A 57671-nucleotide genomic window follows, 5' to 3' on the forward strand; every position below is an offset into this window, starting at 1 on the left:
TGACGTCGATGCCGAGGCGCGGCAGGGATGCAGAGATGGCGGGTGAACTCATGAGAGAAGAAGGAGTGAGGATGAAGTCTTGATGAAACCAGGACAGCAGGTGGGAGTCCCCGGCATGAGTTCGAGCTTGTCTGCGGGCTGCCATTCGGTGAGAATGGGCCCTGGATATGGTTCGGCTTCACGGCCGGGCATGGGACAGACACCCGCGCCAATCTAAACTGCAGGATCGTGACTCCTGAGCCGGTGGGCGGTCTGCGGGTGTCTGCTCCCACTTCCGAGTCCATGGGCCATCGCTATCGCGATGGCTTGATCTCTTCAAGGAGGACTCAATGTAGAGACAAGCCGGTGGTGGAAACGGTGAAGCCGTTGAGAACCACCGGATGCGGGAAACGTCGCCCCCGCGGGGCATCGCGTCCCGGAGGGACGCTGGAATGTGGTGTGAAGGAGGCACGTCGGGGGTCAGGGCATACCTCCAGCGTCCCTCCGGGACGCCCTGGGGATTTGCACATCGGGGGCGTCTCTCAGGTGGTTCTCGGCCGCTGCGCGACCTCCACCACTGGCTATGTTCCATGCTCCCTCCGGGAGAGGGGGAAACGCTCCTGTCAAAGCAGCGTTTTGGCCACCTTCTGCTCATCCAACCTATCCCGTGTGCTCCGACAACTTTTCAATTCCCGTTTGTTGGGTAAGCTGGCACTGGCCTCGTCATTCGGACGCCATTAATCTGCCGTATTCAAATAAAAGCGGCGATGCGCTCTGCGCTTTCACCGCACTCCGGGACGCTTCGCGGCTGCATGCAATCTATTGTCTGCGATAGTTTACCGCCAATTGCCGATGTTGTCTCCCCACGTGTCGGGATTGCGGTCCGCTCCGGAGGAATAGATCATGATCGAGTAGTTGACTTCATCCCCCGCATCGTTTGGCAAGGGCTCGGGGTTGGAGATGATCCTATCCAAATCCACATCAAGAACCACGTAGTATTTCTCGCCCCAGAGATCGGTCACCACCCATTCGTCCTTGTCTTGATAAACGCCGCTTTTCCCATTTTCGGCAGCGGGCATCTCCAGAAATTTAAATCCTTTCGGATTCAATGTTATGTCGGTCCCCACCAATGCAGCCATCCAGGCCCCCTCTGTGCGCAGGCTAACGTCTTTTTTGGGGTAAGGATCAGGAAGAGGGAACTTTTTGTATTCAGATTGATAAGAGCCAATCGCATTCCCAATTTTCATCAATGCGGATCTGGTTTTCGAATACCCCTCCGTCCCATAATCTGACGCTATATAAGCCTCCATCAAGCGGCTGAATACAAGCAAGAAGAAGCCGACAAGCATTAGCATCATCATCGCCTTGCCCAAACAAGCACAACCGCTCAGGATAGGGTTTTGTGACTTCTGGTGATCATCGGGATTTATGCCAGCAACAGACACCGCAGCTTTTTTCTCAGGGATGTCATCCGCAGCCATTCTTGTGTTCTATCAAAATGGGTGGAGGCAGCAAGTTTATTGCTGAAACATTCAAAGGACCTCTGCGACTGAATCATACTACCGCCAGGAGCAGATGTTGTCTTCCCACGTGTTTGGATCGCGGTCGGGGCCGGAGGAGTAGATGATGACGGAAGCGGCAATCGTCGGTGGAATTTTGGTACTCACATTGCCGGGCTTTGCCTCGGGGTTGGCGATGTGGTTGTCCAGGTCTGCATCCAGCAGGATGTGGTACCTTTCACCCCAGGCGTCGGTGAGCTGTCTTTCAGTGCCAACGGTTAGAAGCCCTTTTTTACCGTTTTTGGCCACGGGCACAGCGAGGAACTTGATGAGACGGGGATTGGTTTTCTCATCTTCACCCAGGAGGGCGACAATGAGGTCCCCGCTGGAGCGGGTCTGCACATCTTTGCTGGAGCCGGGGACGAGCGTGGGGAAGGCCCCGTATTCGGTACGATAGTGGCCCAGAGCCACCTGGACATCCTTCATGGTGGCTTTGGTTTTCAGGTTGATGGGAGGCGTCCCGAGTATTCCTGGTGAACCTGTCGCACAGCGATATAAAGAGACGGAGAGGAAAATGGCGAGCGTCGCCATCACCATCCATTTGCCCATGCGGGCACAACCGGCCATGCGGTTGATCTGACTGTCTTGAGCATCGTCCAGATTGGTTTCCTGGACTGGTGGTTCATCAATGTCGTCCTCGGCCATGTGCGGTTTTTATCAAAAGGGATCAGGAGTGTCGAGACAATCCTTTTGTGCATCCTGTGCGAGAACTGGGCGGCTGGATACGATACTTTCAATGCCGCGTTAACCATCCTGCTGCGGTATCCAACCATGCGCACCTGCATCCTTTTATCTCTCATGCTCCTCATTGGTGAAGACTGGGCCGAAGCCCAGAAAAAGACGGCCAATTACGATGAATCCAAGATCCCGGCCTACACGCTGCCAGCTCTGCTGACCACTCGCGATGGAGCCAAGATCACCACGGCGGCGGACTGGACGGCGGAACGCAGGCCGGAGGTGCTGGCGCTATTTCAAGAGCATGTCTATGGCCGCACGCCGGGGAACTGGGGAAAGGTGAGCTTTGAAACGCGCGAGGTGAAAAAGGATGCGCTGGGTGGCAAGGCCACACGCAAGCTCATCCACATCTCCCTGCCGGAGCATCCGGCCTGGGCGGGGATGGAAGTGATGCTTTACCTGCCCAATGGGCTGAAGGCTCCCGCGCCGTGCTTTGTGGGGCCGAGCTTTGGCGGCAACCATGCGGTGAGCACGGAGCCTGATGTGCCGCTTTCCACCCGCTGGATGCGGCCTAACAAAGAGAAGTCCATCGTGGACAACCACGCCACGGAGGCCAGCCGGGGAAATGAAAGCAGCCGCTGGCCGCTGGAGATGATCATCGGCCAGGGCTTTGCGGTGGCGACGTATTATTATGGTGACATCGAGCCGGATCATGTGGATGGCTGGAAGGACGGGCTGCGGGCGGTGCTGAGCAAGGATGGCGCAGCCACAGAGTGGAAAAATGGCGACTGGGGTGCGATCGGTGCCTGGTCATGGGGCCTGAGCCGCATCGCTGATTATTTGGAAACGGATGCTGACATTGATGCGAAAAAGTTGGCGGTGATCGGCCATTCGCGGCTGGGCAAAACGTCTCTATGGACGGGTGCGCAAGATCAGAGATTTGGCATCGTGATCTCCAACAATTCAGGCGAAGGCGGTGCTGCGACGATGCGCCGGAATTACGGTGAAACGACAGCCATCATCACGAAGGCTTTTCCGCACTGGTTCACAAAAACGTATGCGGGCTATGGCGACAACGAAGCGGCCTGTCCGGTGGACCAGCACATGCTCATCGCCCTGGCAGCGCCACGGCCCATTTACATCGCCAGTGCGGTGGATGATCAGTGGGCGGACCCGAAAGGGGAGTTCCTTTCCGGCCTGAATGCGGAGCCTGTGTATGTGCTCTTCGGCAAAAAAGGTTATGGCGTCACGGAGCCTCCGGCGGTGGATACGCCGGTGGGCGATGCCATCGGCTACCACATGCGCACGGGCAAGCATGACGTGACGGATTACGACTGGACGCAGTATCTGCGCTTTGCCAAAAAGCACTTTGGCCAGTGAGGCGGGCGGAGTGGTGCCGGGGGGCGGCTCAGTGCCGTTTCCCCAGCATTCCCATCACCACCATGCCCAGCAGGAGGCCGCTGGCGCAGACTAACCAAAAGTTGGCCGGGGTGTCTGCCATGCCGCTGTGGAAATCCATCCCGAAGATGCTGGCCAGTGCGGTCAGGGGCAGGAACATGGCGGCCAGCAAATTCAGCCGGTGGGCTGTGGAGGCCATCTGCCGGGCGCTGGCGGCCTGAGCCTCCGCCTGACGGGCGACGGTGAAATTCAACCCGAACTGGGCATCCTGCAAAAGCAGGTCCGCGTTGCGCTCGATGCCGGCGGCTTGGTCACGCATGTTGATGAGTTCGCGCTCGCTTTTCACCAGTTCACGTGCCTGCTGGAGGGCGCGGTGAAGTCCACGGGAGGTTCTCAGGACGGGGGCTAGTTTTTCCAGCACCTCATGGTACTCGGTGGCCATGCGCGCGCGGTTTTCTTCCTCCTCCAGCTCGGTGAGTTTGGTGTCAAAGCTGCGCAGGTGATCATTCAGCCCGGCCAGTCCGCTGCCGGGCAGGTTGGTTTTCCATTCCCCATCGGGATTGCGCCAGAACAGGGCGGGCTTCCGCTTATGCTCATCCGCGCCGGGGATCTGGTGGAGGATGATGAGCAGGTGCCCATCCTCAAACATGGCGCGCTGTGGCCCCGGTTCGCGGCCCAGGCGGTTGCGGATGGAATCGGGCAGGAGCCACAGCTTCGGGAGAATGCTGGTATCGGGTTTCATAAACGTGGCGAGACTAGCCGGGAGGCCGGGGGCAGGGGAATACAATTTTGTGCAGAGATTCGCCTCGGGTTGCGGTGGCAGGCGTAGATGAAAGCCATGCGCCATCTTGTGATCATCCTTGGAGACCAGCTCGACCGAAATTCGGCCGCGCTGGATGGTTTTGACTCAAAGCAGGACTGTGTATGGATGGCTGAGGTGGCGCGGGAATCCACCAAAGTGTGGGTGCATAAGGCCCGCATCGTCACCTTCCTGGCGGGCATGCGGCACTTCGCGGAGGAATTGAAAAAGGAAGGGCTGCCAGTGGAATATCGCAGACTGGACGACGCCCAAAACCAGGGGGATTTCATCGTGGAACTGGAGGCGACGGTGAAGCGGCTGAAACCGCAAAAACTCATCCTGGTGGAGCCGGGGGAGTGGCAGGTGAGGGAGGATTTCCGCCAGGCGGCGAAGCGGCTGAAGGTGGAGCTGGATGAGCGTGAGGACCGCCACTTCATGGCCTCCCATGCGGATTTTGAAAAACATGCGAAGGGCCGCAAGGGACTGCGCATGGAGTTCTTTTATCGCGAGATGCGTACACGCCATGGCATTCTCATGGAGGGTGGGAAACCGGTGGGTGGTGAGTGGAACTTCGACAGCGAAAACCGGAAGAGTTTTGCCAAAGCCGGGCCGCCTCTGCATGCGGCACCACGGACGTTTCCGCCGGATGAGATCACGCAGGAGGTGATGCGCATCGTGGAGGAGACTTTTCCTGAACATCCTGGCAGCCTTGCGGAGTTTGACTGGCCCGTTACAGCAGCGGAGGCTGAGCTGGCGCTGGAGGATTTCATTGCGCACCGTTTGGCAGAGTTTGGCGAATATCAGGATGCGATGTGGACGCGGGAGCCGTGGCTATTTCATAGCCGACTGAGTGCGGTGATGAATCTGAAACTGCTGGATCCGCGCCGGGTGATTGCAGCGGCGGAAAAGGCGTATCACACTGGCCGCGCACCCTTGCCAGCAGTGGAAGGTTTCATCCGGCAGATCCTCGGCTGGAGGGAGTATGTGCGGGCCATTTACTGGCGCTTCATGCCGAGCTATGGTGAGATGAATGAACTGCAGGCGCAGCAGCCGTTACCCAAGTTTTATTGGACGGGTGAGACGGACATGAACTGCCTGCATGACGCCATTGGCCAGACTCTGCGATACGGTTACGCGCACCACATTCAGCGGCTGATGGTCACGGGTTTATTCTCCTTGTTGTTAGGCGTGAGGCCGCAGGAGGTGCATGAATGGTACCTGGCGGTGTATGTGGATGCGGTGGAGTGGGTGGAACTGCCAAACACCCTGGGCATGTCCCAGCACGGGGATGGCGGGATCATGGCCAGCAAGCCGTACATCGCGTCTGGCAAATACATCCAGCGCATGTCCAATTACTGTGCAGGCTGCCGGTATGATCCTGCTCAGTCCACCGGTCCCAAAGCCTGCCCTTTCACCACTCTTTATTGGGAATTCCTGATGCGGCATGAGGAGCGGCTGAGGAAGAATCAGCGCATGTCCATGCAGGTGCGCAATTTGGCCCGGCTCACGGAAACGGAGAAAGAGGCGATCTTTAATCAGGCGGAGTCCATCCGCGCGGGTCTGGCGTAATTCACCGCACTTATGTCCACCTCTCCCCGCGTCTGGTTCATCACTGGTTGTTCCTCTGGATTTGGTCATGCCCTTGCAGAGGCGGCCTTGCTGGCAGGGGATCACGTCATCGCCACTGCCCGACGGGTGGCGGACCTGGAAATGCTGGAGCACATCGGCGCGGGGCGCTGCCACATCTTGCCGCTGGATGTCACCGATGCTGGTCAAGTCGCCCAGCAGGTGGCGGCTGCCCAGGCGGTGTGGGGGCGGCTGGATGTGGTGGTGAACAATGCAGGATACGGCCTGCTGGGCGCGGTGGAGGAATGTAGCGAGGAGGACATCCGGCGGAATTTTGAGACCAATTTTTTCGGTGCCCTGAACGTGATCCGGGCCGCACTGCCCATCTTGCGTCACCAAAAGCAGGGGCACATCATCAACATCAGTGCAGCGGCAGCCATTTCTAACTATGCGGGCTTTGGCATTTATGGTGCGGCGAAGGCAGCGCTGGAATCTCTGAGCGAGAGCCTGCGGCTGGAGGTGGCGGCGTATGGGATCAAGGTCACGCTGGTGCAGCCGGGACCTTTTCGGACGCGTTTCATTGGCAAAGGCATGACCCATGCGACTGCAACGGAAACCTATGCAGGCAGCAGCGGTAAATTCGCCGCCTATTTAGAGAAGGTGGATGGCAAGCAGCCCGGTGACCCTGAACGCGCCGCTGCTCTCATCGTCAAAATGGTGCAGGAAGGACAAGCCCCACTGCGGCTTCCGCTGGGCAAGTATGCCGTGAAGAAAGTCCGCGATGTCACCGCCTCCCGCTTGCGCGAGCTGGAGGCCTGGGAACAGGCGGCGGGGGAGACGGATGGCTGACATAAGGGTGTAAGCATTCTCGACAAATAAGTGTCTTCATGACACAGGTAGAGGAATGAGTGCTTCTAAGTTGAATCCCCGAATGGCCAGAGGCCTGCGGATTTTTGGCTGGATGGTATTCACTCTTACTGTAGTGGGTTTGCTGATGTATAGTTTGTTAGGTTGGCAGGCAGCCCGGCGTTGGGAGGGAGTGCAAAAGATGCTGGATCGGGAAGGAGAACCTCGGAAGTTTACGGATCTATTACCTTCTCGCCTGCCGGAGTCGCAGAATTATGCTGCCATTCGTCCCTTGCGGATGATTGCAGCCATAGAGGACAGAGATGAGACCCTGGGCGAGCCTGGAGCAAAACGGAAGGCGCTGGTGGAATTGACCCAGGGTATTGAAAGGGTGGGGATTTATCGCAGCAGTGCTGTTCTGGGCCAACCAAGCCAGTGGCCCGGCCTGGCGAAAGAACTCGTGTCATCAGGCCTGCTCCAGGAGCTGCCCCTTCCTGGCAGAGAGCCCAGAGCGATCCTAAATCTGCTGGATGAGACTCGCACCTTGCTGAAGGAACTGGCCGCACCTGCGATGTCTTACGCTGACGCTCAGTTTGTTCCGTCTCTGCGGGATCGTCCTTTGCCTCCGAGTTTGCTCCTCATCCCCATGCCTTATCACAGGCCGGTGATGCAGGCCTGCTTTGCTCTTTCTCTTCATGGCCTAGCTGCCGCAGACGCTGGGGAATATCATGCTGCTGTGGCCGATGCCTGTGCCGTTTCGTTACTGGCCAAGGCTTGTCACCAGGAGCCTAATATGCTTTGCCATCTTCTGGCTATCACATGGGACACTTTGGCAATTGAACTGACATGGAATATTTTTCGAGCTTCCCCGATGCCTCTCACGGAGACGGATTTGCATCATTTGCAGAAGGTGCTCAGTGGTGTGAATGCTGCGGAGTCTTATCTTCAAGTTGTCCGGGGGGAAATGATCATTAGTTTAAATAGTTTTGATATTATGGCGGGCGATCCTGCGACGCGTCGCGATTTTGTGGATAAGGTGGGTACTTCAGGAGTGACGTGGGTGAAATCCATTGAGATGGTCCCGGATAGTTATTTCATCCTGAACAAAGCCACCCTGGTGGAGGCCGAAATGGAATTTTTGATCCGGCCTTACAAAGCTGGTGGCCTGGCATCCGTATTGGAGAATGATCACAGAATACAAAACTATCTGGATCTTTCTGGCACGAGTGCTTTGAATTTGGACCGCTATTTTGCCAATGCGATCATACCTTCATTTCATCGTCTGGCGGGGCAGACAATGAAAACCGAAATCACTCTTAGACAGGCGGTTATTGCGTGTGCCTTGGAGCGCTTTTTTCTCGCTCACCAATCTTATCCCGCCTCTTTGGAAGAGTTGAAACCTGTTTATTTGCAAGACATTCCGACAGATTTGATGGATGGGCAGCCCATGCGATACAGCCGGCGTCCAGAGGGGCGCTACATCCTCTGGAGCGTGGGACTGGACAAGCAAGACGACGGCGGGGAAATCATTTTGGAACCGGGTAAAAGACTTGCCGCGAAGAATTTTCTGCTTCCCGATTATCAAGGCGACTGGACTTGGCAGTATTCTCCGGTCACTGCCACCCCGATGCCTGTTGGTGACGTCCCCCAAACTCTGGTTCCGGTGGGTCCCTGAAGTACTGAATTCACATTTGGTGTCCGGCCCGACTATAATACTTTGTCCCATCGTCACTGCCCGCCGTGCACATAGCCCGCATCTGGGACATTGTTTTTTCCGCTCCGGGACACTTTTTGGGCCATTTTTGGCCTGAGGGAGTGGGAATAACTGGCCAAATCCTCCAAAAAGGGCCTTGCAAAGCCCTGGTGCCAGCCCATAATCCACGCCCCTTGCGAGCTGCCTTGTCACATCGCCGTCGGTCTCCAGGTCCGTCTTCTCTCTGAGAAGTCGCGGACGCTCGCTCTGGAGGTAACCCGGTTCATCTCATATCCATCCATGTCCGTCCGTCTTGCCCGATTCGAAATGCCGAATCGCCTCGTCCGCAACGAGGCCACCGCCACCGATACTTATGCCCAGTTCAGCGCCGAGCCTTTTGATAAGGGCTACGGTCATACGATTGGCAACTCCCTCCGTCGCGTACTGCTCTCGTCCCTGGAAGGCGCGGCCATCACCTCGGTAAAAATCCGTGGTGCCGAGCACGAATTCAGCACCCTCCCTGGCGTGCTCGAAGACGTGGTCCAGATCGTCCTGAATCTGAAGAAGGTCCGTTTCAAGCACCACAGCGAAAGCAAGGAAGCCCGCCTGCTTTCCATCACCGTTGAAAAAGACGGCGTGGTCACCGCTGGTGACATCAAGGAAGACAACCATTACGAAGTCATCAACAAGGACCTCGTCATCTGCAACCTGGACCGCAAGACCAAGTTCGAGTGCGAATTCGAAGTCCGCGTGGGCCGTGGTTTCTCTACCTGGGAAGAAAACAAGCGCGCTGACACCCCGATCGGTGTTATCCCAATCGACTCCATTTATAGCCCGGTGACCCGCGTTAAATACGGTGTGGAAAACACCCGCGTCGGCCAGAACACCGACTATGACAAGCTGGTGCTGGACGTGTGGACCGACGGACGCATCGCCCCGAGCGACGCCCTGCTCCAGGCTGCCTCCATCCTGCGTCATCACCTGGACGTGTTCGTCAACTATGACGACAAGGCCATCGAATTCGAAGCGGCTCCAGAAGCCCAGACCGAAGAAAACAGCGAGCTGCGCAAGCTGCTGAACATGAGCGTCAACGAGATCGAACTCTCCGTCCGCGCTGCCAACTGCCTGAACAACGCCAACATCACCTCCGTGGGCCAGCTGGCCATGAAGACCGAGGCCGAAATGCTGCGTTACCGCAACTTTGGCAAAAAATCCCTCACCGAAATCAAAGAGAAGCTGGCCGAGCTGGGTCTCTCTCTCGGCATGAAGTTCGATTCATCGCTGCTTGAGCCTACCTCCGGCGGCAGTTCTCTGCTTGCCCGCAGCAGCATGATCGCCGATGACGACGATGAAGCGGATGCCGCAGGCTTCGCCAGCCTCATCGACAGCCACCTGCCAGACGGTGACGACGACGAATAATCTCCAGACCTTAGACTAGAACGAAGACATGAAACACGGAAGAAAAGTCCCTAAACTCCAGCGCGATGCCTCTCACCGGAAGGCTCTCCTGGCCAACCTCGTGTGCGCCCTTGTGGAGCACCGCCGCATCCGCACCACCCTGGCCAAGGCCAAGGCCGTGCGCCCGCTGGCTGAAAAGATGGTCACCCTCGGCAAGCGTGGCGACCTGCATGCCCGCCGCACCGCCATCTCTGAACTGCGCCAGCCTGGCACGGTGAAGAAGCTGTTCGAAGAAATCGCCCCTGCCTCCAAGGAGCGCCAGGGCGGCTACACCCGCATCACCAAGCTGGGCCAGCGCCGCAGCGATTCCGCCCCGATGGCTTTCATCGAGTGGGTGGACTCCTTCGTGCTGCCAAGCGCCAAGGTGGAAGAAGCGGAAGCCGAAGTGGTCTCCGCTGAAGCCCCGGCTGCTGAAGATGCAGAGCCGAAGGCCAAGCGCGCCTCCAAGAAGAAGGCCGAAGCTGCTGCTGAGTAATCCTCAGCAAGTTCACCAACCCTCCCCAAACGCGGGCATCGAAAGATGCCCGCGTTTTTTTGTGGAGTGCCCGTGCCTCGTATGTCCGTTTTATCCTCGCGGAAATTCGTTATAGGTAGAGGCCGCTACCGCGTGTAGCTCCCTCTTGCATCTGCCGGGTCTGGTATAATCATCATGCCATGCTGAAGCCCGCGCCATCCCAGTATCTGCATACCGTCAGGTTGGAGCGCGGGGAGGTACCTGGCTTCAGCGAATACCCTTTTAATATTCCGGCGGTCCGTCACCTGGACTCACTGCCGTTGCATCCGAAGGTGACTTTCTTTGTGGGAGAGAACGGATCCGGCAAATCCACGCTGCTGGAGGCCATCGCCGAAAAGCTGGGCTTTAGCATGGAGGGTGGCACGAAGAATACCAATATGGCGATGCATGAATACCGCTGTGCATTGACCTCCAAGATCACCCTTTCACGCACCCATCTGCGCCCGATGGACGGCTTCTTTTTGCGGGCGGAGAGTTACTACAATTTCGCCACGCTGATCGATGAACTGGGCACCTGGTCCTATGGCGGCAAAAGCCTGCATGAGCAGTCCCATGGTGAGTCATTTTTTGCGACGATGATCCACCGGATGGGTGGTCATGGAATCTATCTTTTTGATGAGCCTGAGGCGGCGCTGTCGCCGCAGCGGCAGATGTCTCTGCTGGTGCGGATGCATGATCTCATTGATGATTTTTCACAGTTCATCATCGCTACGCATTCTCCCATCTTGATGGCCTATCCGGACGCGTGGATCTATCAGTTTAGTGAGGATGGCATCCAGCGCATCGCTTATGAGGACACGGATCATTTTCAGATCACCAGCCGTTTTATGCGAGATCCCAAAGGCATGATCCATCGCTTGTTAGGCACGCAGGAGGATAGGCACGCAGGAGGAGCTGAAACTGGGGGATTGAGATAATCTTGACCCTGACTTTTGGTTAGGCTAAAACCGGGGTTATGAAGCTTGCTATGCACCTGATGGTTTTCTTAGTCGCCAGCTGGGGAATGTTGGTTCAGGCGCAGCCATCCGAAAAGCCGGATCCGCTGGAAGGGCTGCTTTCCGACAAGGCAGCGCCGACCAATGAGGTGAGGTTGCACATCTCCCTGCTGAAGGTGCCCGCGGCTCTGGCCGCCCAGGCTCTACTGGCGGATGTGGGAAAGTCCCCGTCCTTCTGGCGGGAGACTTTGGCCGTCTGGCAGGGTCAGGGGGTCATCGAGGCAGTGACTGAAATGGCGCACGAGGGCCCTGCGGGGCATGCTGAGTTCCTGAACCGGCGCGGCCGGACCTTCCGCTACATTTACCAGGACATGTCGTCTCATTACTGGGACGAGGAACATGAGTGGGAAGCCTGGAAGGACAGGCCAGACGCGGAGAAGCCGGAGGGTAACCGGGTCCTGCAAGACCTGGCGGAAGTGGAGGTGGGAAATGCCATCGTGGCCCGGGTGGCGCTGAAGCTGGGCGGGCTGCAGGCCGGTGTGGAGGTGGACATGACCTTTACGCCCCCGGCACCTGACAGCCGTCCGGTCACGGCCTGGCCGCTGCCGGTGCTGTCGGCCCCGCGTTATTTCTTCCGCCCCTGGCACCTGGTGACGAAGGCGGATGTGCCGGTGAATGAGATCTTTTTGTTAGGCTGCCAGATGGAGCCCCCGCAGGACGGGCAGGTGCAGACAGGGCATGTGATGCTGGCCTTTGGCCGGGTGACCGCGCCTGACGTTTCGGATGCTGCGCCCTCCCAAGTGCTGCCTGACGTGGGCCCGGTTTATCGGGCTCAAAGCTGGACGGTGGCGATGCCAGTGGGCGATTACCTGACTTGGCTGAAAACCCGCCGGGATGCTCAGGGAGATGCGCAGCAGATGACCCGGTGGCTGGATGCGGCGGGTGGCAAAACCGGCATTGAACTCCTGGCCACCTCGGCGGTGGCCTGTCGGCCGGGTGAGGAATCACGGATGGAGGCCGACCTTCTTTGGCATGATGCGACCGGGTGGGAACCCAGTGGCAATCCCCGGGTCTTTTCTCCGCTCAGTTGTGATGGTGAGAGTGATTTTAAACTGGGCCACCGCCTGGACATAAGCTTTTACCATGCGGAAAGGCCGGGCGAGGAGGCGGATCCGTTCGCGCCTGTAGCAATTACAAAAGCTGACTTCGACAGAGAGCTGGCGGTGCAGGTGGCCATCAGCCGTCCTTCCGCCCCGGCCCGCTGGCTGCGCTGCAAAACGGCGTTTGAAGGCGGTGACGCCGATGATCCCCGGGCTATCGAAACGGCGGAGGCGGACATGCAGCCGAATGAATCCACGGTGACGGAGATCCTTGCCAGGCCGGGGCAGGTCTCGCTTGTCGGGGCCTGCCTGAAGGATGGCCGGGTCCATGCCAGCTTCCTGCGGGTGGTGGAGGAAGGCGATGAACGCCGGGTCTCCGCGGCTCGTCGCCAGAAGGCCGGTTCATCTGCCCTCACCACCTGGATCATCGAGACGCCGCTGTCCTGGCGGGAGCGGCTGCTGGGCGATGCCACCCCGGATTTCCACGCCCTGGGGGATGAGCTCCTGGCCAGTCTTGGACAGGGGCAGGTGGACTGCACCGGCCTGATAACAAGGGTGAGCCAGGGTGGCCGGAGCGCAGTCCGGGGGATGCGTCCGCACCTTTACTTTGGCGGTGAGTTTCTCAACGCAGCTCCGCATGCCCAGGGCATCTACTTCAATCCGCGAAGCATCCTGATGCTGACGGCAGGGAATGAGGTGAAAACCGAGCTCCTGAGAGAGGCGGTGCTGTCCTGGCGGGCCCAGTCCGCCGGGCGGCCGCAGGTGCGCCAGTGGGGCATCTGGCAGCCGGATATCGCCACGGCCAGCGCGGCCACTTCCTACATGGTACAGCCCACCCAGCCTTTGTCAGAGGTCAGCAGCAGCCTGGAGCTCACGGCCCATCAGGCGGAGGTGGTCGCCATGGTGCAGACCTCCGCCATCGGTGCGGTGCAGCGGGAGGCCCCGCGGCTGCGCTGGCACGTCGTGCGCCTGGATGCCATGCCCGTGACCCAGGCGGCGCCGGAATCACCGGTAAAAAGCGCCCCACGTCCCGCTGCTCTTCAGACGGTGCAGGCGCTGGTGGTGAAACTGCCTGCCGGGCTGGAACTGCCCCAGGATGCCCAGGCGGCTGCGGCGCTTCTTTTGAAGGCCAGCCGGGACGGGGCGGTGGAAACGGTGGACTGTGTGAGCCTCCGCGGCCGTCACGATGGCAGCGCCCTGATCAAATCAGGCTGGGACTTTTACTTCACCCATGGCCGGGACCGGCTGCGTGGGGAGACGGAGGAAGATGTCTTCCATGCGTCGACGCCCATGCCGGCGGGGACAACGTTCAATGATCAGATTGATGTGAATCATCGCCTCGTGGGCTGCCAGTTGGAGATCCAGGGGGAACGCTGGACTCTCATCCGCGATGGCCGCCCGCCTGAGATCGTCACGGAGACCTTTGCCGGTGTGGTGCAGGAATGGCCCGGCCCCCAGCCCGATGGGCCGGAGTGGGAACAGTTACCCAAAGTGCGCGTCTGTGTGCAGCGGCCCATCTTTGATATCCAGGGGGGCGAGGGGCCGTTGCCTGCTGCCGGGCAGGCCAGCCTCACAAACCTGGCCGAGGATACGGTGCTGCTGCTGCGTGTCCTGCGGTGATGCGGTTTACGTACCGCGCGTATTGCCGAAAAGTTCGATGTGCAGGCGCGGGCTCAGGCGGTAGCCGTGGGTGAGGCAGGCATGGACGAGCAAATCGTAGCGGCTGCGCATGGCCTCCATGCTCACGCCTTCAGGCATCAGCAGCACTTTATCCGGGGGCACTGGCAGGCCGATGTTGGCTACGACTGCTTGCGCTTCGGCCAGATCGGCTTCGGTGGAGATGACAAATTTCAACTGGTAGTCCACGGCCTGCTCCAGCCATTCCCGCAGCACGGCGGGCTGCAAGCGGGTCTGTTCATGGCGGGCGGCCCACGGACCCGCCTTTTCGACCGTGGGGGTCGAATTCGCGAGTTTGGGGCTGATGGAGGCGAGGTCCACATGCAGGTCCGCAGGGGAAACGGTGCCTGCGGTTTCCACGGTGATGTGTTTCCCGGCCTGGTGCAGACGGGTCAAAAATTCGCGGATGTCCTTGGCCACCATCGGCTCTCCACCCGTCACCACCACATGGCGTGCCGGGTGCTTCATGACCTCAGCCAAGATGGCATCCAGCGTCATTTCGGGGCCCTCCGGTTGCCAGGAGGCATACGGGGTATCACACCAGGTGCAGCGCAGATTGCAGCCGGATGTGCGCACGAATACGGATGGCACACCTGTGAGCGAGCCTTCTCCCTGAACCGAATAAAAAATCTCCGAAATGCGCATCTTTCGGTCATCATAGCTCACCCGCAGGGGGGGCACAAGGGCAGGGGGTGTCCGTCCAAGTCCTTTGGGCTTTGGGGGAATTCATCCGTACCGGCACCCGATCCAGGACGGAACCCCGTTGGGGTTCGCAGGCCGGCGGGGCGCGTTGCTCCCGTGACCCAGGGTTGTGCCAACCCTGGGCTGAATTACGCAAGCCCGTTGGGCTTGGGGGGGCGGTTTCAAATTACGCAAGCCCGTTGGGCTTTGGGGGCGTGGTTTCCAATTACGCAAACCCGTTGGGCTTGGGGGGCGTGGTTTCCAATTACGCAAGCCCGTTGGGCTTGGGGGCGTGGTTTCCAATTACGCAAGCCCGTTAGGCTTTGGGGGCGTGGTTTCCAATTACGCAAACCCGTTGGGCTTGGGGGTGTGGTTTTCAATTACGCAAGCCCGCTGGGCTTTGGGGGCGTGGTTCCAATTACGCATGCCGGTTGGGCTTTCGGGCGTGGTTTCCTTCTCCATCTTCACCAGCCTTGCCTTCTTTTGGCACATCACCTATTCTCACCTGATGCCTCCCCGCTGTCTTTTTGTCATCTTTGCGCTCACCGCTGTTCTCAGCAGTTGTTCACCTAGCCCAAAGACCTGGGATTACGAGTATAGCCGGGGCAAGACGGCGGTCATTGTGGGGGGAAAGGCGGTGCCTCCGGCTGGACTCCCTCCTGCTGTTATGCGGGCCATCAGCGCGGGGAATGAGATTGCTGGGAAGCCTTATAAATACGGGGGCGGACACCGGTCCTTTGAGGACACTGGCTATGACTGCTCCGGCACCGTCTCATACGTTCTCCACGGGGCGGGTTTGCTGAAGAGCCCCGGCACATCCAGCAGCTTGCGCAGCTATGGGAAAGCGGGTGAGGGCAAACACATCACGGTCTATTCCCGTGATGGCCATACCTTCATCATTGTGGCGGGGCTGCGCCTGGATACCGGGTATAACGGTGAACGCAAAGGCCCCCGCTGGTCTGTGAAATCCCGACCTATTAAAGGTTATCTGGCACGTCATCCGCCGGGGTTGTAAACTGTCGGGTGGGGGCTTGTATCGTGATGGATGTTTAGATCCGTCCGGAGGCTTTTAAATCCAGATACTGATTGGCCAGGGCAATAGGCAGATTTTGCGCGGTTTCATCCACGGTGACGATGCGGTTGGCACGCAGGGATTGCAGCAGGTGCGCGCGTTGCTGCTCGTAGTGGCACAGGGCACCGTAGCCGAGGGCATCATCCAGGCTGGAGATGGGCCGCTGACTGCGGGCTTCCATTTCGGATTCCCGCAGGGTGGCCACGAGCACCAGGTGTCTTTTTTGCAGCAGGCCCACGGCCTTCATCAGGTGTGTGGTGTCCTCCGTGCGCAGGTTGGTCATCAGGATGATCAGGGCGCGGCGTTTTTGCAGGGCCATCACACGCTCGGCGGCTTCGATGAAATCGCTGGGCTCCGTGGTGGTTTCGTAGTCATACAAATGGTTCAGCAGGCTCGGCATCGCTGGCGGGCCTTTGACCGGTTTGAGCCATCTCTGAGCACCGCCAAAACCGGTGACGCCGACTTCATCTCCCTGCTTCAGCGCGATGTAGGCGATGAGCAGCATGGCGTTTAAACAATGGTCAAACTGGCTCAGTTCCCCGTCCATGGCGCGCATGCGGCGGCCGCAGTCAGGCACCAGGATGATGCTTTGGTTGCGCTGCTCCTCATAGTCACGGCTCACCAGGGTCTGGCGGCGGGAGGTGGCCTTCCAGTCCACACGGGACAGGATGTCGCCGTCCTGATATTCGCGAAGCTGGTGGAAATCCAGAGTGGCTCCGTTGCGCCTCCGTTTCACGATGCCCATCTGCTCCTCGCGATTGGCCGTCGCCAACAGGGCGAAGCGTACCACAGGCTCGTAATTCGGATAGCAGCGAGTCTCGCTGCTGCCGCCAGTGCGGTAAAGCCGCCGCCACAGGCCTAACTGGGAGTTCACCAAAAGATGGGCTGCGCTGAAGGTGTGCGCACCGCGGCGGGTGAAATGCGCATCGTAGGTCAGCTCCACATGCTCCAGTGGCGGCAGCGTGCCCTGCCAGGGCATGCCCTCGGCCAGGGCCTCCGGCGGCAGACCGTCATGGACGGAGACTTTCAATGGCCGCCCCATGGAATGGCGCAGGGTCAGGGTGATGGCGGATTTGACACCCAGGGCAAACCTGCCTGGAAGGACGCGTGTGGCTGACAGGCGCTGTTTGTTAGGCAGGGTGAAAAAATCCACCAGTGCTGTGATCAACAACAGCGCCCCTGCGCCGAACCAAGCCACCTGCAAGACGCCCCAGATCGACGCAGCCAGTCCCAGCAGAGCCCAGGCGGAGACGAGGCGAAGAGTGAGAGTGGAAGGACGCATGGAAGGAGTCAGTGTTCAAAAAGCACACGGAGGGCAGTGGAGGGCGGGTGCCATCCCTCAAGCCCGTGGCGCTTCCACGCTGCGGATCACACTGTCCAGCACCTGGTCCACCGTCTGGCCAGAGATGGCTACTTCCGGCGTCAATGAAATGCGATGACGGAGCACAGGCAGGGCGGCGCGTTTGACATCACCGGGGGTGATGAAACGACGGCCTTCCAGCAGGGCATAGGCCTTGGCCACACGCACGAGGCTGATGGCTCCGCGTGTGCCAGCACCGAGGGCGATGGCTCCGTGGTGACGGGTGGCGCGGGTGAGGTTCACCGCGTAGGTGACCACACTGTCCACCGCTTCCACTTCAGCGGTTTCTTTTTGCGCCTGGAGGATGTCCTCCGTGGTGCACACGGGCTGTACCAGCTCAGGTCTCAGGCCGCGCCCACCGGCGGCGGACGACACGGATTTAACAATGGCGGCCTCCTGCTGCATGCCGGGGTAATCAATGAGGATCTTCAGCAGGAAACGGTCCAGCTGGGCCTCGGGCAGAGGATAGGTGCCCTCCTGCTCGATGGGATTCTGCGTGGCGAAGGTCATGAAGGGCAGAGACAGCGAGTAAGTCTCGCCATCAATGGTTACCTGCGCTTCCTGCATGACTTCCAGCAGGGCGGACTGTGTCTTGGCAGGCGCGCGATTGATTTCATCTGCCAGGAGCAATTGAGTGAAGACCGGTCCCTGGCGCACTCGGAAGCTCTGGCTGCCGAGGTCATAAAGTGTGTGTCCTGTGACATCCGAAGGCATCAGGTCCGGGGTGAACTGGATACGGCGGAATTCCGCGCCAAAGGTGCGGGCCAGTGCCAGCACCAGATGGGTTTTGCCCAGGCCTGGTTTGCCCTCCAGCAGCACGTGACCGCCTGCGAGCAGGGCCGCCAGCACCTGCTGAATGACCTCCGTCTGGCCGATGAAGACCTGCTCCACCGCCGCGCGGATCTGCTTCAGATAATGAACCGATGTCAGGGCTGCCGCAGGTGGCGGGGCATAATGCTGCGCCTCAGGCTCTGGCTTATAAACCGGAAGCTCAGGCGGTGCCGAATAAACAGGGGACTGCGGAGGCGGTGGGGCTGTATAAGCGGGTAGCTGAGGGGGCGGAGAATATGCAGAGTCCGGGGCAATGTCATTCATGGCAAGTGAGGCGCAGGATCAGAGGGGGAGAGCAGGAAACCTAGGGGAATAGGTCAACTAGGCTCACTTCTTCTCTTTGGGAAGCACTTTCACGGCCACAGCACGATTTGCCATCAGGAACTCCTTGGCCAAGCCCTGAAGCTCTTCCTTGGTGATGCCCTGGAAATCGGTCAGCATGTTCTTTGCCCATTCGATGCGTTCTGGATGCTCCTGCGGATTGCGCACGACGTTTTGCGACCAATAACGGTTGTCCCGGCGCATCTGCTCCACCTGGGTCATCAGGGGTTTTTGCGCACGCTCGAACTCGTCATCGGTGATCGGACCCTCAGCCACTTCAGCGGCGATTTTGATAACAAGCTCCGTGATGGAAGCGGCCTGCTCTGGTTTGCACTCGATCATGGCGGTCATGTAACCGTAGCCAGTGAAGGTATCGCTGGCCACATGGTAGCAGGCGGGGCTGTAGGTTTCTCCCAGCTCCTCACGCACCTTGATGCGCAGGCGGTCATCCAGCACGGAGCCCAGCAGGCTCAGGCGGCGGGTGCGCTTGATGTCCAGCATGTCATTGGTGGGCCAGTACATCGCAGCGATGGCTTTAGGGATTTCGGTATCGAAGGGCATGTCCTTGGTCACCGGACCCTGAGGGAAGGGGACTGAGCGCTCTTTTTCAAACTTCGGTTTTTCAGCGGCACGCTTCGGCAGTGCGCCCAGTGTTTTGGCCACGGCATCCAGGACCGCCTTGGGCTCCACATCACCGACGATGGAGACTTCCAGGTATTCTTCCGTCAGCGGCTTTTGCAGCCAGGCTGCCAGCTCACCCAGATTGCGCTTTTGCATCGTGGTGATAGGCGGGAAGCCAAAGCGGGGATCATCACTGTGGATGAAGGCCACGACCTTGTCCGCCATGATGCCTTCCGCCGTGTGCTGGAGCTGCACATACATCGGCTCCAGGTTCTTTTGGAACTGGCGCTGGGCCTCCTCACGATAACCCGGGGCGGTCATGTAGGCAGTCAGGAGTTGCAACTGGGCCTCCAGGTCTGCCGGGGTGGTGCGGCCGCTCAGCATGAAGGCTTCATCACCGACGCTGAAGTCCGTGCCCACGCTTTTGCTGGCGAAGATGCGGCGGATGTCATCCACGCTGTGCTCCTTCAGACCACCCATGATGAAGGTGCTCTGGGCAAAGGGGATGATGCCCTGCTGGCCGGCTGGAGTGCTGAGCTTGCCACCGCCAAAGTTGAGCGTCACCCGCACGGTGCCTTTTTCAAAAGGCGTCGGCTTGATGTTAACGCGGACGTTGTTTTCAAAGGTGGCCATCGTCAGCTCCAGGTCGCTTTCCACGGCCTGATGGATGATCTTCCCTGGGGTGCCAAACTCGGTGTAGGCAAAGGCGGCTGTTTCTTCCTGGACAGGGGCTTCCACAGGCTTGGCTTTGCTGTCGTTGTAAACGGTTTTGATCTGCTCGGCGGCATCGCCTTCCAGCTTCAGATTTCCGCCCACAAAGATCTGCACATCGTCACCTTTCCAGGTTTCTGCCAGGGCTGCGTGGCACTCGTCCTTCTTCAGGCTGGCCAGGGCTTCCTTCACCCGTGCGAGGTCATCGGCCGGGTGGGTGATCACCTTTTTGGCGGCCAGGATGCTGACCAGTCCGCTGGCCAGGTCACGGGATTTGCGGGAGTCGGCCTGGGCGGCACGCAGTTCCACAGTCTTCAGAAGGGAGGCCTTGGCCTCTTCAAACTCGGCATCGGTGAAACCGTGCTGCACGGCCCGGCGGATTTCGCTTTCCAGCAGTGTCAGGGTGGCCTTCCACTGGTCCGGGGCGCACTGGCCCATGATGCCGATGACCTCGACAAACTCCAGGTATTCATAGCTGTAAGATTCGCCGCTGATGAAGGGGGCGTTCTCCGCCTTGGCCAGCTTTGACAGGCGCTGGTTGATCATTTCATCCGCCAGGTCACGGACCATTTTTTCACGGCGGGTGGCCACGCTGTCCGGCTTGTTTTTGGCCGGGCGAAGCATCTCCACGGAGATGTCCACGGCTTTGGCTTCCATCTCCGTATGGAGCTTGGCGATGAGGCCACGGCCCGCGCTGATTTTGCCCAAGTTTGGATCTTCAGCATCCGTGCCGACGGGCTTGGCATCTTTGAAGTTTTTCTCGATCTCGGCCTTCACCGCCTCGACATCCTTGAAGTCACCCACAGCGACGATGACGGTGCGCTTCGGTGTGTACCATTTGTTATAGAACTCCACAAAACGGGAGCGCTGCATCGTCTTGATAGTCTCCTCCGTGCCGATGGGCAGGCGGTTGGGCAGCAGGGAGTCTGGCAGGGCAAACTTGTAGCCTTCCAGCATCGTGCGGTAGTCAATGGAGTCCCGGCTGAGCTTCTCGCTCAAAATGATGCCGCGCTCCTTGTCGATGTCCTTTTCACCCAGGGCCATGCCATCCAGGTAATCACGGAAAAGCTGCATGCCCTCGCCCAGCATGGAGGCTTCCACTTTCGGCAGCTCCAGCATGTAAACGGTTTCCTTGAAAGAGGTGTGGGCATTGGTATCCGCACCGAAGCCCATGCCCAGGCGCTGGAAGTATTCCACCATCTCACCGCCGGGGAAATGACGGCTGCCATTGAAGGCCATGTGCTCCAGGTAATGGGCCATGCCCTGCTGGTCGTCCTCTTCCATCAGAGAGCCCACATCCATGTAGATGCGGATGCTGGCGCGTCCGGGGGGTTCTGCATTCGGCAGGATGACGTAACGCAGCCCGTTTTCCAGACTGCCAAACGTCGCCTTGGGATCAGGTTTCAGGTCGCTTTTTTCATGAGGCCATTCGGCAGCCGCAGAAAGACAGATCAGGAGCAGGGCACAGGTAAGTCGGATCATGGTGGGTCTATACAAAGAACGCCGCTACAGGGAGACCTGTCGAGAAAAAGTCACATTTACTGCCGGGACCGCGAGAAAAGTTCTCGAAGCACGCCCCTCAAGCCCGAGGCCCCACTTGTTCGCGGGGGCGGATCATGAGGACCAGCACTACCGACAGGATGCAGATGCAGGAAAAGACGCCGAAGATCATGTTCAACGGCACGCCTTTATCCGACATGAAGCCGAAACCCCAGTCCGCCGCGCCGCCGCACATCATGCTGACAAAGTTCATGATGCCATAACCCGTGGCCCGCAGCTCCGGCCGGGTGATCTGGGAAAGGATGGGCATGTTGTTGCAATCGAAGAACCCCCAGCCGATGCCGAAGAGGATCAGCGCGGCGATGGCCAGACCGAACGAGCCCAGCGATGGCGCATTGCCCACACCGAAAAGCGCCGGGATGATGCAGAGCATGCCGATAGCACTCACATAGATGCGGCCGCGCGGTGTCTTCCGCATCCAACGGTCCGCCAGCCAGCCGCCAAAAATAGCGGACACCAGGGCGGCACCCTGCCAGTAAAGCGCGGCTGAGACGCCCGCCTTTCCCTGGCTGATGTTGAATTCCTTCTGCAAGATGGCTGGCATCCAGTCACGCACCACCCAGGCCGCCAGGGCAGGGAGGGTGAAGTATAGGACCAGGAGGATGAAGGAAGGATTCGTAAACAGCTCCGTGATGGCGGTGCCGACCGATGGTTTGGCCACAGGGCTGGCGATCTCCGCTGCGGTGCGTGGGGCATCCTTCAGCAGGAACAGCAAAGGCACCGCATATAAAATGCCGATGAGGCCGGTGATATCAAAGGCACCGCGCCAGCCAAAGTCCGGCCAGTCCGCCGCATAGCCTGCAAAGCCGCCCACCATGACACCGCAGTAAATGCCCATCTGATGTACACCCACGGCCCGTGAACGTGTGGGTCCGGTATGGAAATCGGCGATCAGCGCCAGCGCTGCCGGAATGTAAAATGCCTCGCTGACGCCCATGGCGGTGCGGGCCCAGTACAGCTCCTGAAAGCTGGTCACATGACCGGTCAGATAAGTGATGAGGGACCAGATGAAGAGGCTGCCGCAGATGGTATATTTGCGGCTGAAGCGGTCGGCGATGTATCCGCCAATGGGACTGAAGATGGCATACACCCATTTGAAGGAGGCCAGCATGTGGCCCCAGTTTTCCTCACTGCCGATGTCCGTGATCTCTCCCATCACCGAAGACTTCATCGAGGCGATCATCTGCCGGTCCAGGTAGTTCAGCAGCGCCACGGGGAAGAGCAGGCCGACGATCAGCCAGGCGGTGCGTGAGACGGAACTGGGTCGGGGATCCATCGGTTGGGACAGGTTCATAAGAGGTTGGGAAGGTTGCCATTAATCACATTCAGCCTGCACGGCAAAGCTCAAAGCGATGCCAATGCTTGACCTCAGGGTGCAGCTTCTTGCCCAGTCCCTACCGTCCTGACCAGCATAAAGTGCCTGTCTTTTCTTGTAACCAGTGATGGAAAAAGATTCCAGCGGACGCTTACAGCAGAGTATCACAGCAGCCTCCCATGAATCCAGCCACGACCAGCCTCGAAGAAGCCGCCGTTTACCGCAAGGTCACCTGGAGGCTGATTCCGCTGCTCTTCACCTGCTACATCCTGGCCTACATTGACCGGGTGAATGTGGGCTTTGCCAAGCTGTCCCTGAAGGCGGAGCCGTGGTTCAGTGATGCGGTCTTTGCCACCGGGGCGGGCATTTTTTTCCTGGGGTATTTTTTCTTTGAGGTGCCGGGGAACATCATTCTGCACCGGGTGGGAGCGCGGCTGTGGATCGCCCGCATCATGATCGGCTGGGGGCTGATGTCAGGTCTGATGGCGCTGAGTGACAGCGCGGCCTCGTTTTATACACTGCGCTTTTTGTTAGGCGTGGCGGAGGCGGGTTTCTTTCCCGGCATCATTCTTTACCTCACCTACTGGTATCCGCGCCGGTTGCGGGCGCGCATGGTGGCGCTGTTCATGACTGCCATCGCCATGTCCGGCGTCATCGGCGGTCCGCTTTCGGGATGGCTGCTGAAGATTTCGGATGGCTGGCACGGGCTCGCCGCCTGGCAGTGGCTGTTTATTCTGGAGGCGATTCCCACTGTTTTGTTAGGCGTGGCCGTGCCGTTTCTGCTGGCCGACCGCCCGGCCAAGGCCAGGTGGCTGACCGAGGCTGAAAAGGCTCTGCTGGAAGGAAATCTGGAGGCCGATGAAAAGACGAAGGCCTCCGAAGGACATCAGGCCCATCGTGCGCTGGACGCCTTCAAGTCGGGCAAGGTGTGGCTTTGCTGCGCCATCTATTTCGGGGCCATCGTCGGGCTTTATGGCACCTCCTTCTGGCTGCCCCAGATCATCAAGGACAAGCTGACGCAGGATGACTGGCAGGTGGGCCTTTATTCCGCCTTTCCCTGGGGATGTGCGGCCATTGGCATGGTGCTGGTGGGGCGGCACAGTGACCGCACCGGCGAGCGCCGCTGGCACATCGGCATCTCCGCTCTGGTCGCTGCGGTGGCCTTTGTCATCAGTGGTCTGCCGGGTCTGCCACCTTTGGCAGTGCTGGGCGTCCTGGCCATCGCCATCACGGGGGTGATGAGCACGATCTCCTGCTTCTGGGCTCTGCCCACGGCCATCCTTTCCGGCACGGCGGCAGCGGCGGGCATCGCCTGGATCAATTCAGTGGGCAACCTTGCCGGTTACCTCAGCCCGGAAATGATCGCCTGGTTAAAGGAGCGTTATGATTTGCAGGCCGCCCTCAATGGGGTGGGCATCGCGCTGGCCATCGCCGGACTGCTGGTGATCTTTGGCACCCGGGATCCGGTCACGGTTCAGGCACCCAAGGTCTGATAATACGGGGCCAGCCGCCGCGCGTGCTCATCATAGGCGGCTTCAAAAAGAGCGGTGGCCTTTTCCGGTCCCACCAATACGCCTGCGGTCAGCACTTTCGGGGGCTGGCCTGCCTGAGTCAGACGCTGGGCGACTTCCGCTTTCACCGCATTCACCAGAAGGCAGCCGCCGACGGTGCTGCCAGGTGCCACGGGAGTTTCCAGACCTTCGATCTTCACCATCGCATCTCCAATCGGCGCACCGGTATCCAGGACGATGTCGGCAAAGTCCTGGAGCTTCTTGCCGCCCGGATGCCGTGTGGTGCTGGCCTCCGCATGGTCTTTGGAAATCAGCGCCACTACTTTCACCCCGCGCCGCTGAAACTCCTCCGCCATCTCCACGGGCACGACGTTGCAGCCGCTGGATGAAACCACCAGCGCGCTGTCTCCGGCTTTCAGGTCGAAGTTTCGCAGGATGCGGGCGGCCAGTCCGCTGACGTTTTCCAGGAACATGGCCTGCCGCTGACCGTTGGCACCGACGACGAGGTTATGAAATGTCAGGCTCAGCTCCACAATCGGATTGAACCCTGGAAACGAGCCATACCGTGGCCACATCTCCTCCACCAGGATGCGGCTGTGCCCGGAGCCAAACACATGCACCATCTGCCCGGCCAGGATGGTTTTGGCAAACAGGTCCGCCGTCTCCCGGATGGCCGGGAGCTGGGCGCGGACGCGGTCAAGAAGGGCCGCAGAGCAATCAAGATAAAGTTCAGCAGGTGTCATTGCACCCACCCTGAATCAGAAGCGCCTCATCCGCCTCCAAAAAGTCGTTTTGTCATCGCTGAAGAGCGGTACTTCAGGAGCTCATGCTTACCGGGCAAGAAAAAACCCGCGCAGTGGCCTGCGCGGGTTTTGGACTAACATGAAGTGTGGATGAAGATTAATCTTCTCCGCTGGCGGCAAGCTGGGCGATGACGCTGAGGTCTTCCAGGGTGGTGGTGTCCCCCTTGATGACTTCGCCTGCGGCGATCTGCTTGAGCAGGCGGCGCATGATCTTGCCGGAGCGGGTCTTCGGCAGGGCGGCGGCGAAACGAACTTCATCCGGTGTGGCCACGGGGCCGATGACTTTGCGGACGTGCTTCTTGAGCTCGTCGGCGAGGTCGCGACCGGTGGCGATGCCTTCTTTGACGGTGACGAAGCAGACGACGCCCTGGCCCTTCATTTCATCCGGACGGCCGACAACGGCAGCCTCAGCGACGGAAGGGTGAGAGACGAGGGCGCTTTCCACTTCGGCAGTGCCGAGGCGGTGACCGGCGACGTTGAGGACGTCATCAATGCGGCCAATGATCCAGATGTAACCGTCCTTGTCACGGCGGGCTCCGTCACCGGCGAAATACCAGCCGTCAAAGTCGTTCCAGTAAGTTTCCTGATAGCGTTTTTTATCGCCCCAGATGCCTCGCAGCATGGAGGGCCACGGTTTGCGGATGACGAGCTTGCCCTGTTCATCCTTGCCGACTTCCTGGCCGAGATCGTCCACGATGCCGACATCCACGCCGAAGAAGGGCAGGGTGGCGGTGCCGGGTTTGGTCGGCGTAGCTCCCGGGATGGGGGTGATCATGTGGCCGCCGGTTTCGGTCTGCCACCAGGTGTCCACGATGGGGCACTTGCTGCTACCCACCTGGGTGTGGTACCACATCCAGGCTTCAGGGTTGATCGGCTCACCCACGGTGCCAAGCAGGCGCAGGCTGGAAAGATCGTGCTTTTTCAGCCACTCATCACCCCACTTCATAAAGGCGCGGATGGCGGTAGGGGCGGTGTAGAACACGGTGACGGCGTATTCTTCGATGATCCTCCAGAAACGGTCGTTTTCCGGCCAGTTCGGTGCGCCTTCATACATGAGGGAGGTGGCACCGAGGGAGAGGGGACCATAGACCATGTAGCTGTGACCGGTGACCCAGCCGACATCGGCGGTGCACCAGTAAACATCGTCATCGCGCAGGTCGAAGACGTATTTGCAGGTCATTTGGGCGTGCAGCAGGTAGCCGGCGGTGCTGTGCAGGATGCCTTTGGGCTTGCCGGTGCTGCCGCTGGTATAAAGGATGAAGAGAGGGGACTCGGAGTCCATCACGGCGGCGGCGCAATGCGCGTCCACGTATTCCAGCTCGCGGTGCCACCAGACGTCGCGGCCCTGCTCGATGTGCACATCCTGGCCGGTGCGGCGGAAGACGATGACGGTCTCTACCGGGGTGTCGTTGCCCTTGAGGGCATCGTCCACATTCTTCTTGAGGGGGACGACTGCACCGCGGCGGTAGCCGCCATCGGAGGTGATGACAATTTTGGCCCCGCAGTCAATGACGCGGTCCTTGATGCTTTCCGCGCTGAATCCGCCGAAGACCACACTGTGAATGGCACCGATGCGGGTACAGGCCAGCATGGCGATGGCGGCCTCCGGGATCATCGGCAGGTAGATCATCACGCGGTCTCCCTTTTTGACCTTGTTGCGCTTCAGCACATTGGCGAAGCGGCAGACCTCACGATGGAGCTGCTGATAAGTGAGCACGCGTTTTTCCCCGGGCTCGCCTTCCCAGATGAGGGCGGCCTTGGTCTTGTTAGGCCCCACGAGGTGGCGGTCCAGGCAGTTTTCGCTGACGTTGAGTTTGCCGCCGAGGAACCATTTCGCGTTCGGGCACTTCCACTCCATGACCTTGGTGTAAGGCTTCTGCCAGGTGAGCTCCTTGGCTTCGCGGCCGAAGAACTTGTCCGGGTGCTTGATGGATTCCTCATACATCCGGCGGTATTCCGCCATGCTGCCAACGCGGGCCTTTTTGGAAAATTCTGCGCTGGGTTTGAACACGCGGTTTTCCGTCATGATCGTCTGGGATTTGCCGGCAGGCTTCTTGGCAGCGGCTTTCTTCGGGGCGGGCTTGGCAGCTTTCTTTTTGCTCATGGTGGGTTTAAACGGACGGAATTAACGCAGGAAACTCCAGGCTACATGCAGCAATCGTGCACTGGCAATAGCAGAGTGTTGCAATCCACAGCCAAAGGTCTAACCTGCGAGCCCTCTTTCCCCCAACCAAGTACCTAACAACCATGAGCAACCTCAAGCACGTCGCAGTCGTCGGCGCCACCGGAGCGGTGGGTGCGGAAATGTTGCGCTGTCTCGAACAGCGTCACTTCCCAGTCGGCCAACTTACCCTTCTCGCCAGCGCACGCAGTGCAGGCAAGACGTTGAAATTCAAGGGTGAAGACGTGGTCATTAAAGAACTGACACCGGACAGCTTTGCTGGGGTGGACATCGCACTGTTCAGCGCCGGTGGCGGCATCTCGCGTGATTTTGCCCCGCATGCCGTGAAGGCCGGTGCGGTGGTGGTGGACAATTCTTCCTATTTCCGCATGGACCCGACGGTGCCCCTCGTGGTGCCTGAAATCAATGCGGAGGACGTGAAGGGCCACCAGGGCATCATCGCGAATCCCAACTGCACCACCGCTATCTCCCTGATGGCGCTGCATCCGCTGCACCAGGCCTTCGGTGTGAAGCGCATCTTTGCCTCCAGCTATCAGGCCGTGTCCGGCACGGGAGCGCAGGCCATCGAAGAACTGGCCAACCAGAGCCGCGAATGGGCTGCAGAAAACCGCGCCTGGGATGCTGCCAAGCTGGACTCCAAGCCGCATGTGTATCCGCACCAGATCGCCTTCAATGCGATCCCGCATGTGGATTCCTTCCTGGAAAACGGCTACACGAAAGAGGAGATGAAGATGGAAAACGAGGGGCGCAAGATCATGCACCACCCGGATTTCCGTGCCTCCGTCACCTGCGTGCGCATCCCCGTCTTCCGCAGCCACAGCATCTCCATCAGCGCCGAGTTTGAGAAGCCGGTGGACCTCGCTGTCGCTCGCGAAGTGCTGTCCAAAGCCCCTGGCCTGGACGTGCTGGATGATCCTGCCAACAAAGTGTATCCGCTGGCCCTCGACATCGCCGGACGCGACAACTGCGCCGTAGGCCGTCTGCGTCTGGACTGCGCTCTGGGCAATGGCCTGAGCTTCTGGGTGGTGGGTGACCAGCTCCTGAAAGGCGCAGCGCTGAATGCGGTGCAGATCGCCGAGTGTCTGTAAGCTGAGCGACTGGACTCGAATTAAAAAAGCGCCCAAGGCTGAAAACCTTGGGCGCTTTTTTGTGAGATGGAAATGGCCAGTTGCGACGGCGCAACCGGCCCGGCGACTTACTTCATCAGCTCAGTCAGCTTGGGTGTGATGGCATCGGCCCAGATCTGGTAACCGGCTGCGGACAGGTGGAGGAAATCAGGCATGATTTCTTTGGTGAGGGTGCCATCGGCCTGGAGGAATTTATCACCGATGTCCAGGTAGTGGACGTTCTTGCCGTCATCCAGTTTGGCGATGATGGCATTGACTTCCTTCAGCTTCACTCGGCGATCATTGGCCTCCGCTTTTTCACCCCGTGGGAAAACGGCGAGCAGCAAGATCTTGGCCTGCGGCTGCTTAGCACGGATGGTTTCGACGATGAGGGTGACGCCTTTGGCGATGCCTTCTGCGCTATCAGTCGCGGAGTTGTTGGTGCCGATCATGAGGACCACACCTTTAGGCTTGATGGCACCATCAAGTTCACCATTGAGGATGCGCCAGAGGACATGCTGGGTACGGTCTCCACCGATGCCAAAGTTTGCCGGTTTGTAAGGGCCGAAGGATTTTTCCCAGATGGCTCTTTGCCTGCCCCAGCCAGCGGTGATGGAGTCTCCCAGGAAAAGCAGATCCACATCGCCTGCCTGGGCAATTTTGACAAAGCGGTCATGGGCGGCCATGAAACTGGCATTCGGCTTGCCATCAGGCCCTACCTTGATGGCAGGCACATCAGGTGGCTGAACAGGCAGCGCTGCAGCCGGGGCCGTTGTTGGAGCCTTGGCCGCGGGAGCAGATGTCTGCGCATGAGCGGCAAGGGAGAGTGCAAAAAGCGTGGCGGTAGCGAAGGCGGTTAATTTCATGGACGAGCAGTTTGAGATGCGGCAGTGAAAGCGGCAATCTTAAAATGGAGATTCAGATGCATGGAGGGATCTGGCCAAATGCGGCAGGGGGGAATATCAGCGGCCGTCAGTGGTCAGAATCACATCAGTTGGAGCTTTTGTTGCGGGCGGCTTCATGAACAATGTGGCTGGTGAAGTTGCCTAGCGGATTGCCATCCGCGTCGGGGCAAATCCAATCGGATACCTCGGCCACCGGGACTTCCACTTGGGAACCGGATTTCAGTTTTTTATGATGGAATGGATCATTGAGCAAATGCCCGTGCACATATTCCGGTTCCACGCCGAAGACTTCGACCCACATGTGCTCCGTGTCCCCTTCATCGCTAGTAAAGGGAGCTTTGATGATAAAGCGGGTGTCACCAGGCTCACGGACATTGAATGCGCTGACGAACTCGTGCCAGCGTTGCCGGGCTTTCTGAATGGCTTCCTCCATGGAGCCGCTGCCTTGCACACGAATGACGGCTGCCTTGACTTCTTCTCTAAAGACTCCCAGAGGATTGTCCCCCGTTAGAGTTTTTTCCAATTCGGAAGACCACAGGTTAAAGTGGTTATGCTGTGGACAGAAGACAGCTTGCGTCTGATCATCGGCCAGGGCTGCGATGGCTTTGCCAATCATTTGATAGGCCTTGTCAGCAGCAAATGTGGAATTGCTGGACTGGATGAAATCCAGAGAGAGCCAAGCCGAGTGAGAGCGGATGATCTCGGAGAAGCGTAGGTTACTAACCTTTTCTGCCAGTTCCTCTGGATCGTCAAAATAGGGACTGTCGTGGTTGTGAAGTGTAAAGAAAATGAAGACAGGTTTTGTCACCATGATCATGTAAACAGGACCTGCATGGCTGATGAACCCATCTGCATTTTCGGACTCCTCCTTGTCGCTGGTTATTTTGAGTTCCCAGGCTTCTGAAAGTGCGTGGGCTAGGACTTCGGGCTCGAGATAGCGGGGGCTGGAGCGCAACTGGACCAGAGAGATCAGCGGTTTCTCGTCGTGGTCCTGAGCCGGCATATCCTCGGGAGCCGCAGGTGGCGGTTCATCATTTTCATCGTCAGTGAAGATATTCGCATCCGGGTTTTTCCAAAGCCCTCGGGCCGCGAAGAGGAGCCCGATGGCTGCAATGAGGGTACGCCAAGTGAAACTGCCGTCAAAGACGAGCTGAATTTTGGCTAGGGCGAAAACACTGAGGGCAATGACTCCCGGGAGGATGGCCCAGCGTGCACGGCCGATGAGCGCGATACTCAGAACTACGGCGATACCAGCGAAGATGTAACGCCAAGGCTGGTGCAATAATGTGCCTGTTTTTATATAGATCCCTGCATGAATAAGCAGAAAAAAACATGCAAAGTTGCGGTGCGAGAACAACCATGAACACAGGGTTTTAACCATTCCTCTTTTCTGCACTCCTACCTACCTCTTGCCAAGTAATTATTTAAGATTAGCTGAGGTGCTGAAGTGGTATTACTCCTCTTTTTCAAGTTTGTGTATGAACTCAAAAAGCACCGGCGTGGCGGTGTCATTGGGCAGACCGAGGTTGCGGTTGATCAGGGAGTGATCGGTGTCTTCTACGGCCAATGTTTGGGCGGAAATGCCGGAGGCGGTGAGGGTGCTGGCCAGGCGGCCTGCTTGGGTGGTGGTGTCTGCATGCGTGGCCACATGCAGGATCAGGAAAGGCGGGATGTGTTTGCCCTTGGCGACGTGGTTGACCGCGGAGAAGCGTTGCTGAAGCTCGGGCGAGCCGAACTTTTCTGGATGGCCAAACTTGGCGTTAGGTTGGCCCAGGCTTTTTCGCCGCGCCTGGGCGGTGGCGATCTGCAGGGGGATGTCATAGGTATCCCCATCCACAGGCACACAGCCTTTTATAACAGGGAAGGGGACGCCTTCCGCCTTCAGGTATCCGTCATCGGTGCAGATCAGGGCGGCTAACTGGGCACCTGAGGAATGGCCCATGATGAAGAGCCGGTCTGGATCGCCACGATGCTCATGAATATGAGCGCGGACCCAGGCGACCGATTTGGCCACGTCGCGAACAATGTTTTCCATAGGCACCTGGGGCACAAAACGATGGCTGATGGAGACAAACACGAAACCTTGTTCGACAAAGGCCGCAGGCTTGTTCTGAATGTTAATCTTGTCCCCGGTCTGCCAGCCACCCCCGTGAATCCAGATGACGACGGGCCGCTTTTCCCCTTCCAGAGGGGAGTAAACATCCAGCATCTGACGTGGATTCGCGGGCTCTGCGTAGGGGATGTCACGGGTGAGACGGAAGATGGGTGCTGCCGGGTCCTGCGCGCCTGCGGAGCTGAGGCTGGCTGCGAGAAGGAGACTGGTCAGGATCTTCATGGCTGATGTTTTTTGTTATTCCGTGGCTAAATCAAAAGCTGGAGGCAGGTTCTATCTGCAATTTTTGATTGCCATGAATCACGGTAAACGCGGTGGCAGACGAAATGGCATTGAAAATGGCATAAAAAACGGTAAAGTCCCTGCCATGACTGCTGTGCTCACGCTCGATTCCTCCGGTCGCCTGGTATTGCCCAAACCTTTTCGGGACAAAATGCACCTCCAAGCGGGTGCCAAACTGCGCCTGGACATGGTGGGCGACAAACTGGAGCTGAGCCAGGAAGAGGAAGATGTGAAAGTGGTGCGCCGTGGAAAGCGACGCGTCATTGTAGGCTGGGAAGGTTTCGATGCGGCAAAGGCAGTACGCGAAATGAGAAAAGATCAGGTGGAACGCCTGGAAGCACCCTTCCGTAAATAATGTCTGCCTTCATTGATACATCTGTTCTTGTGGCTGCCATTGTGTCTGGGGAAGCGTATCACAAGGAGTGTGATGCACTGATGGACCGGGAATCACTGGGCATGTATTCACATGGCCTGGCGGAGGCCTTCAGTACACTCACGGGCGGGCGAAAGGGGTTTCGGATGTCTCCATTGTTTGCCGCCGAACTCATCGAAACGGATTACATGCCTTTTTTGAGCATCACCACCCTCACTCCCTCGGAACTCCTGCGACTGATGCGGGAGGCTGAATCACGCGGGGTGCGGGGTGGTGGGATCTTCGATTACATGCATCTCGTGGCAGCCCGCAAAGCGAAGGCGACCCGGTTTTACACGCTGAACGAATCCCACTTTCGGGCTTTTTATCGTGCGGGTGATCCGCAGATCCTGCATCCTTGATGGGCACCTTTACTGTGAGGCGATCTCTTCACTGTACTCCAGGCGGTAAAGATTGCCTTCTTGGGAAAGCAGGACCGGCTCACCCTGAGCATCGGAGGTCAGGAGGGTGGGATTAAACTTCATGGCATCCGGCTTGCGGTGCACCACCAGTCGGCGCGTGGCGCGTTCATTGAGGTCATCCATTTCCAGCGCCCAGACAGTGCCAAAACCCCAGTCGGCAAACAGAAAAGTGCCTTGCAAGGCGGGCATGTTTTCACCGCGATAGAGCAAGCCACCGACGATGCAGATGCCCTCCCCTCTCAGGCGGGTATAGGCATGCACGGGATCTGTCGTAGCGGTGTTGGCGAGGAGTGGACCGGGATGAAATGCCGTTTCCGCAGGACCATCGCGGTCGCTCCAACCATAATTGGCACCCTTTTTAATGAGGTTGATCTCCTCCCATAAATCCTGACCCACATCTGCACACCAAAGGTGCCCGGTTTGCGAATCAAAGGACAGTCCCCAGGGATTGCGCAAGCCGAGCGCGTAGATCTCAGGCCGGGAGAGCTGGTCATTGGCAAAAGGATTGTCTGCCGGGATGCCATACGGGAGCTTGCCTGTGCGGGCGTTGATGTCCAGGCGCAGGATCTTGCCGTGCAGTACCCATGGATTTTGAGCCAGACGATACGGGTCATTGCGCAGTCCCCCATCGCCCAGGGCGATGTAAAGAAGCCCATCCGGACCAAAATGAATGTGGCCACCCCAGTGGTCCGCCAGGGGCTGCTGGATCTCCAGGAGGACGCGCTCGCTCTCCGGCAGCGCGGTGGGCATGTCTCCAGGTGTGGCCCGCATCTCACTGATGACGGTGCGGCGTGGCTCATTCTGCGTGTAGCTCAGGTAAAAAAGACGGTTGGTTTCGAACTGTGGGTGAAAAGCGATGCCGTGCACCCCTTCCTCAAACATTGTAATTCCAGCCATGCGCTGGCGGAAGTCCAGGAATGGTCGCCACTGGCCACTGCCATCCAGTCGCACCGCGCAAAATTCCCCCCGTTGCAGAGCAATCACTTGCTCCCCCTGGCCCTCTGGAAGGGTGGCGAGCGTGACTGGCGAGTCGAATTCCCGGTCAAACTTAAGATGGTGCAGCCCAATGCCGCCGAGCACTTCTTCAGGAATCTCCAAAGGTGGAACTGCCGGAGGCTGGGTGATCTCCACCGGCTGATCATCCGGCACAGCCAGGATAAGGCCGCTGAAACTGAGGAGAAAAGGAGTCAGGGCCAGGGAGGATAAGCGGGACATGGCAGCGGGGAGTTAAATCCGACATTGCATAGATCGTGCCATTGAGCCTCTCCGGCGACTGGGAAGTTAAAATTTATTGAAAGGAAGTGGAGGTGGTGGCGGGGCGTTCATTGAGTTGTTACGTAATATATGCGTGGCTGCCTTTGGTCATCCGGGGGGCAATTCCGATAGAAGACTCGCAGCAAATAAAAAAAGAACTCATCGCTTTTCTTGCCAAGATGGTCGGACTGTTTCACATCCTTTCCCGAAACCATGCCACCCCCACCCGGCATTGAGCCGCCAGCTTCGGATATCGTTACGCTCAGCCTCATCTCGCACACCAATGCGGGAAAGACGACGCTGGCACGCACTCTATTGCGCAGAGATGTGGGGGAGGTGCGAGATGCGGCGCACGTGACGCTCTTCAATGAATCGTACGCATTGTTGGAGGAGGAGGCTCGCCTGCTGCGGTTGTGGGATACGCCCGGTTTCGGAGACAGTGCCCGGCTTTTAAAAAGGCTGAAGCGCGAGCGCAATCCGGTCCTCTGGTTCCTCTCCCAAAGCTGGGACAGGCTGACTGATAAGCCGCTCTGGTGCAGCCAGCAGGCGCTGAAAAATGTGCGCGATGAGGCCGATGTGGTGCTCTATCTGGTGAATGCCACAGAGCCGCCGGAAGTGGCCGCTTACATTGCGCCGGAGATGGAGGTGCTGGGTTGGGTAGGAAAGCCCGTGCTGGTTTTGCTCAACCAAACAGGCCCCCTGCAAGATCCTGCCACGGAGGCTGCAGAGATGAATGCCTGGCGTGAGCATCTCAAAAGTTATCCCTTTGTGAGGTCGGTGCTGCGCATGGATGCCTTCGCCCGTTGCTGGGTGCAGGAAGATCGCTTGATGGAATCACTGGCACCGTTGATGCCGGAGAATAAAAAGGAACCCTTTAAGCACCTGAAGAGGGCGTGGCATCAGCGCAATGTGGATATCTTTCGCCAGTCCTGCCGGGTCCTTTCTGAACTGCTGACGGCTGCGGTGGTGGATGGTGTATCCGTCCGCAATGAGACCCTGCTGGAGCGGGTGGGCATTGGTCGTACGGATCTGAACAAGGAGTATCAAGAGGCCCGTGAAAGGCTGGCCGTGCAATTGGCCGACCGCATCACTGCTGCCACGAATGCGCTCATCCGTCTGCATGGTCTGGAGGGTGAGGCTGCGCGTGCTATGGGAGCGCTGGCCAAGGATAACTTTCATGCTCCCCAGCAAGTGCCGGAGGCCATCTGGAGCGTCGTCGGCAGTGTCGCAGGCGGGGCTATGGGCGGGCTCATTGCGGACTTAAAAATGGGCGGTATGACCTTTGGTGGTGGAGCTTTGTTTGGTGGACTGGCTGCCGGACTGGGTGCTTACGCTTTGATCAAAAGTTACAACCTCGTGCGCGGGGGCGACCAGCGCTTGCACTGGTCGCGGGAACATTTCCGTGAACAAGTACGCCTAGCTATGCTGACGTATCTCGCCGTCTCCCACTTTGGCCGTGGCCGCGGTGAATGGCAGGAAAGTGCAGAGCCTTCGCATTGGAACAAACTGGTGGACCAAGTGCTGGATGAACACAGCGATGGAGTGGACCGACTATGGAAGGAAGGTGTGGAGAAAGAGATCCTGCCGGATGCCTTGTCGAAGGCTGCGCTGCCTTTGGTCAAAGATTTCCTCTCATGCACTCTGGCACGTCTGTATCCGGATGTGACCATCGTGGCATAACTCAAGGTATGGGGTTACTCCCATTCTTGGAGCGATGAAGATATGCACATGCGCAAAGCATGAACCGCGGACAGGACAAGATAGGCAGTGATTAAATGATGCATAAAGCATCACGATGCCCTATCCAAAAAAGAGACCCTCCGGCATGCGGAGCCGGAGGGTCTGTTTTGGCGATCCAGCAACCAACAACAGTGAGGATCGTGGCACGAAAGTCTTAGCTTGGGTAAAGCTGCAACATCGCGGTCTGTCAGGTCAAGCCTCGGCAGACGCTTGGAGGTTAAAAAGTTTTCCCCTCCGCGTCAACCCACGGGGTTGTTTTTTGCAAAAACGGGATGAATTATCATATTTGAGATGGCCGTTTTGCCGTAAAACTGTGATAATTTTAGAAGAAAGTAACTTGACAGGGCTGTGGGTAAGTGACTGTTCATGTGAATAACTGCAATAACTTAAGCGCACTGAACGTCTGCCTAAGCTTCACGGTATGAGGAAAGATGGTCTTGGCAATACACGTTCACTCCTTCTGCCCCATTTCCGTGAAGACAGGCCCAGAACCAGTCAGCAAATCTGATTGAAGATGTGCCGGACGCGCTGACGTTGGGCACCCACACCCCCAGCCAGGATTTTTCACATGGTCACCCATCGCTTCTCTCGTACAGCTTCGTGGTCCGCGCTCGCGGCATCACTTTTGACATTGTCCCTCCAGGCCAATGACTGGCCCACCTGGCGCGGCCCGTTGCAGAACGGTGTCAGCCTTGAGCATTACACCGATGCTGGCAAACTGCCCGAAACGCCCGCCTGGACATACGATGCTCGCGGCCGTGGCACGCCCGTCGTTTTTGAGGACAAAGTCATCCTCTGGGGCTATCGCGGTGAAACCACCGATCTGGTGGAACTGCTGACTGTCCTCGATGCCAAGACCGGCAAAAAGATCTGGGAAGTGGAGATCCCCGATTACCTGAGTGATTCCATCTACAACCGTTACTCCATTGGCGCACCGACGGTGGACCCTGAGACAAAGCGCATCTACCTCGTGAGCAATGCTGGCGTTTTTGTCTGCTATGAAATGGATGGCAAGAAGGTCTTCGAAATTCCGCTGATGGAAGATTATGGCCGCCTGACATTCCCGAACGCCCGAGTGGGCAGCCCGGTCATTGAAGGCGATGTGGTGATGACCCACTTCATCTTTTCCAACTGGGGCGCTGACGGTCCTGCCGCTGACCGCATGTATGGTTTCGACAAAAAAACCGGCGAGCTCGTCTGGTGGTCCCGCCCCGGCATCGTGCCTCCGGTGGACAGTGCCTTCTCCACACCGGTCATCGAGACTCGCGATGGCAAACGCGTCATGTATTACACCACTGGCTGCGGCCACATTGTGTGTGTGAACACACGCAATGGCCAGGCCTACTGGAAGATGCCCATCAGCAAAAACGGCGTGAATGCTTCCACCGTTCTTCATAAGGGCAACCTCATCGCCATCCATGCGGATGAAAACATCGACAGTTCTGACAAAGGCCGCATGGTGGCCATCAAGCTGCCAGAGACCCTGACCGCCGCCGCCGGACCTGAGAGCACTGTCCTGGAAGGTGCCGAAGTCTGGCGCCTGCCGCTGGGAGCTACCAGCAGCTCCCCAGTCCTGGTGGGGGATATCCTCTATCAGCTCACCGATGGTGGAGAGCTGAACTGCATCGATGCCAACACGGGCGAGATGAAGTGGAAGAAGAAGCTTAGCAACGCCAACCTGCACTCCTCCCCCCTCTATGTGGACGGGCTGCTTTATTGCCCGATGATGGAAGGCAAGCTCGTCGTGGTGAAACCCGGCGATACGGATGCTGAAATCGTCCAGGAAATCCAGCTCGAAGGGCAGTGCCTGGGCGCTCCTGCTGTGTGTGACGGTGTGCTTTATGTGACCAGCACGGAAAAATTCTACAGCTTCCCGATTCCTAACAGCGGCATCAAAGTGGATGAAGCTCCCGTAGCTGAAATCCCGAAAGCTGGCAAAGCCACCAGTCTGCAAATCATTCCTGCCGAAGTCGTCATCATGAACGGCGGCAAGCAGTCCTTCCGCATCCGCAGTCTGGATGCCAACGGTTTCGTCGTGAGCGAGGACGTCAAAGGCGTGAAGTGGGAATCCTTCATTCCCCCGACCGCCCGCGTGAAAGCCACCATGGACGCGACCTTCAATGATGCAGGCGAGCTCGTCGTCGCTGCGGATGCCAAAGAAAGCGCGGGTGCATTCAAGGCCACCAGCCCCGATGGCCTCATCGGCACCATCCGTGGTCGTGCGCTCAAGAGCCTGCCGCTGACGGAAAACTTCGATGAATACACTCTCAATGAAGACCAGCCGACTGAAGGCGTGAAGTTCTCTTATCCGCCGCTTCCTTGGATCGGTGCCCGCTTCAAATTCGACGTCCGTGAATACGAAGGAAACAAAGTCTTTGCCAAGACCTTCGACCGCCTTCTCTTCCAGCGCGGCACCGTCTTTGTGGCCCCCTCCCATCTGTCCAATTACACCATGCAGGCGGATGTCCTCACGGAAGGCAGTGCTCGTTTGAAATCAGACATCGGCTTCATCAATCAGCGCTACCTCATCTGTCTCCGGGGCAATGCCAACAAGCTGGAGATCAGCTCAAACCCCGAGCGCCTGAAGGTGGAAGGAAATTTCAAAGTCTCCGCCAACACCTGGTATACCCTGAAGACACGCGTGGACGTCAATGAAGACGGCAGCGGCGTGGTACTCGGTAAAGTCTGGCCCAAAGGTGAGGCCGAGCCTGAGGCCTGGACCGTCGAGGCCAAGGTGGCCAAAGCCCACAAGCAGGGCAGCCCTGGCATCTTCGGCTTCAGCCAGATGAACCAGAAGCGTGTGTTCATGGACAATTTGAGCATCACTCCGAACAAGTAATCCAAACCCTCATGCCCACAACACTGCCCGCCTCTGCTGAACAAACCTGGGATGGATCATTGGATGATATGCCAGTGATCGATCAATGGATTCAAGAAGAACGCCAAAGACTCTTGGCTGGCGGGCAGCCTCATCCCGAGGGCAAGGAGCTGGATGCATTCCGGCAAGCGGCGGCGATGCCAGTTAACATCTCGATGTTCGACCATGTCTGAGGCAACTTCATTTCCCTATCAACCAAAGTCAGGTGAGGGAAATGGAGTGTTGCCATTTTGTCCGGTGCTGTTGATCTCATCCGTATCAGTCATTATGGCTGATGGCCTTTTGGACTCAGGTGCGACAGTTTCCGTGCTGCCACATTCGGTCGGCATTACGCTCGGTTTTCGATGGGATCAGGACTTGCCATCAGTTTCGTTAGGCGGGAATCTGGCGCGTTTTGAGGCTAGACTCATCCGGTTGTCCATTGCAATCCCAGGCTTTAGCCCGCATCCCATGAGTTTCGCCTGGAGTAAATCTGACAACATCCCAGTCATTTTAGGGCAAATGAATTTCTTCCAATTTTACGACGTAACCTTTCATGGCAGTCAACGTTCTTTCGAGATCCAGACTGCCTCAAATCTGCCTTTCTAACTGTCCTTTTATACTCACATGAAGCTAAACACCACCCTCCTCCTGGCACTATTCAGTGCCACCGCACTCCAGGCTGCCGATTGGGCCGAATGGGGCGGCAGCAAGACCCGCAACATGGTCTCCGCTGAAAAAAACATGCCCGTCGAATTAAGCCCCGGCACCAAGTACGGACCCAAAGCGGCCCCAAAGATCGCCGGACGTCTCCGCCCCAATGCTGAAGAGGCTAACAAAGGCCCCGGCGCAGAGGACATCGAGATGAGCACCACCAAGAACTGCCTCTGGGTGGCCAAGCTCGGTTCCCAGACCTACGGCACGCCCATCATCGCTGATGGCAAAGTGTACATCGGCACCAACAATGAGTCTCCTCGGGATCCGAAGAACGTCGGTGACCGTGGCATCGTCATGTGCTTTGAGGAAAAGACTGGGAAGTTTCTTTGGCAGCTTGTTTCTCCCAAGATGGGCAGCGGCAAGGTGAATGACTGGGAATACCTGGGCATCTGCGCCAGCCCCACCATCGTCGGTAATCGCGCTTATGTTCCTGGCAACCGCTGCCAGATCATTTGCCTGGATGTCGAAGGCATGGCCAATGGCAACGATGGCATGAAAGAAGAAGCCGCCTTCATGGCTGCTCCGGACAAGGACGGCAAGCTCACCCCGGTGGAACCCGGCGCACAGGATGCCGACATCATCTGGGTGTATGACATGTATAAAGAACTCGGTGTCTTCCAGCACAACGCCACGGCCGGTTATCCCCTCGTCGTGGATGGCAAGGTGTTCGTCCCCACCTGCAACGGCGTGGACTGGACCCACACCAACATCCCGTCCCCTCAGTCCCCCAGCTTCATCATGCTGGATGCTGAAAATGGCACCCTCCTGGGTGAAATGGACCACGTCGCCAGTGAGCGCGTGCTTCATTGCTCCTGGTCCAGCCCGACTTATACCGAAGTGAACGGCAAGCCGCAGATCATCTTCGCTGCGGGTGACGGCTGGGTCTATTCCATGGCCCCGGAAACTGAAAAGAAGGACGACTTCGACATCCTCAAGGAATACTGGCGCTATGATGCCAACCCTCCTGAATACCGCAAAAACGACGCAGGCGAGCCGATCAAATACGTCGAATACGACGGCCCTAGCGAGATCATCGCCACCCCGGTGGTTTATGAAGGCCTGATCTATGTCGCCATCGGCCAGGACCCTGAACACGGTGAAGGCGTGGGTATGCTGAGCTGCATCGATCCTAAAGCCACCGGCGACCAGTCCGGCAAGGCCGTCTGGACATTCAAAGGCATCGAGCGCTCCATCTCCACCGCCGCCATCAAGGACGGTCTGATCTACATCCCAGACTATACCGGCCGCCTGTTCTGCCTGGATGCGAAGACCGGCAAGGAATACTGGAAATTCGACACCAAAGGCCACATCTGGGCCAGCCCTCTGGTCGTGGATGGCAAGGTGTATATTGGCAACGAAGAAGGTGAACTCTTCATCCTGGCCGAAGGCAAGGAATTGAAGGAACTCAACACCATCGAATTCCCATCCCCACTCTTCGGTGGTCTTGTCGCTGCCAATGGCTGCCTTTATGTGGCCACCAATACGCATCTGTATTGCTTCAAAGAAGGCGGCACGCCTATCGAGACTGCAGCTGCTAAATAAGACAGTTTTACCATCATCATTTATAAAGGGCCGGAGGTTTTTCCTCCGGCCTTTTTTGTTGGAATGAGCCTTCCATGGTTCATCCCATGGCCTTTTGCCCGATTGTTTGCTCCGTCAATCATTGGAGGCGGCATACTCCATTTTTATCTTCACTATTTTCCAACTTTAGGGTCTGAAGGGAGAATCCATTCATAGAAGATTCGACCTCACTTTTTCTTCATCCCCCTATGAACAAATCTCTTTTTCTCACCTTTGGCTGCCTGGGGCTCCTCGGACAGATCTGTCTCCAAGCTCTTGAACCTACGATTCAGAAAATCTATTCACCTGCACCTGCAACAGGTCAGACTCCTTCTTTCGGCAAGTCTGTGGCCATGACTGAACGCTTCATCCTCGTGGGAGATCCAGGGGATGACACGAAAGGCAGCAATGCTGGCGCGGCCTACCTGCATGACGCGAAGACGGGCAAGCGGTTACGCAAGCTGCTGGCCAATGATGGAGCGGTGGGGGATGTCTTTGGTACCTCCGTGGCCGTCAGTGGAAACCTCGCCATTGTCGGTGCCACGGGGGCGGATAGTGGCCGTGGGGCGGTGTATGTTTTTGACCTCAAGAAGGGCACGCAGATCAATAAGCTGGTCGGTGTGCCGAGCGATCAGGAGGCCGGGCTCCTGGATCTCTTCGGCTTCTGTGTAGCCCTGGAGGGCACCACGGCGCTCATCGGCTCCCCAGGTGATGACCAGGTGAATCTGGGCATTGATTCAGGCAGCGTCTATGCCATGGACGTCATCACCGGCAGGCTGCTGACAGGTCCTCTGAATGGTGAGCGGAAGATCCAGGCCGATCCGGCGGATGCTGACAACAACGATGAGTTCGGCCGCAGTGTGGCTCTCAGTGGAAACATCGCCGTGATCGGCGCGCCCAGGGACGCCTTCGGTGCCAAGGCGGAAGCAGGGACCGTGTACATGTTCCAGATCAGGAGCGGTCAGCGGCTGCGCAAGGTCAATGTCGGTGATGGTGTGGCCGGAGATGCCTTTGGCAGCAGCGTGGCCATTCAGGGAGATCTGATCCTGGTCGGTGCGCCGAAAAGTGAAGTCGTGAGCCTCCTCCCCAACTCGGGCAGTGCCTATCTGATCAATTTCTTGAACTTTACGATCGTGAAGAAATTCCCCAACCCCATCGGTCTTCCTGATGAAGAATTCGGCAGTGCCGTCTCGCTCTCCGGCAACTTGGCGCTGGTGAGCGCTCACCAAGGGGTTCAGCGCGGGTTGGCCACAGGTACCGCCTTTTTGTTTGATACGGTCAGCGGGGCATCTCTGCGCTCCATGGGCGTTCAGGATGCGTCTGAGAATGCTCTTTATGGAGCCTCTGCCGTGCTCTCGGGGAATCAGGCGGTGATAGGTTCTCCTGGGGATGATGACATGGGCGCCAATGCAGGAGCGGTTTATCTTTTCAAAGCGCTTTCCGGTCCTTTGGGGGTGAATACCCTGGCCAAAAAAAGCGACTATGCACCCGGCGCTCCGGATACGGCGTTCGCTGGCTTCAGTGCCTATCAGGTCACCCCAGACGCCCATGTCCTGCTGCAGGCGACCGTGAGCGGCACGGGTGCCTCAGGGGGACGGACTTCAGGCATCTGGAGCCGGCTAGGAGGCAGCTTTGACCTGGCTCTGCGTACGGGCGACAGCATTAATTCTTCCGCGAATGCACCCAAGGTGACGGGCCTGACCAACCCTGTGCACACCTTCTTCGGCGTCACCACTTTTTATGCCAAAATCAAAGGCCCCGGCATCACTGCGAACAATGATGAGCAGTGGGTCATGGATAACGGCACGAGTGTCACAACCTTGGTGAGTGAGGGCAATCTGCTGGACAGTGGGGAGGCAATTGGCGGCCTGGGACAGATGGTGAACAGCAGCAATGAGGGGATGGCTGCCATGATCGTGGGGCTGCGCAGCAGTCCGACAAAGGCAGTCTCGAAAGCGAATGACAGTGCCGCCCTCATGTTTGGTCTCCCGGGTGATACGGTGGTGGCCTCCGTCATCGAAGGCACGGACAGTCCGATTGCAGGGGTGAAATTTGGCCAAGTCGGGCCACGCATCACTTTGGATCGCGACACGGCCATCGTCCCCGCAGCCCTGGTCAGCGGCAGCACCGTGGTGACAGCGGCGAATAACGCCTGCCTGGTCCAATTCCGTCCCGGGTCACCCACCTTCATCCTGGCTCGCAAGGGAGCTGCGGCACCCAATGTGGGCGGCCAGACCAGCGGCGTGTTCAATGCCTTCCTGGGCGAGTGCAACAGCGGTTTCTCTTACCTCATCCGTGCCAGCCTGACCGGTGTTCCAACAGGTGAAAACGAAGGTCTCTGGGGCAACGGCATCAATCTTTTGAACCTGATTGCTCAAAAAGGCAAACAGGTGCCGCAGTTGGCCACCGGCATCAAATACGCCGCGTTTTTGCGTTACACCTGCGGGACTTACGGTTTCACGGTGCTGGCCAAAATTTCGGGTCCAGGTGTCAGCGCTGCCAATGATCTCGTACTGGTGCATTATCCGTCGGCAGCATCGGCATTATCGGGTGCGCGCTTGCTAATGCGCGAAGGGGATTTTGCTCCGGATGGCGGTGGAGCCCGCATCGGCCTGATTCAGAAGGTGGAGGTGGACCGCACTTCGGGCAGCTACGCCATCATCACGACTCTGACCGACAGTGATGCCGCCAGCAGCCAAGCATTGTGGACGGGGAAACTCACTTCGAATACCCAGTCCAATGCCCTGGTAGAGTTTGAGAAACCTCGGCTGCGCCTGCGTCGTGGCAGCTTCCAAAGCCTAGGGAGTGTCACCTCGGCTCTGACCACGATTGATTTCATGATCCCTCTGGATCCGACTGGTGCGGGAGGAAGGGGGCTTGGGAGCCCTGTCGGCGGAAATAATGTCGCCCTAGTGGTCACCTTTGCCAACAAACAGGTCATTGCCGGACCTTTGGCGGCTTTGGTTTCGGATATCGCACCGGAAATTGAACCTGAATGAGGCGGCCTATCCATGACTGATGGGGTCGTGGTACAGGTCGTGCATCCCATCGCCTCAATGGGCCGGAAGAAAAACTTCCGGCCGTTTTGTTAAGGGGGGCACGCCGGTCAGTTCACCTCAATGCGCGGCGTTATCGGGATCCGCTTATTCAGCCAAGCCAGGATAAAAAAGACTCGCAGCCGCCACCAAGCCGCAAAGGACAGCCGCGTGCGGCCCGCCAGGACTGCATTGATGGAGCAGGTCATTTGCATGCGAGGATGAGGTTGGAAGAAGATCTGGGCGAAATGCTTCCGGTAGAAGTTCTCAATGAACTCCCAGTATTGGGCGATCCGCGCTCGGTTGTCCTTCTCATAGCGCCTCATTCCTTTTGTCATCGCCTGGCCTGAAGTGAGGGCCTCATGCACGGCCTGCGCACCTTGCTGGCCACTGGTCATGGCCAGTAGCACCCCACTGGAAAAAATGGGGTCAATGAAACCCGAGGCATCGCCGATGCGCACGACGCGGGGTGAGATGAGTCGCTCATTGCGGTAGGAGAAATCGGTCACCACATGCAGGGAGGTAAGCGACACCGCCTCCATGAAGCGTTTGCCCACGGCGGGAGTATTGCGCACGGCCTCTTCATAGACCTGTTCGGGTGTCTGTCCCAGCTTTTGGAAATCCGCACGATCCAGCACCAGACCGACACTGGTCTTATTCTTTTCCAGCGGGATCATCCAGAACCAGGAGTTCTCCCTCCTAACAATGAGGATGTCACCATCTTCTTCACCCTGCGGCATGTCCAGATTTTCAAAATGACCGAAGATCGCGATCTTCTTGTGTCCTGGATAATATTCGCGCAGAGACTCACGGGTGCCAGTGAAATTGGACAGGCCGCTGGCATCCATCAGGAAAGAAGCCGTCACCGTATGCTCCATGCCATGGGCATCCTGATAACGGACGTTGACCTCTTTTTCAGTGATTTTGTTTTCTAGGACCAGGCACTCTTCACGCACCTCTACCCCCTGCTCACGGGAATGCTTTAGCAGCAGATTATCAAACTTTGAGCGCTCCACCTGGACCGATTGGGGGTACTCGGTAAAGGAACCTTTGGAGAAATCCAGGCGCACGCTGCGGCTGTCATTGCCCATGATAAACTGGGCTCCACGTTTCACCATGAAACCGGCAGTTTCGATCTTGTCCCACACACCCAGGTCCTCAAAAATCTTGCGGTTGTAGGGCAGCAATGATTCCCCCACATGGAAGCGAGGGAACTTCGCCTTTTCCAGTACCAGCACACGTCTTCCGGCCTGGGCGAGTGTCGTGGCGGCGGTGGACCCCGCAGGCCCTCCGCCGATGATGATGACATCCCACTGGGCATGAGTCAGTGGAGGGAAGCTGGCGGATGAATTGAACGTGCTTTTGGTTATGCGCATTGCCTAAACAGTCTCGGATAGGTTTAAAAACGTGCAATGCCATAACTGCAAAGATGTGATTTTAGCCATGCTGAAACGGCATTACTATGATGCTAAATTACTATTTTTAGCATCATTGAACTAGTGTTTGCTGGCAGGTCATGAGCACTACACACGATGCCATCGTCATCGGCGGTGGCCCGGCCGGTTCCAGTTCTTCAGCCATCCTGGCTGAGGGCGGTCATCGGGTGCTGTTGCTGGAACGGGAAAAATTTCCGCGCTATCATATTGGTGAGTCACTCATCCCCTTCACCTACTTTCCTCTGAAGCGATTGGGGCTGGTGGACCGGATGAAGCAGTCCCACTTCGTGCGCAAATACAGTGTCTGTTTTGTGCCTCCGCATGGCCGCACCAGCCAGCCCTTTTACTTTTTTAACCGTTATGACCGCGACACGGTGGCGGAAACCTGGCAAGTGCTGCGCTCGGAGTTTGACCAGATCCTGCTGGACAATGCGCGGGATAAAGGGGTGGAGGTGCACGAGCAGACCAAGGTGCTCGATCTGCTGCGCGATGACCTGGGCCGAGTGGTCGGGGTGCGTGCGGAGCATCACGATGGCAGCATCGCCCATTATCATGGCAAGATCACCCTGGACTGTTCTGGCAAGGAGGCTTTCACGACCGTGCGCAATGGCTGGCGGGTGCGTGATCCGTATCTGAACAAGGTGGCCGTGTGGACCTATTATCAAGGCTCACGCCGTGAGGCTGGCGTGGATGAAGGCCAGACCACCGTCGCCTTTGTCAAAGACAAGGGCTGGTTCTGGCACATCCCGCAACACAATGACAGGGTCAGCGTGGGCGTGGTGGCGGAGGGGAAATATCTCTCCCGCGATGGCGTCAAGAGCCCGGAGCTCATTTTTAATCGTGAGGTGGATGAGAATCTCTGGATCAAGGAATCCCTGGCCCAGGGGGAGCAGGTCGGGGACTATTTCATCACGAGTGAATACAGCCATCATGCGAAGCACTGTGGCAGTGAAGGGCTGCTGCTGGTGGGTGATGCCTTCGCCTTCCTGGACCCCGTTTTCAGCAGCGGCCTCATGTTCGCCATGAAGAGCGGCGTGCTGGCTGGCGAGGAGGTGAGCAAGGGCCTGAAGGAAGGTGACCTCAGCCCAGAACGCTTCCTCGAATACTCCAGGGTTCTCCGCCAAGGCGTGGAGAATATGCGCAAGCTGGTCTATGCTTTTTACAATCCAGATTTCAGTTTCAGTAAGCTCATCCGCAATCATCCAGATGCAGCCGATGCTGTGACCGACTGCCTGAGCGGGGACGTCAATAAGGACTACACTAAGCTCTGGCATCAAGTGCGTGAAATCGTTCCGCTGCCGGATGATCTGCCTCTGGGTGAGCCGCAGATGCAGTGCATGGCCGAGCCCTGCTGTGCCTAACTTTTTTTGCTATCTTGTTCCGAGTGAATCCTTCCCCTTCCGCCCTTCCCGCTGATCCTTCAACTTACGACATCATTGTCATTGGTGGTGCTCTTTCAGGCGCAGCTACAGCCACGCTATTGCTTCGCCACAATCCGGGAATCCGGCTTTTGATTGTCGAAAAATCCGCCCGGCTCACCCGTCGTGTCGGTGAGGCGACGGTGGAAATCAGCGCCTACTTCATGGGACGCGTGCTGGACATGACGCACTACCTCAATGAAAACCATCTGGTAAAACAGGGGCTACGTTTCTGGTTTGAAAACGATGAGGTCACCAATGTTTCCCATGCCAGCGAGTTGGGAGCTAAATACCTCTCGCGCATTCCTTCCTATCAGCTTGACCGCTCCACCTTCGATGAGGAAGTGCTGCGCCGGGCCTGTGTGGCAGGTGCCGAGCTAATCCGCCCGGCCACAGTTTCCAACGTGCATCTTAATGAGGGTGGCATGCAGACTCTGGACATCAGTCATGAGGGGCAGACGCGAAGTCTGCGTACACGCTGGCTGGTGGATGCCTCCGGTCTGGCGGCCGTTCTTGCACGCAAAAACGGCTGGTGGAAATCCAATAGGGAACATCCGACGGCTGCAGTGTGGTCACGCTGGAAGGGTGTCAAGGATTGGGACAGCCGCGAGCTGGCACTCAAATATCCGCAATGGTCGCGGGCCGTCTATGGCATCCGCAATACCGCCACCAATCACATCATCGGAGATGGTTGGTGGAGCTGGTGGATCCCACTGAAAGGTGGGGATGTCAGCGTGGGAATCGTCTTTGACCAACGTCTGGTGCATTTCCCGCAGGACGGTCGCAAGATCGGCGAGCGGCTCAAGAGTTTCCTCATGAAACATCCGGTAGCTCGCGAGATTCTGGTGGATGCTGAATTCCACGAGGACGACATGCATCTGCGACGGAATCTGGCCTATTACAGTGAACGCTTTGCTGGAGACGGATTCGTGCTTGTAGGGGATGCGGCTGCATTCATGGACCCTTTTTACAGTCCTGGCATGGACTGGATTTCCTTCACCACCAGCAGTGCTGCCAATCTCATCACTGAGCAGCGCAAGGGTCTGCCCATGGTGGAACGGCTGGAGAAATACAACCGTGATTTCAAGGTCAGCCACCGGCGCTGGTTTGAATCCCTGTATAAGGATAAGTATGAATACATGGGTGAGTTTGACCTCATGAGCCTGGCCTTCCGGCTGGATCTGGGGCTGTATTATTGGGGCGTCGTGGAGGTGCCGTTCAATCATGGTGAAGAGGCCCTTTTTGCACCTCCGTTCTCGCCTCCTTCTGGGCGACTTTTCTCAGCATTGATGAGCCTGTATAACCGAAGGTTTGCAAAGATTGCCCGCCGCCGCAGGCGTGTGGGAACACTGGGCCGGACCAACAGTGGAAACCGCTGCCTGATCCCGGGTTTCATGCTCAAGCGTAGCAACATGCTGCAGCTTTTTCCCTTGCTGGGAATCTGGGCGACTCTGGAGATCAAGGAAGGCTGGCGCACTTGGTTTACCAATGACACTCCAGCAAGCTGAGCGGGAAAGCGGTTGACTGAGTTTTGGAATGATGTCAGAAGGGGCTACGGCAATGGATTCTGCCGGGCCCTGATAGGGTCAAACCGCCGCTGATGGCTGATGATTCCTGCCATACCAGGTAGAATCATGTCCGCATTTCTAATAACGCAGTTTTTAAAGCCGCTCGTCCACTCTTGGACAGGTGCAACGATGGCTCCAAAGCTGGGAGGAAGCATCTGATGCCGCTGCGCTCTTTCATCCATGACTTGATCCTGCAGCTGCGGGCGGCGTTGAAGTGGCTGGTGATCATCCTGCCGATGGCGACGGTTGTAGGCTCAGCGTGTGCACTTTTTTTATGGAGTCTTGATCGCGCCACGGAAACTCGTTTTGAGCATCCCTGGCTGCTGTTTCTGCTGCCGGTGGCCGGGGTGGCTGTGGGTTTTTTATATCATTGGTTAGGCAAGTCTGCCGAGGGAGGAAACAACCTCATCATGGAGGAGATCCACCAGCCGGGCGGTGGCGTGCCCTTGCGTATGGCACCCCTGATCCTGGTGGCGACGGTCATCACTCATCTGTTCGGCGGCTCCGCAGGGCGGGAGGGCACGGCGGTGCAGATGGGCGGCAGCATTGCGGGTAGTTTTGGCAGGCTCTTCCGGCTGGACAGGGCAGGGGTGCGCATTCTGCTGATGGCGGGGATTGCGGCTGGTTTCGGGGCTGTGTTTGGTACACCCCTGGCGGGTGCAGTCTTCGCACTGGAGGTGCTCACCATCGGCCAGATGCGTTACGAATCCCTGCTGGCCTGCCTGCTGGCTGCAGTGGTGGGGGACTGGAGCTGCCAGACATGGGGCATCGCGCATACGCCTTATTCAGTGGCATACATGAGCGCGGAGATGGTGCCCACGCACCACTTTCACCTGGAGGCATTGCTGCTGGTGAAGGTGGCACTGGCGGCCGTCGCATTCGGATTCGCCAGTGCCTTATTTGCGGAGGTTTCGCACTCTCTCTCCGCTGTCTTTAAAAGAGTGTGTCCGTATGCACCGCTGCGGCCTGCCTTGGGCGGAGTCATCGTGGTGGGGCTGGTCTATGTGCTGGGCACCACTCAATACCTGGGGTTGGGCGTTACCTCGCCAGATCCGCAGCATGTAACGATTGTCTCGCTTTTTAGCAGTCAGGAAACCTATGCCTGGGTCTGGCTTTGGAAGCTGGTTTTCACTGCAGTCACTTTGAGTGCGGGCTTCAAAGGCGGGGAAGTGACTCCGCTTTTTTTCATCGGCGCGGCTTTGGGGAATGCGCTCGCGGGAGTCCTGGGCGCTCCGCTGGACCTCTTTGCAGCCCTGGGTTTTGTCGCTATTTTCGCTGGAGCTACCAATACGCCGCTGGCCTGCACCCTCATGGGCATCGAGCTTTTTGGTGCAGCGAATGGCGTGTACTTCGCCGTGGCCTGCTTCCTGGCATACATGTGCAGCGGGCATTCCAGTATCTACCTGGCCCAGCGTGTGGGGGTGCCCAAGAGCGGACACATCTCCCTGCCGCCCCATGTTTCGCTCAAGCACTTGAGGGAGACGAATGGCAGCCTTTTGGAAAGACTGTCTCGCCAGATTCTGATTCGCTCACATAAATCTGTGGTTCATCCTGTTGAAAAAATGGATGAGGAAGGGGCACAACCCGAGCAGAAGAATGATCCCCCAGCACCAAAGGCATGACAAATTGGCGGGATACATGAACAAAATCCAACTTTGAACTTCCCTCCGGCGTGCATCTCCATGAAGAATGGCGCGTTTTACTGCGTTCTTTTGCACCGCTTTTGCGAAAAATTCGTCATTCTCCTGTTTTTGCCACATGTCCTCCCACTCTGCTCCCTCTTCCACTGGTCGTAACATGGCTCTGATCGCCGCCTTTTTAGGCTGGATGTTTGATGGATTTGAGATGGGGCTGTTCCCATTGATCGGCAAACCGGCATTGCAGGACCTTCTGGCTTCGACCGTTGCCCCTGAGGCGATGACCGCCTACCTGGATCGCTGGTTCAGCGTCATCATCGCTACCTTCCTGGTCGGCGCGGCTACGGGGGGCGTGTTCTTTGGCTGGCTGGGGGACCGCATTGGCCGGGTAAAGGCAATGTCCTTTTCCATTTTCACGTATGCTATTTTCACAGGCCTGTGCGGCTTTGCGACGGAAGCATGGCACGTGGCCATCCTGCGCTTCATCGCCTCCCTGGGCATGGGCGGGGAGTGGGCACTGGGTGTGGCGCTGGTGAATGAACTCTGGACCAAAGGCAACCGCGCCCTGGTGGCCGGGGCCATCGGCGCTGCGGCCAACATCGGCTACCTGCTCGTGGCTGCGCTGAGCCTGGGCATGAATACCTTCATTGACACCATGCGCCGCTGGACCTTGGCCCTGGGCGGCAGCGAGCAACTGGCTGGTTACCTCCTGGACAACCAGGCCTGGCGTTTCCTGATGATCATCGGCGCACTGCCCGCTGCGATCATTTTCCTCATCCGAATCTTTGTGCCCGAATCTGACAAGTGGGAGGATGAAAAAGCTGCCGGCAAGACATCTTATTGGAGTACGCCGGATCTCAAAGGCGTGCTCATCGGTGCCATCGTGGCGCTCGGTATTATTTGGTCCTGGTCACCCATGGGCATTGATGCTGGCGTCACATCCGTCATGGCCGTGGTCATCACTGTTGTCGGCTTTTGTGTGGTGGTCTGGGGGTACCTGCTGCCGGTGCGCCGTTACCTCCAGCGTGCCCAGGAGGCCAGCAGCATCACTCGTGAGAGCCAGTTGACCATTCGCAAAAATCTCCTCATTGGTGCCACTCTGGCGGGCATCGCCCTGCTGGGAACCTGGGGCGCGGCTCAACAGTCAGCCAAGTGGTCCACCTCCGCCGAACTGGATGCCAATGGCTGGACAAACGTGGCCCAATACACCCAGATCGCCACCTCCGTAGGAGCTTGTATTTTTGCCATGTTTGCCCCGTTCCTGGCCAACATGCTGAACCGTCGTGTCACTTACTTGGTCATGTGCATTTCCGCACTGGGTGCCGCTCTCCTGTTTTATCAGACGAACACAGTCATCAATACCTGGTTCTTCACCACTGCCTTTCTCATGGGCGGCGTCACAGCTAGTTTTTATGGCTTCTTCCCGCTCTATCTACCGGAGCTTTTCCCCACCAGCGTCCGCGCTACGGGCCAGGGTTTCTGTTTCAATGTGGGACGCATCATCGCCGCCATCGGCGGTCTTCAGATTGCCAATCTCGTGCATGCCTTCGGCACCTCATCCAATGCCTATTCCGCCCTTTGCATGGTGTACATCATTGGCATGGTGCTGGTCTGGATTGCTCCTGAAACCAAGGGCAAGGCGCTGGCCTGATGCGGCACGCCGGATTGCACTGGCAGAGTTGATATGGCGCGGCCAAAGTGCCCGCCTCACCTGTTATTTTCCGTGGCTTCTTTTTTCTCTTACGACCAGCTTCAGCATTGGGCCGATGTGGCCTCGGCTTTGGATGTCCCCGCACGCCTTGCCGTGATTGGTGATCCCATCGGTCACTCGAAGTCGCCTCAGATGCACAATCCCGCGCTGAGGGCCTGCGGGATGGATGCGCAGTATGTGCGCATCCAGGTGCCAGTAGGTCATGTGAAGGAAGCTTTCGGATTGTTTGTCAAAAATGGATTCGTCGGCGTCAACATCACCATCCCGCATAAGTTTGAAGCATTGGACGCCGTCGATGTGGTGGACCCTCTGGCCCGCCGTCTGGGTGCGGTCAATACTCTTGCCATTCGCGACGGGAAAATGCATGGCTTCAATACCGATGGTCCTGGTTTCCTGAGCAGCGTGAAGGAAGCATTCAATGCGGATGTAAAGGACCTGCGTATTCTTATCCTTGGCGCTGGCGGCGGTGCTGGACGTGCCGTGGCAGTGCAGAGTGTACTCGCTGGTTGCCGTCATCTTCTTTTGGCTACACGCACTGAATCCAAGCTCGTTCCGCTGATGCAGGAACTGGCGACGATCCCTGATTCAACCACGCAATTGAGCGTGTGCACTTTAGACCACGATGATCTAGCCCGGCAGTTACAGAATGTGGACTTGATCGTCAATGCCACGTCGCTGGGGATGAAAGCGGAAGATGAGTTGCTGCTGCCTACCAGCTGCCTGGAGGCTCGCCACTTTGTCTATGACATGGTTTATCGCGCCAGCGGCCCGACGGAACTCATCCAGGCTGCGACGGCAGCCGGGGCGCGTCATGCGGATGGGATGAGCCTGCTGCTTCATCAAGGAGCGATCTCTTTTGAGCACTGGTTCCCGGGCGTCACCGCTCCGCTGGAGGCCATGCGCGCAGGATTGGCAGCAGCTTCGGTCTGAATTAGCTCGACCAGGGAACGTCACACGTGACGAGTTCGCGAATTCAGCTATCATGTCTGCTTGCGAGCTAAAGCTCTGGAGTACTTTCGCTGCGGCGCGGCGTCGAGTTATCCTCGGATCGGCACCACTTTCCGGTTCAGGTCATGGCTTGCATGGATGTGCCGCACCGTCCCGCTACGCGAGCGCATCAGGATGCTATGAGTTTCGATCCGATGGCCGATGATTTTCACGCCTGGAAGCAGCGGGCTGTCACTGATGCCAGTGGCACAAAACAGGGCGCTTTCCCCCATGATGAGATCATCACTGCGGAATACCTGGTTCATTTCCGCCTCACTCGTGGTTGCCGCCACTTCGGCTCGGTGCTCTTCATTGTGGAACCACATGCGCACATCCATGTCTCCTCCCAGGCACTTCAGCGCCGCGGCGGCCAGCACAGCCTCAGGGCTGCCGCCCATGCCCACGTAAAGATCCACGCCACTTTCTGGCAGGGAAGGGGCCACCGCAGCGGTGATGTCCCCATCGGTGATCATTCGTAGCGCGGCACCACAGGAGCGCACTTCCTCAATGATCCCGGCATGGCGCGGACGGTCCATGGTGACGACGACCACATCGCGGGCGTTTTTACCCAGGGCCTCGGCGACGAAAGCGATGACTTCTTTTAGCGGCATGTCCAGGAAACAGCGATCCCCTTTTTTCTGAAGGGCCATTTTCACTGCGGGACCATAGGCCAGCTTATGGCTGTAAAAGCTGGGGATGTGTTTCATGGAACTCGGTGCGCCGTCTGGCTTCTGAGCAGCGGCGATGACAGAGATGCTGTTAGGCGTACCCTTGGCGATGTTCGTCGTGCCATCAATGGGATCCAGCGCGATGTCAAAGCGAGGGCTGCCCGTCTTCCAGGTGCCCAGATGCTCGCCCACAAAAATGCCGGGAGCATTGTCCTTGATGCCTTCGCCGATGATCACCTCGCCCCGGATGTCCAGGAGATCGAAGACTCCGTAAATGGCGCTGCAGGCCGCAGCGTCAGCCAGCTCCTTTTCTCCACGGCCTAACCAATGAATGGATTGTAAAGCGGCATTTTCCGTGGCGCGCACGAATTCAAATTCGAGCACGCGCTCAAGGTCCAGGGGGCTGCGCAAAGGTGGAAGGTCGGAGGATGACATGGTTAGTGTTCTGGATACTAGGCACAATCGTGAGCCAATGCCAAGAAGAGATGACGAAGGATCAAAAGACCGCAAAAATTGATATAACAAAAAGCCGCACTCATTTCCGAGTGCGGCTTTGAGAAGGCTTTCGCCTAACAGGAAGTGTTTTAAGCTTTCGTGAACAAACTTATGGTTTGGCGGCTGCCACATCTACGCTTGGAGCGGCATCCACAGCACTCTTGTTTGCAGACATGGAAAACTCAGAACCTGGATCACGCGTGATGGGCCAGTAAGCCTCCATATTGAGGAGGTCTGGAGGAGTGAGTGTGAGGACTTCATCTCCGGTCTTGGCAAGAGCCTGATAGGCCAGAGGCACCACTGTGACGCAGATGCGATCTTCATCCATGCGCTGCACATGCAGAGTGGAGGCGTAGCTGCGCTTTTGGAGATTGAAGGTGTCGCCTGTGGCAAAAGGAGCCGTTTCCTTGGTCAGGCCGGGCATCACAAGTTCCACATCCACATCTTCCAGTTCGCTGGAACGTGCCCGCACAATCCAGCCGCTGGTGAACACATCACTTGCAGCCAGAGGGCGCACATTGAGCACACGGAAGTTGCCCAAAAGATAGACGGGCTGCTCATGCTGATAATTTTTTAAATAAGAGCGTTTGAACAGGTCATTGCGGACGCTGAGTTGCTCGTAGTTATAGGGATAAAACTCAGCAAGGATATCGCGCGGGCCAAATGACTTACCGTTTGGAGCCGTGTAGATGGTATATGGGCGGATCGGCGTAAGTTTTTTAAATTTTGCCAGCATCTTATAGTGGAATGGCTTTTCCGGGTGGGAAAAGATCATGATGCTAAAAAACCAACAAAAAGTAGCAACCCCCATAAGGAGTGTAATGAGTATAGCCCACCAGAAGATGCCGCCGCCCTCTTTCTTCTGGGAAAGACTTCCTCCACCGTAGGACCGGTATTCGCTGCCGTCGCTCAAGAATCGGACTTGCATATCAAATGTGAGAAAATTGTTAAAAACTGTAAAAGATATCTCCTGAAATTTTACTGGTTCAAATCAAAAAGAAAAGCAGTTTTTTGTGAATAAGCTGAAATTTTGTTCCTCAGGCTTAAATCTTTGGTTCAAAAGACGTTCCACAGCCACAACTGCGGGTGGCATTTGGGTTAATAACACGGAATCCTGAATCATTCAAAGCATCAATATAATCAATTGTGCTTCCATCGAGAAAAGACAGGCTTTCGCTGTCCACAATGAGGGTGACACCGCCGTCACTAAAAAGGTGGTCAGTCGGGTCAGGTTGAGCAATGCGCATGGCATATTGCAAGCCAGCGCAGCCGCCTTTTTCTACGCCGATGCGCAAGCCGCTGCCGGCGAGCGCTTGCTGGGCTTCAAGCATTTGAGAGAGTTCCGTAATGGCACTCGGAGTAAGCTGGATCATATCAAAAAGGAAAAGAGTTGGTGAAATCAGAAAACCAGGGTTCGCATTCTAATTGCGAAGATGTCACATGATGGGTTTACGTGCGTTCGTCCCGCACTATTTGCAGAGTTATGTCAAAAATTCGCATTCTTTCCGATTCACTCGCCAGCCAGGTGGCAGCGGGTGAAGTCGTGGAGCGGCCTGCGGCGGTCATCCGTGAGCTGGTTGAAAACAGCCTGGATGCCGGTGCGAAGCACGTCACCGTGGAGGTGCAGCGCGGCGGAACGGCTCTCATCCGCATCACCGATGACGGCTGTGGGATGGATCGTGAAGACGCGATGCTCTGCATGGAGCGCCATGCCACTAGCAAGATCCGGACCAAAGAAGATCTCGCAGCGATAAGAACTTTCGGTTTTCGTGGGGAAGCACTCCCCAGCATCGCCAGCGTCTCCCGCTTCCGCCTGGCCACACGGGAGCGCGATGCCCTCAGCGGCACGGAGATTGAGATCATGGGGGGCAAGCTCAGCGCGGTAAAAGACCATGGAGGTAACCACGGCACCGTCATCGAAGTGCGGTCCCTGTTTTTTAATGTGCCTGCCAGGCGCAAGTTTCTGCGCACGGAGGCCACCGAGTATTCACATATCGAGCAGCAGTTTCGCATGCACGCCATTGCCAATGCGCAGACGGCTTTCACACTCATCCGGGACGGGGCCGTCATGTTTCATCTGCCTGCGACGACAGACATGCTCGAGCGTATCCGCGGCTTGGTGGGGGAGGAACTGGTGTCGCGCCTGATCCGGGTGCCCGAGGTTGCTCATCTGGGCATCGATGTTTCCGGGTATATCGGCGGACCTGGGCTCAGCCGGTCCAACAGGCAGCAGCAGATCACCTTTCTGAATGGTCGCCCCATCGAAAGCGCATCCATCAATTACGGTCTCAAGGAGGGCTTTCACAATGCCCTGATGAAGGGCCAGTATCCGGTCACCTTTCTCTTCCTGGAGATGGAGGCGCAGGCCTTTGACATCAACGTCCATCCTGCAAAAAAAGAGGTGCGTTTTCATGATGGCTTCGCTGTGCGTGAGGCCGTGGCGCGTGCTGTCAAACACGCCCTTGAGACCGGCAGCAAACTGCCCACTGGACACGTGCCGCGCGGCCCTGTGATCCTGCCCACGACGACGCAAGCAGAATTGGTTATACCCGGATCCCCGTCCGTGAGCCGACCATTCCTGCCGGAGCGGAATGTGGAGCCGCAAAAAATCGGCCCCTCCCTTTCGCCACTGCCTGAAAGAGTGGAGGCTCGACGGCTGCCTGTGCCAGTGGGTGAGCGCCTAGCAACAGAATCTGTGAGAGCTGATGAGGCCCCGCCGCCGATGCCGGAGACAGTGGAAGAGCCACCTTTGAAAAAAGCCATGCCGCATTTTCGCATCATCGGTGTGCTGCATAAACTCTATGTACTGATGGAAAGCACCGAGGGCCTAGTACTGATGGATCAGCATGCGGCGCATGAGCGGGTGAACTTTGAAAAAATGCGCAAAGCCATGGAGCAGGGTGGTGTGCCCTCCCAGCGGCTGCTGATGCCGCTGACACTACAGACCAGCCCCCGCGATGCGGATGTGCTGATGCGCAATCTCGAAGCCCTGGCCCGGCTGGGCATTGAGGCTGAACCCTTCGGTCCAAACACCTTCAAGGTTGAAGCACTGCCCACCTTCTTAAAGACGGATGATCCTTTAGCCTGGCTTGATCAGGTTATCGAAGAACTCCAAAGCCTGAGCTCCAAAAGCTCCGCCCTGCGTCTTGGAGAGGACATGATTGCAACAACGGTCTGCCGCCATTCAGTGAAGGCAAACGACCGTCTTTCCATGCCAGAAATCCAGGCCCTATTAGAGGACCTCTTCGCCTGTGAAATGCCTTACTGCTGCCCGCATGGCCGACCGACCCTGATCCAGATGTCCATCAATGAGCTGGAGCGCAAGTTCGGCCGGCAGGCACCGTGAAACATCACACCACGATCGCCCAGATGACCTTCAGATAGCGGCTTTCTGGGCAGTTCGACATCACCGGGTGGTCCATGCCAGGGCCGGTGCGGTCCAGGATCTGCAGCTTGCGGCCATAACGATGGGCCACACCGATGACCAGCTCCTCGAACTCCTCTGTGCTGAGCAGGCCCGAGCAGGAGCAGCTCACAAAGAGGCCGCCGCGTTTCACAAGCTGGATGGCCAGGCTGTTGAGATCGCGATATTTGAAAATGCCTTCTTCTTGTGTATCGCGGTGATGAATCAGTTTCGGCGGATCCAGGACCACCGTATCCCACAGCTCGCCGTTTTTGATCATCTGGCGTGACCAGCCAAAGGCATCGCCCTGGGTCCAGTTCAGCTTGGTCTGGTTCAGGTTCGCATTCAGCTTCGCCTGCGCGATGGCTTTTTCATCCAGGTCCACACCGGTCACATCATCGCATTTGCCGATGATCTTCGCCGCCAGGGCAAAGCCGCCGGTATAGCTGCACAGGTCCAGCACGCGGCCACGGGCCATCTGTCCAAATTTCAGCCGGTTGTCGCGCTGGTCACAGAAGAAACCGGTCTTGTGCCCGTCTTCAAAGTTGACCAGATAGCGCACGCCATTCTCGCGGATGCGCACCACTGGCGGTGCAGGATCGTCCACCTCAGGCACGTCGCTGATGCGCATGCTCTCGATTAGGGAAATGTCCGGATCCGTCTGGATGACGTGGTGGACTGTGCCTAACTCTTTGTGCAACAAGGGAAGCCAGCGGCGAATGCGGCGCCAAACGCCCAGCGTGGTGACGAGGATGGAAAGCGTGTCATCGTAGCGGTC

44 protein-coding genes and 1 riboswitch (1 of these 45 running past the window's edge) are annotated in these 57671 nt (G+C 57.8%); of the genes, 25 read left to right on the plus strand and 19 right to left on the minus strand.

What is annotated here, in order from left to right:
• Positions 1-815: 815 nt before the first annotated feature.
• Both EI77_RS06000 and EI77_RS06005 read right to left on the minus strand, forming a co-directional pair.
• The gene (locus EI77_RS06000; RefSeq protein ID WP_133793886.1) at positions 816-1460 is read right to left on the minus strand and encodes a hypothetical protein; all 645 of its coding nucleotides are present in this window, start codon (positions 1458-1460) and stop codon (positions 816-818) included.
• Positions 1461-1538: 78 nt separating this feature from the next.
• The gene (locus EI77_RS06005; protein ID WP_133793887.1) at positions 1539-2183 is read right to left on the minus strand and encodes a hypothetical protein; all 645 of its coding nucleotides are present in this window, start codon (positions 2181-2183) and stop codon (positions 1539-1541) included.
• A 126-nt stretch (positions 2184-2309) separates the two neighbouring features.
• Between EI77_RS06005 and EI77_RS06010 the strand changes: the two genes are divergently transcribed.
• Positions 2310-3593, plus strand: coding sequence for a glucuronyl esterase domain-containing protein (locus tag EI77_RS06010; protein ID WP_133793888.1), 1284 nt, complete (start codon positions 2310-2312; stop codon positions 3591-3593).
• Between the two features lie 28 nt (positions 3594-3621).
• On the opposite strand, the gene EI77_RS06015 is transcribed toward EI77_RS06010, so the two are convergent.
• Positions 3622-4353, minus strand: a complete 732-nt coding sequence (locus EI77_RS06015; protein WP_166647070.1) for a CorA family divalent cation transporter — start codon at positions 4351-4353, stop codon at positions 3622-3624.
• 96 nt (positions 4354-4449) lie between these two features.
• Between EI77_RS06015 and EI77_RS06020 the strand changes: the two genes are divergently transcribed.
• From EI77_RS06020 to EI77_RS06050, 7 genes are all read left to right on the plus strand, one after another.
• Positions 4450-5979 (plus strand): cryptochrome/photolyase family protein, encoded by a 1530-nt coding sequence (locus tag EI77_RS06020; protein WP_243838689.1) that lies wholly within the window; start codon positions 4450-4452, stop codon positions 5977-5979.
• A gap of 12 nt (positions 5980-5991) precedes the next feature.
• Entirely contained in the window at positions 5992-6825 is an 834-nt protein-coding gene (locus EI77_RS06025; protein WP_133793891.1) for an SDR family NAD(P)-dependent oxidoreductase, read from the plus strand.
• A gap of 541 nt (positions 6826-7366) precedes the next feature.
• Positions 7367-8497 (plus strand): hypothetical protein, encoded by a 1131-nt coding sequence (locus tag EI77_RS06030; protein WP_133793892.1) that lies wholly within the window; start codon positions 7367-7369, stop codon positions 8495-8497.
• Between the two features lie 318 nt (positions 8498-8815).
• Positions 8816-9934, plus strand: coding sequence for a DNA-directed RNA polymerase subunit alpha (locus EI77_RS06035; RefSeq protein ID WP_133793893.1), 1119 nt, complete (start codon positions 8816-8818; stop codon positions 9932-9934).
• Positions 9935-9962: 28 nt separating this feature from the next.
• Complete coding sequence (rplQ, locus tag EI77_RS06040) at positions 9963-10448, plus strand: 50S ribosomal protein L17 (protein ID WP_133793894.1); 486 nt, start codon at positions 9963-9965, stop codon at positions 10446-10448.
• 179 nt (positions 10449-10627) lie between these two features.
• A complete protein-coding gene (locus EI77_RS06045) occupies positions 10628-11404 on the plus strand; it encodes an AAA family ATPase (RefSeq protein WP_133793895.1) in 777 nt (258 codons plus the stop codon).
• A 59-nt stretch (positions 11405-11463) separates the two neighbouring features.
• Positions 11464-14142 carry a hypothetical protein gene (locus EI77_RS06050; protein WP_133793896.1) on the plus strand — a complete coding sequence of 893 codons (2679 nt, stop codon included), beginning with the start codon at positions 11464-11466 and terminating at the stop codon, positions 14140-14142.
• Positions 14143-14148: 6 nt separating this feature from the next.
• Here EI77_RS06050 and EI77_RS06055 read toward each other — a convergent pair whose 3' ends face one another.
• Positions 14149-14880 (minus strand): 7-carboxy-7-deazaguanine synthase QueE, encoded by a 732-nt coding sequence (locus EI77_RS06055; protein ID WP_243838692.1) that lies wholly within the window; start codon positions 14878-14880, stop codon positions 14149-14151.
• Between the two features lie 445 nt (positions 14881-15325).
• On the opposite strand from EI77_RS06055, the gene EI77_RS06060 reads away from it, so the two are divergent.
• Complete coding sequence (locus EI77_RS06060; protein WP_243838696.1) at positions 15326-15895, plus strand: C40 family peptidase; 570 nt, start codon at positions 15326-15328, stop codon at positions 15893-15895.
• A gap of 34 nt (positions 15896-15929) precedes the next feature.
• Here EI77_RS06060 and EI77_RS06065 read toward each other — a convergent pair whose 3' ends face one another.
• The 4 genes from EI77_RS06065 to EI77_RS06080 all read right to left on the minus strand — a co-directional run bounded on the left by EI77_RS06065 (position 15930) and on the right by EI77_RS06080 (position 22632).
• Entirely contained in the window at positions 15930-17234 is a 1305-nt protein-coding gene (locus EI77_RS06065) for a DUF58 domain-containing protein (protein WP_133793898.1), read from the minus strand.
• A gap of 57 nt (positions 17235-17291) precedes the next feature.
• The gene (locus tag EI77_RS06070; protein WP_133793899.1) at positions 17292-18407 is read right to left on the minus strand and encodes an AAA family ATPase; all 1116 of its coding nucleotides are present in this window, start codon (positions 18405-18407) and stop codon (positions 17292-17294) included.
• Positions 18408-18470: 63 nt separating this feature from the next.
• Positions 18471-21278, minus strand: a complete 2808-nt coding sequence (locus EI77_RS06075; RefSeq protein WP_133793900.1) for a M16 family metallopeptidase — start codon at positions 21276-21278, stop codon at positions 18471-18473.
• A 97-nt stretch (positions 21279-21375) separates the two neighbouring features.
• Positions 21376-22632, minus strand: coding sequence for an MFS transporter (locus tag EI77_RS06080; protein ID WP_208300288.1), 1257 nt, complete (start codon positions 22630-22632; stop codon positions 21376-21378).
• A gap of 218 nt (positions 22633-22850) precedes the next feature.
• On the opposite strand from EI77_RS06080, the gene EI77_RS06085 reads away from it, so the two are divergent.
• Positions 22851-24164: an MFS transporter gene (locus EI77_RS06085; RefSeq protein ID WP_133793902.1), complete on the plus strand. Its 1314-nt coding sequence runs from the start codon at positions 22851-22853 to the stop codon at positions 24162-24164.
• On the opposite strand, the gene EI77_RS06090 is transcribed toward EI77_RS06085, so the two are convergent.
• Complete coding sequence (locus tag EI77_RS06090) at positions 24146-24925, minus strand: sugar isomerase domain-containing protein (protein ID WP_133793903.1); 780 nt, start codon at positions 24923-24925, stop codon at positions 24146-24148. The genes EI77_RS06085 and EI77_RS06090 overlap by 19 nt on opposite strands.
• A gap of 157 nt (positions 24926-25082) precedes the next feature.
• Entirely contained in the window at positions 25083-27011 is a 1929-nt protein-coding gene (acs, locus tag EI77_RS06095) for an acetate--CoA ligase (protein WP_345778273.1), read from the minus strand.
• Between the two features lie 221 nt (positions 27012-27232).
• On the opposite strand from acs, the gene EI77_RS06100 reads away from it, so the two are divergent.
• The gene (locus EI77_RS06100) at positions 27233-28255 is read left to right on the plus strand and encodes an aspartate-semialdehyde dehydrogenase (protein ID WP_133793905.1); all 1023 of its coding nucleotides are present in this window, start codon (positions 27233-27235) and stop codon (positions 28253-28255) included.
• A gap of 107 nt (positions 28256-28362) precedes the next feature.
• Here EI77_RS06100 and EI77_RS06105 read toward each other — a convergent pair whose 3' ends face one another.
• From EI77_RS06105 to EI77_RS06115, 3 genes are all read right to left on the minus strand, one after another.
• A complete protein-coding gene (locus tag EI77_RS06105) occupies positions 28363-29139 on the minus strand; it encodes a platelet-activating factor acetylhydrolase IB subunit (protein ID WP_133793906.1) in 777 nt (258 codons plus the stop codon).
• A gap of 124 nt (positions 29140-29263) precedes the next feature.
• On the minus strand, positions 29264-30460 hold the full coding sequence (locus tag EI77_RS06110) for a DUF2314 domain-containing protein (RefSeq protein WP_166647071.1): 1197 nt from the start codon (positions 30458-30460) through the stop codon (positions 29264-29266).
• Positions 30461-30631: 171 nt separating this feature from the next.
• On the minus strand, positions 30632-31513 hold the full coding sequence (locus EI77_RS06115; protein WP_133793908.1) for an alpha/beta hydrolase: 882 nt from the start codon (positions 31511-31513) through the stop codon (positions 30632-30634).
• A 145-nt stretch (positions 31514-31658) separates the two neighbouring features.
• Between EI77_RS06115 and EI77_RS06120 the strand changes: the two genes are divergently transcribed.
• Positions 31659-31928 (plus strand): AbrB/MazE/SpoVT family DNA-binding domain-containing protein, encoded by a 270-nt coding sequence (locus tag EI77_RS06120; protein WP_133793909.1) that lies wholly within the window; start codon positions 31659-31661, stop codon positions 31926-31928.
• A complete protein-coding gene (locus tag EI77_RS06125; protein WP_133793910.1) occupies positions 31928-32347 on the plus strand; it encodes a PIN domain-containing protein in 420 nt (139 codons plus the stop codon). The genes EI77_RS06120 and EI77_RS06125 overlap by 1 nt, the downstream gene beginning before the upstream one ends.
• 9 nt (positions 32348-32356) lie before the next feature.
• On the opposite strand, the gene EI77_RS06130 is transcribed toward EI77_RS06125, so the two are convergent.
• Entirely contained in the window at positions 32357-33622 is a 1266-nt protein-coding gene (locus tag EI77_RS06130) for a PQQ-dependent sugar dehydrogenase (protein ID WP_133793911.1), read from the minus strand.
• Between the two features lie 252 nt (positions 33623-33874).
• Between EI77_RS06130 and EI77_RS06135 the strand changes: the two genes are divergently transcribed.
• The 6 genes from EI77_RS06135 to EI77_RS06160 all read left to right on the plus strand — a co-directional run bounded on the left by EI77_RS06135 (position 33875) and on the right by EI77_RS06160 (position 43534).
• Positions 33875-35341 carry a DUF3482 domain-containing protein gene (locus tag EI77_RS06135; protein ID WP_133793912.1) on the plus strand — a complete coding sequence of 489 codons (1467 nt, stop codon included), beginning with the start codon at positions 33875-33877 and terminating at the stop codon, positions 35339-35341.
• A gap of 628 nt (positions 35342-35969) precedes the next feature.
• Positions 35970-38240, plus strand: coding sequence for a PQQ-like beta-propeller repeat protein (locus tag EI77_RS06140; protein WP_133793913.1), 2271 nt, complete (start codon positions 35970-35972; stop codon positions 38238-38240).
• An 11-nt stretch (positions 38241-38251) separates the two neighbouring features.
• Positions 38252-38452, plus strand: coding sequence for a hypothetical protein (locus EI77_RS06145; RefSeq protein WP_133793914.1), 201 nt, complete (start codon positions 38252-38254; stop codon positions 38450-38452).
• Entirely contained in the window at positions 38445-38867 is a 423-nt protein-coding gene (locus tag EI77_RS06150) for a pepsin/retropepsin-like aspartic protease family protein (RefSeq protein WP_133793915.1), read from the plus strand. The genes EI77_RS06145 and EI77_RS06150 overlap by 8 nt, the downstream gene beginning before the upstream one ends.
• Positions 38868-38885: 18 nt before the next feature.
• On the plus strand, positions 38886-40517 hold the full coding sequence (locus tag EI77_RS06155; RefSeq protein ID WP_133793916.1) for an outer membrane protein assembly factor BamB family protein: 1632 nt from the start codon (positions 38886-38888) through the stop codon (positions 40515-40517).
• Between the two features lie 227 nt (positions 40518-40744).
• The gene (locus EI77_RS06160) at positions 40745-43534 is read left to right on the plus strand and encodes an FG-GAP repeat protein (RefSeq protein ID WP_133793917.1); all 2790 of its coding nucleotides are present in this window, start codon (positions 40745-40747) and stop codon (positions 43532-43534) included.
• A gap of 107 nt (positions 43535-43641) precedes the next feature.
• On the opposite strand, the gene EI77_RS06165 is transcribed toward EI77_RS06160, so the two are convergent.
• On the minus strand, positions 43642-44946 hold the full coding sequence (locus EI77_RS06165) for an NAD(P)/FAD-dependent oxidoreductase (RefSeq protein ID WP_133793918.1): 1305 nt from the start codon (positions 44944-44946) through the stop codon (positions 43642-43644).
• 140 nt (positions 44947-45086) lie between these two features.
• On the opposite strand from EI77_RS06165, the gene EI77_RS06170 reads away from it, so the two are divergent.
• From EI77_RS06170 to aroE, 5 genes are all read left to right on the plus strand, one after another.
• Positions 45087-46367 carry an NAD(P)/FAD-dependent oxidoreductase gene (locus tag EI77_RS06170; protein WP_133793919.1) on the plus strand — a complete coding sequence of 427 codons (1281 nt, stop codon included), beginning with the start codon at positions 45087-45089 and terminating at the stop codon, positions 46365-46367.
• 23 nt (positions 46368-46390) lie between these two features.
• A complete protein-coding gene (locus tag EI77_RS06175; protein WP_133793920.1) occupies positions 46391-47932 on the plus strand; it encodes an NAD(P)/FAD-dependent oxidoreductase in 1542 nt (513 codons plus the stop codon).
• A gap of 39 nt (positions 47933-47971) precedes the next feature.
• Positions 47972-48048, plus strand: a riboswitch (Fluoride riboswitch).
• Positions 48049-48150: 102 nt separating this feature from the next.
• Positions 48151-49614: a voltage-gated chloride channel family protein gene (locus EI77_RS06180; protein WP_133793921.1), complete on the plus strand. Its 1464-nt coding sequence runs from the start codon at positions 48151-48153 to the stop codon at positions 49612-49614.
• Between the two features lie 136 nt (positions 49615-49750).
• Complete coding sequence (locus tag EI77_RS06185; protein WP_243838698.1) at positions 49751-51280, plus strand: MFS transporter; 1530 nt, start codon at positions 49751-49753, stop codon at positions 51278-51280.
• A 72-nt stretch (positions 51281-51352) separates the two neighbouring features.
• Positions 51353-52270 carry a shikimate dehydrogenase gene (gene aroE / locus EI77_RS06190; protein WP_166647073.1) on the plus strand — a complete coding sequence of 306 codons (918 nt, stop codon included), beginning with the start codon at positions 51353-51355 and terminating at the stop codon, positions 52268-52270.
• A 107-nt stretch (positions 52271-52377) separates the two neighbouring features.
• On the opposite strand, the gene glpX is transcribed toward aroE, so the two are convergent.
• From glpX to EI77_RS06205, 3 genes are all read right to left on the minus strand, one after another.
• Positions 52378-53430 carry a class II fructose-bisphosphatase gene (gene glpX / locus EI77_RS06195; RefSeq protein WP_133793923.1) on the minus strand — a complete coding sequence of 351 codons (1053 nt, stop codon included), beginning with the start codon at positions 53428-53430 and terminating at the stop codon, positions 52378-52380.
• Between the two features lie 169 nt (positions 53431-53599).
• Positions 53600-54265: a hypothetical protein gene (locus EI77_RS06200; RefSeq protein ID WP_133793924.1), complete on the minus strand. Its 666-nt coding sequence runs from the start codon at positions 54263-54265 to the stop codon at positions 53600-53602.
• A 268-nt stretch (positions 54266-54533) separates the two neighbouring features.
• Entirely contained in the window at positions 54534-54863 is a 330-nt protein-coding gene (locus EI77_RS06205; RefSeq protein ID WP_133793925.1) for a HesB/IscA family protein, read from the minus strand.
• A 110-nt stretch (positions 54864-54973) separates the two neighbouring features.
• Between EI77_RS06205 and mutL the strand changes: the two genes are divergently transcribed.
• Positions 54974-56836: a DNA mismatch repair endonuclease MutL gene (gene mutL / locus EI77_RS06210; protein WP_133793926.1), complete on the plus strand. Its 1863-nt coding sequence runs from the start codon at positions 54974-54976 to the stop codon at positions 56834-56836.
• 4 nt (positions 56837-56840) lie between these two features.
• Here the strand turns inward: mutL and EI77_RS06215 are convergent, their stop codons facing one another.
• On the minus strand, positions 56841-57671 hold the 3' portion of the coding sequence (locus EI77_RS06215; RefSeq protein WP_133793927.1) for a class I SAM-dependent rRNA methyltransferase. It continues 405 nt past the right edge of the window; 831 of the gene's 1236 nt are visible here — the last part of the coding sequence; its start codon lies off the right edge, out of view; the stop codon is at positions 56841-56843.

Origin of the sequence: Prosthecobacter fusiformis (assembly GCF_004364345.1) — a bacterium.
GTDB lineage: Bacteria > Verrucomicrobiota > Verrucomicrobiia > Verrucomicrobiales > Verrucomicrobiaceae > Prosthecobacter > Prosthecobacter fusiformis.

Coding starts and splice junctions, on each gene's coding strand:
- EI77_RS06000 (WP_133793886.1), bottom strand. CDS start 1,460: ATGGCTGCGGATGACATCCCTGAGAAAAAAGCTGCGGTGTCTGTTGCT.
- EI77_RS06005 (WP_133793887.1), bottom strand. CDS start 2,183: ATGGCCGAGGACGACATTGATGAACCACCAGTCCAGGAAACCAATCTG.
- EI77_RS06010 (WP_133793888.1), top strand. CDS start 2,310: ATGCGCACCTGCATCCTTTTATCTCTCATGCTCCTCATTGGTGAAGAC.
- EI77_RS06015 (WP_166647070.1), bottom strand. CDS start 4,353: ATGAAACCCGATACCAGCATTCTCCCGAAGCTGTGGCTCCTGCCCGAT.
- EI77_RS06020 (WP_243838689.1), top strand. CDS start 4,450: ATGCGCCATCTTGTGATCATCCTTGGAGACCAGCTCGACCGAAATTCG.
- EI77_RS06025 (WP_133793891.1), top strand. CDS start 5,992: ATGTCCACCTCTCCCCGCGTCTGGTTCATCACTGGTTGTTCCTCTGGA.
- EI77_RS06035 (WP_133793893.1), top strand. CDS start 8,816: ATGTCCGTCCGTCTTGCCCGATTCGAAATGCCGAATCGCCTCGTCCGC.
- rplQ (WP_133793894.1), top strand. CDS start 9,963: ATGAAACACGGAAGAAAAGTCCCTAAACTCCAGCGCGATGCCTCTCAC.
- EI77_RS06045 (WP_133793895.1), top strand. CDS start 10,628: ATGCTGAAGCCCGCGCCATCCCAGTATCTGCATACCGTCAGGTTGGAG.
- EI77_RS06050 (WP_133793896.1), top strand. CDS start 11,464: ATGGTTTTCTTAGTCGCCAGCTGGGGAATGTTGGTTCAGGCGCAGCCA.
- EI77_RS06065 (WP_133793898.1), bottom strand. CDS start 17,234: ATGCGTCCTTCCACTCTCACTCTTCGCCTCGTCTCCGCCTGGGCTCTG.
- EI77_RS06070 (WP_133793899.1), bottom strand. CDS start 18,407: ATGAATGACATTGCCCCGGACTCTGCATATTCTCCGCCCCCTCAGCTA.
- EI77_RS06075 (WP_133793900.1), bottom strand. CDS start 21,278: ATGATCCGACTTACCTGTGCCCTGCTCCTGATCTGTCTTTCTGCGGCT.
- EI77_RS06080 (WP_208300288.1), bottom strand. CDS start 22,632: ATGGATCCCCGACCCAGTTCCGTCTCACGCACCGCCTGGCTGATCGTC.
- EI77_RS06085 (WP_133793902.1), top strand. CDS start 22,851: ATGAATCCAGCCACGACCAGCCTCGAAGAAGCCGCCGTTTACCGCAAG.
- EI77_RS06090 (WP_133793903.1), bottom strand. CDS start 24,925: ATGACACCTGCTGAACTTTATCTTGATTGCTCTGCGGCCCTTCTTGAC.
- acs (WP_345778273.1), bottom strand. CDS start 27,011: ATGACGGAAAACCGCGTGTTCAAACCCAGCGCAGAATTTTCCAAAAAG.
- EI77_RS06100 (WP_133793905.1), top strand. CDS start 27,233: ATGAGCAACCTCAAGCACGTCGCAGTCGTCGGCGCCACCGGAGCGGTG.
- EI77_RS06105 (WP_133793906.1), bottom strand. CDS start 29,139: ATGAAATTAACCGCCTTCGCTACCGCCACGCTTTTTGCACTCTCCCTT.
- EI77_RS06115 (WP_133793908.1), bottom strand. CDS start 31,513: ATGAAGATCCTGACCAGTCTCCTTCTCGCAGCCAGCCTCAGCTCCGCA.
- EI77_RS06120 (WP_133793909.1), top strand. CDS start 31,659: ATGACTGCTGTGCTCACGCTCGATTCCTCCGGTCGCCTGGTATTGCCC.
- EI77_RS06125 (WP_133793910.1), top strand. CDS start 31,928: ATGTCTGCCTTCATTGATACATCTGTTCTTGTGGCTGCCATTGTGTCT.
- EI77_RS06130 (WP_133793911.1), bottom strand. CDS start 33,622: ATGTCCCGCTTATCCTCCCTGGCCCTGACTCCTTTTCTCCTCAGTTTC.
- EI77_RS06135 (WP_133793912.1), top strand. CDS start 33,875: ATGCCACCCCCACCCGGCATTGAGCCGCCAGCTTCGGATATCGTTACG.
- EI77_RS06140 (WP_133793913.1), top strand. CDS start 35,970: ATGGTCACCCATCGCTTCTCTCGTACAGCTTCGTGGTCCGCGCTCGCG.
- EI77_RS06145 (WP_133793914.1), top strand. CDS start 38,252: ATGCCCACAACACTGCCCGCCTCTGCTGAACAAACCTGGGATGGATCA.
- EI77_RS06150 (WP_133793915.1), top strand. CDS start 38,445: ATGTCTGAGGCAACTTCATTTCCCTATCAACCAAAGTCAGGTGAGGGA.
- EI77_RS06155 (WP_133793916.1), top strand. CDS start 38,886: ATGAAGCTAAACACCACCCTCCTCCTGGCACTATTCAGTGCCACCGCA.
- EI77_RS06160 (WP_133793917.1), top strand. CDS start 40,745: ATGAACAAATCTCTTTTTCTCACCTTTGGCTGCCTGGGGCTCCTCGGA.
- EI77_RS06165 (WP_133793918.1), bottom strand. CDS start 44,946: ATGCGCATAACCAAAAGCACGTTCAATTCATCCGCCAGCTTCCCTCCA.
- EI77_RS06170 (WP_133793919.1), top strand. CDS start 45,087: ATGAGCACTACACACGATGCCATCGTCATCGGCGGTGGCCCGGCCGGT.
- EI77_RS06180 (WP_133793921.1), top strand. CDS start 48,151: ATGCCGCTGCGCTCTTTCATCCATGACTTGATCCTGCAGCTGCGGGCG.
- EI77_RS06185 (WP_243838698.1), top strand. CDS start 49,751: ATGTCCTCCCACTCTGCTCCCTCTTCCACTGGTCGTAACATGGCTCTG.
- glpX (WP_133793923.1), bottom strand. CDS start 53,430: ATGTCATCCTCCGACCTTCCACCTTTGCGCAGCCCCCTGGACCTTGAG.
- EI77_RS06200 (WP_133793924.1), bottom strand. CDS start 54,265: ATGATCTTTTCCCACCCGGAAAAGCCATTCCACTATAAGATGCTGGCA.
- EI77_RS06205 (WP_133793925.1), bottom strand. CDS start 54,863: ATGATCCAGCTTACTCCGAGTGCCATTACGGAACTCTCTCAAATGCTT.
- mutL (WP_133793926.1), top strand. CDS start 54,974: ATGTCAAAAATTCGCATTCTTTCCGATTCACTCGCCAGCCAGGTGGCA.